Below are 46,230 nucleotides of genomic sequence, written 5' to 3' on the forward strand. Positions count from 1 at the left end.
AATTCAATGGGAAGTCCGAGTTCTCGCTGCTGCATTAATAGGTGAAAGTGGCTTCCCCATGTGAGTTTTTCTTTGTGTTCTGGGGATGCGGTGGTGGCGAGTAGTTCTAGGTAGCTGTGTTGGAATTTGCGGGGGCATTCTTCGAGGATTTTGAGTTGGGTTTGGGAGAGTCGAAGCATTTTTTTATGATTTTAGATTTTAGATTTTTTATGCTGGTAAGCGAGGCGATTAATATTTTTTTTGACCGCAGATTGAGGCTGATGACGCAGATGGACGACGATAATTTTGATCGCGTTTTTGGAGGAGAGTGCGATCGCCCTACACTTACTATTATATAATGATTCATACCGTTAACGGCGAAGCTAATGCGTTTTGATACCTACATCCAGTCACTTCAGAGCAATCTCCAGCGGGGAAGCGAGCGCACCCATTACCCAAGTATCAAGAATTTACTCGATAATCCGGCGGCTAGTTTGGTAGCAATCATAGAAGAAAAAGGTAATAAAGCTGGTGTTCCAGATTTTACTGTCAGGCGCAGGGATTTACTCGTCGGTTATGTGGAAGCTAAGGATGTCGGGTTAGATTTGAATCCTGTTGAAAAAACCGAACAGTTGCAGCGATATCGAGAATCGTTAAACGGAAATTTAATTCTCACCAATTATCTAGAGTTTCGCTGGTATGTTGAGGGGAAAGTGAGATTGACCGCAGTTTTAGCCGAAAGAAAAGGAAATGAAATTACTCTCTGCAATTCTGACAAAACTCTTGAATTAATCGAGGGATTTCTTAATTACGCCGGTGCAGCTATTAACAGCCCTGAAGATTTGGCAAGACAGATGGCGCGCTTAACTAAATCAATTTTACTCGCTACAGAATCAGCTTTGCAAATCGAAACTGAAACCGGAGAATTACATCAACTAAAGCGTGGATTTAATGAGATATTGCTGCCGGACCTCAATGATGCGGCTTTTGCAGATATGTACGCTCAAACTATTTCCTATGGTTTATTTGCGGCGCGAGTTGGTCACGCTCAGAATCCCGGAAATCAACTTTTTGACCGCCGGACAGCGGGCACGTACATCCCAGCCACTAATCCGTTTTTGCGCCGATTATTTAACAGTATTGTCGAGACGGATTTACTCAGTAAAATTAATTGGGCAATAGATGATTTAGTCGAGCTACTAGGGCGAGTTGACATGACTGCTATTCTGGAAAAGTTTGGTAGTCGCACTCGACAATCCGATCCAGTTGTTCATTTTTACGAAACCTTTCTGGCAGCTTATAATTCAGCTTTGCGGAAAAGTCGCGGCGTTTATTATACTCCTGAACCCGTTGTCTCGTATATTGTTCGCTCTGTCGATGCTATCCTGAAAAACCGTTTTAATCTACCTTTAGGATTGGCAGATAATAGCAAAAATCCAGATACGCAACAGCCGCGAGTTCAAATTTTAGATCCGGCAACGGGTACGGGTACTTTCCTTTACGGAGTTGTCGATCGCATTTATCACAATTTGGCAGATATGGGGATATCTGGGAGTTGGAATCAGTATGTACAGGAAAATTTATTAAACCGATTATTTGGTTTTGAGTTGTTAATGGCTCCCTATGCCATAGCACATCTCAAACTAGGTTTGCAACTGCAAAATCTCGGCTATGAGTTTAGCAGCAAGCAGCGTTTAGGAGTTTATCTCACGAATACGTTAGATGAAGCTTTAAAAAAATCAGAGGTTCTCTTTGCTCAATTTGTCGCGCAAGAAGCTAATGAAGCTTCAGCAATTAAGCGGGATGTCCCGGTGATGGTTGTGTTGGGAAATCCGCCTTATTCTGGTCACTCTGCTAATAAAAGTGAATGGATAGCAGGATTGGTAAAAGATTACTATTATGTGGACGCTGTAGCGCTGAAAGAACGCAATTCTAAATGGCTGCAAGATGATTATGTAAAATTTATTCGTTTTGGACAATGGCGAGTTAGTCAAACTGGATTTGGTGTTTTGGCTTTTGTGACTAATCACGGCTATCTAGACAATCCTACCTTTCGGGGAATGCGTCAAAATTTGATGCAAACTTTTACTGATATTTATGTTTTAGATTTGCACGGTAATTCTAAAAAGAAAGAAGTTTCTCCAGATGGTTCGCCAGACCAAAATGTGTTTGATATTCAGCAGGGAGTCAGTATTGGCATTTTTATTAAAGAACCTGGTAAGTCTACTCCGGGAAAAGTTCATCATGCGGAGTTATGGGGAAGTCGGACTTCTAAATATGAACTTCTCAACCAGTTAGATATCGAGACAACTGAATGGGTGGCGGTTGAGCCTCGGTCACCAGAATATTTATTCATTATACAGAATGTCGATTTAAGAACCGAGTATAACAGTGGTTGGAAGTTGACCGAAATTTTTCCAGTTAATACACTGGGATTTCAAACTCATCGCGACGAGTTTGCCATTGAGTTTGAAAGGGAAGATATCAAGAAAAAGTTACAAGATTTCAGGAATATCAAAATATCCAACAAGGAAATTGAGGAAAAATACGATCTCAAAGATAACCGTGATTGGAATGTAGAAACTGCCCGACAACAAATTCGCCAAAATGAAAACTGGGAAAAATGGCTGATCGACTGCTTATATCGTCCTTTTGATTGGCGTTTTTGCTACTTTAGCACTGTAGCGATGGACTATCCTAGAACTGTTTTGCAACAGCATTTAACTAAAGAAAACCTTTCGCTTCTGTGTCCGCGACAACAAGCTACTCTAGGCTTTCAGCATATTTGGTGTGCAAATGTTCCAGCAAATGACTGTGTAATTTCGACAACCAGCCGGGAAGCAAACCAAGTTTTCCCCCTTTACCTCTATCCTGATACTAAAAACGAGCAGGGTAATTTATTTAGCGATCGCACTCCCAATTTCTCCCAAAACTTTCTCAGTGCCATTCGTCAAAAACTAGGCTATATACCAACTCCCGAAGCGATCTTTTATTACGCCTATGCTGTCTTTCACAGCCCTACCTACCGCCAGCGTTATGCAGAATTCCTGAAAATAGACTTTCCCCGCTTACCCTTAACTTCCGACAATGAACTTTTCACAACACTCGCTAAAAAAGGTGAGGAATTGGTAGCACTGCACTTGATGAAATCGAAAAAATTAAATAAGGTAATTACTAAATATCCTGTCAGCGGCGATAATGCTGTTACGCAAGTTACTTACAATGAATCGGAACGGCGGGTTTATATTAACAAACAGCAATATTTTGAAGGTGTTTTTCCCGAAGTTTGGGCGTTTAAAATAGGTGGATATCAAGTATTAGATAAATGGTTAAAAGACCGCAAAAAAGCAAATCGCAGTTTATCCTTTGATGAGGTGTTGCACTATCAGCGCGTCGTAATTGCTTTGAAAGAGACAATGCAAATTATGGCTGAAATTGATGAGGTAATACCGGATTTTCCTTGGGAATAGCTATCCCTTTGGGTTCCCAGAAACCGGGTTTTTGCGAAATATTCGTTACACACCGCAAAAACCGCAAAAAACCCGGTTTCTTTGATTTTGATGCGGTGTTTATCGAATTTCTTATATAAGTAAAGTCTTGTAGGGGCGAGTTTTACAGACAATAATTGTCTAAAATCGATAATCTTTTAAACCCGCCCTCAACGGCAACTCCCCATCTACCTATAGGGGTCTGTTTATGAAGCAATTGGGCCGGGGCGGGTTTTTGAGATTGTTGGTTTGAGGCGATGATGGTTGGTAAAACCCGCCCCTACAGCCAATAATAAATCACTCTTTTGTCAAGACAAAAACACTGTCTTTATTTCCCCGTCCAATCCGCAAATCTTTATCCAAATAAGTGATATCAAGCCATCCCTGCTGTTCGCGAGTATCCAGCCCGAAATCTACAGCAGCGAACTTTTTCCCCGACTCAATCTCATCGATAAACTTCCCAGGAAATTCATAGCCAATCAACCTGCTTAAACCTAGGATAGACCGCTCAAACTTCACCTCCACTCGCCGTTCCGAAGTTGGCTCAAATCTTGCCACTACACTGACAATTCCTTCCAAATAAGGCAATCCGTAAAGTTCGCCAATGTTGTAAATTTTAGATTCTTTGACGCGGATAGATTGATAAATTTGACCCAATTTCACCAATGGAAAACTGTCAAGATTCAGCAGTTCGCGGCTGGTGGTGTACAATAACCGCCAATCACCATTTAAAAGCTCTGCGGCTTCGACAGGGCGTGGTGTGGGGTTGTAATCTTCCAATTGGGCGATCGCGCTTAAAATCGCTTGTTTGTCGCTGGGAGTCGCCAGCAAACCGCGATTCTTACCAGCAATTATCTCTAATAGTGCAGATTTTCTCAGCATATATTTTTTTAGGAAGAGGGATGAAGAAGAAAAAAATATTCTTGAGTTCGCGTTCAATATTATTTATGAATTACGCGACAAGTCGTTTTTAGCGCGCTTATTATTGGGTTTGTCTGTACCCAGTGTGCATCCTACATTGATTAATGACTAATAACTAAGATACCAAATTTTACCAGATAGAGCATCGTCCGATATAGGTATGCTAATTCTTGCTCGTTTTTAACGTAGCGTCGGATAACTTCCCCCACGCTGATCGCACCTTCCTGCTTAATTGTATCCAATATCTCCATCTGAATGTTAACAGATATTCTCCTATCTTCACCAAAACTGGTAAACCTAATTGTCTGTACCTGCTTTAAAAGTTCTGGTTTGGCGATCGCACCCAGACTCAGCATCATCTCATTGCTTAAACTTCTAGTCGCATAATTACCCAATACCCGAAACGGATCGTCGCCTAGGGGATAAGGCGGCTTCCCGGCTTTTAAAGGTGCTGACTCCGGTGCCACGAGGCGAATTTCTGCTAATTCCCGCCACAATTGTTCGTAAGCAGCAATTACTACTTTCCAATCATAAATTTCCCTCGCCCTTTGTCTGGCATTTTCCCCCATCCGCTTTCTCAATTCGGGGTTTTCAATTAATTGGCACAATGCCAGGGTGCAAGCATCAATGTCTACTGCTGTGGCGAGAGAAGTGTGACCCATGTAAGTCGGCCAATTTAAGCTGCCGTCAAGATAATTTAGGGCTAAATCTAAACAAGATTCCGGGGGCGGTATGAGTGTGGGAATGCGGAATCCGTCTATTTCGTGGCGTATAGATTCTTTGTATCCGTTCCAATCAGAGACTATGGCCGGGAGTCCGTTCGCCATAGCTTCAATTGGCGTCAGTCCGAAGGATTCTTGAATGTTGTCGGACAGCGAAATGAAAATGTCGGCGGCCGACCAAATATTTATTCTAATTTCCGGCTGTCTCCCATCTAAAAAAATAGCATTCACCGAAGGACAAAATATTTGTGCGCTATTTTTAAAGTCGGGTTCTTCTCTCGGATCTTCGATCCAACCGGCTTGAATTAAGTGGATTTTGGCTTTTGTCTGTTGTGTGGCCCGTTCTAGGGCGATGTACATGGGTACTGGATGAGCTTTTGCAGAAAAAGTCAATCGACCGACAAATAACACAACAATATCTTCGGGAGAAATGCCGAGTTCTTGTCGCAGTTGGCGGCGACTATTAACTGCTTCCACACCCTGCGGAAACGCGCTGCAATCCACTCCTAGGGGAATAACGGGGAATTTGACCAAAATCTCCGGTTTACCGCCGTTGCGCTGGGCTAAATATTCAGACCATTCCCTCATAACTCCTTCTACTGCTGTTTTCACGGCGGCAGAGGTGCAGATCAGGGCGTCCCAAGGCTGCATGGGTGCGGTGATCAAATCGCCGATCGCCCCCATGATGTATTTTGTACCGATCGTGTGAGTAACGCCGCAAACGCTGTAGGCCCGCTGATCGACAAATCTGCGCGCCCAAACCATCTGCGACAGAACCGGATCGGGTCGGTAAATTGTGCCCGGTTGAGATAGCAAATCCGGTCGTTCCATGGGAACCCAGCGAACTTTCCGAGGTTTTTGCAGCCAAGGTTGGATGTGCGAACAAAACTCCTTAAAGGTTGTTTCGCTATCGGCGCAACAATAAAGAGAGTCAGCGGTTCCGTGTTGGACTAAGCTTTTGAGAAACCCTTCTCCGGCTGAATGACGCCCCAGAAGTTTTTGCCCTCCGGTGTGGTATCCCTCTTTGTTGTATAAAACCGCTGCCGTTATATCCATTCTGAGATTTATTGCTTGAGAGTTGACTGAATAAGCCAGAGGGCATTCGGGCTCAGGCTTTGATGAAAAACCAGCAGACTGTTGTGAATCAACGCCTTGCCGTTAGCGAAGCTTGCACAATAGGATCGCCGCGTGTCCCGCGATATCTTAAAGACGATCGTCTTAGATTACAATGCTTACGGCTAAAGAGGATTGGCAAGAGCGGATTTTAGTGTTATCCTCATGCCCATGCTTGGGGGCGATCGCCTTTTGGGTCTCCCATCTTATCCGATCCGGAACCAAACAGTGCCTGTGGTATAATGCTTTAGCCTTGCTAAATGCCCGATTTGCAAGTGCTTGATCAAAGGAGCAGTTCGTCGGCAAAACGTTACCTCTACTCGATCGCGTCTTTGTCTTTAAAAACCGATAATCATGTACAACCCATCTCTGCGTCAAATTCCTCGCCACTTACCTGCGGATGTAATTCCATTAAAGCAGCAATCTTCTCTTTTAGACTGGTTGGAATCTAACAATCGCCTGTTAGCAAGGGATGTCCAAGAACCCGACTATCTGCACGAAGAAGAAATTTCTGAACTGATGGCAGTTGACGACAGTCCTTACGATGATTTAGAAGAGGAAGTAGAAGAGGATGTGAGTGTAGGCGAAGAATAACGGGTAGAAGGGTGAAGAAATCAACCGGAAACAGGGAAGAAAAACTAAGAGATTTCTCAATCTCCTGTATCGCACCCTATTCCCCCATTGTCAATTGCTTATTCTCAAATAGTGTGTGGTGAGGAGTGTTATGGATAACTTTTTGGATGAGAAAATCCCTTTTAGTCTGCCTTTCAAACTTACAGGCAAGAATTTATTCCTGCTGCTGGGTTTAGGGCTCGGCCTTTTAGCGATCGGTTTAGATGTAGCAGCGGATAGATTTTTGAATTTACCTGCATCGCTATTTATGCCGCTAGTTGTTTGTGCTTTAGTTGCGTCGGGGTTGGGTTATGCAGTTGTGCCCGTACTCCAGCAACTAAAAGCAGGACAAATAATTCGCGAAGATGGCCCCCAAGCCCACTTGAAAAAAGCGGGAACGCCGACAATGGGAGGCATCTTTTTTGTACCGGCAGGGCTAGTAGTCGCTTTACTTTGGTCTAAGTTTAACTCAGATGTTGTTGCCGTATCGGCTTTAACTTTAGCTTACGGTTTCATTGGCTGGATCGATGATTGGCAAATTCTGCGACGTAAGTCGAACAAAGGTATTTCCCCTCGGATGAAATTGGCTTTGCAAATAAGTTTTGCTGCTCTATTTTGTCTCTGGCTGATGTTTCATCAGCCTGCTATTTCTACAAATGTTGCTTTGCCTTTCGGTTGGGTATTGCCATTAGGTTTGCTGTTCTGGCCACTGGCTGGTTTTGTGCTAGTTGCCGAAAGCAATGCTACTAATCTTACTGATGGTGTTGACGGATTGATGGGCGGTTTGGGCGCGATCGCACTTTTGGGATTGGGCGCATCTGTAGCCTCAACTTCGCCCGAATTAATGATATTTTGCGCTTGCATCAGCGGCAGTTGTTTCGGTTTCTTAGCACACAACCGCAATCCAGCCAGTGTGTTTATGGGCGATACAGGAGCTTTAGCTTTGGGCGGTGCATTGGGTGCGGTAGCTTTATTAACAAATAGCCTTTGGATATTATTAATTATCAGCGGGATTTTCTTTGTAGAAACGCTGTCAGTAATTGCTCAAGTAGGTTATTACAAAGCTACAAAAGGACCTGATGGCATCGGCAAGCGTCTGTTAAGAATGGCTCCACTGCACCATCATTTAGAGTTGTGCGGCTGGTTGGAAACTCAGGTTGTTGGCATTTTTTATTTAACTAACGGGGCGTTAGTGTTAATGATTCTGATGTTGACAAGAAACAGTTGAGAAGGGATTGCGTGACGGATTGCACAGGGGATGTAAGAGATATTTTCTACTATTTGAAAGAAACAGGTAAGATGCCTGTTCCCAAAGAACTGAATGCAGTTGTGGAACAGGCATATTGCCTGTTTAAAGCTAAAGCAACACGTTTTTGGGCTGAGCCACATTTCTTAGTCTCTTAGAAAGGGACTTCGTTTCTGTAGTAAGTAGCAGTTTCAACCACTGAACAATCTATAATATCCCTACTTAATGGAATGGAAATTAATAAAATTTGGGGCAATATGGGAAGAATTGTTTCATCTACAAGCCTTCTCTTGCTGGCTGCTAGCTCAGTTTTGTACGGGAACCTCGTTAGGCTGGGTTATGCTGTTCCAATTCCCTATATTTTAGACGTTTTTTGCTTAAACAACTGTCCGGCTGATGGTTTAAGTATTTTGCATACCGAATTCCCGCCCGATAATTTATTAAACTACGAGAAGCCGCTAATACAAATTTTAGGCGAACCAAATAAGTTAGATAAAAACAGAATTTCCATTTTAGTAGAAAAATCTAAATACAGGCTGACTGTATACGATAGCAAAAAGCCAGTAAAATCTTATCCTGTAGTATTTGGTGGCAATCCCACAGGTGATAAATTAAAAGCAGGGGATTTGCGGACGCCGGAAGGTGTTTTTAGTATTAAAGATATGTACCCTCACGAAAATTGGTCAAAGTTTCTGTGGCTGGATTATCCAACCAAACAATCTTGGCGCAAACATATAAAAGCTAAGCAAGATGGTACAATTGGGTGGGGCGACAGTATAGGCAGCGAAGTCGGGATTCACGGCGTTCCTCCTAATTCGGATAATATTATAAAATATCGATCGAACTGGACTTTGGGCTGCGTTTCGCTGGAAAATAAGGATGTTGAGGAGTTGTATCAGTTTGTGGAGAAAGGCACAGAAGTAGAAATTATTCGATAAGTTAAGTGGTCATAAAACTTGTTAGTAAGAATTACTTTACTCCTAATTGACTCAAAAAGCTGCATAGAGGGCTAATGAACAGTGACGAGTTTTTACCTCAAGTTTCGGTGGTTGTACCTGTTTACAACGGCGAGATGGATTTGCCGCAGTTAATCGAGTGCCTGCGATCGCAAACTTATCCGCCACATAGAGTAGAATATCTCTTAGTAGACAACAACAGTCGCGATCGCACTTCAACCATCCTCCAAACAGCAGCCTCTAACTCCCCCTCAGTCCCCCCTTTGGTAAGGGGAGAAAGCAATTTCAATCAAATAACCATTCGCCACCTCACCGAAAATCTGATTCAAAGTTCCTACGCCGCCCGCAATCAAGGAATTCGCGCATCCACAGGCGAAATCATTGCATTTACCGATGCAGACTGTCGCCCGGAATCTGACTGGCTGGAAAATTTAGTTAAGCCATTTGTTGACTTAGAAATAGGAATTAGCGCTGGGGAAATACTCGCATTGCCCGGTAAAACTATCTTAGAACAACACGCCGATCGCCAAAATACTTTATCTCAAAAACATACTCTCGCTCACCCTTTTTGTCCCTACGCCCAAACCGCAAATTTAGCTGTACGGAGGCTAGTTTTACAACAAATAGGATTATTTCGCCCTTACCTTACCAGTGGTGGCGATGCTGACTTGTGTTGGCGGATTTTGCGGGAAACATCCTATAAAATGTATTTTGCCGAAAATGCGATCGTCCGACACCGCCACCGTTCTACAATAAAACAGTTGCAAAGTCAATGGTATCGGTACGGCGAATCTAATAAATATTTGCACGAACTCCACGGTGTCGATTTGATGCGAGAATTCACAACAGGGGAATATTTTTACCGGCTGGCTAGGTGGCTATTCAAGGAATTGCCTGTGGCTGCTGCCACAAGTGCGTTAGCGAAGCCCTCGAAGAGGATCGCCCGATCCGATCTGGTAGATTTGTTTAATACGCCGATCGGTCTTTTGAATGTTAGGGCAAGGTCGATCGGACAGCGCCAAGCCAAACTTCCTTTAGCAGCTTGGGACATTGAGCGGTTTTAATACTTTAGACAATTAATGATTGTTTGATCGCACTTGCGATCGACAAATATTCCTTTGTATGCAATCCGCACCTCTATATACGTATAAGTATAGTTTATAGGTACAGATAAATATGCTGAATCATAAATATGAAAATTTAATGCAATACTTAATATAAAATTAATAAGTCGATTCTGAAGCGCTCGGTTTGACAACGGGAACCAACTCAGAGGCAAATTCCCAAATTTTCTTTACTTCTGCCTTCTGGCTTTTGAGTGCTGTCGTCAGCGCGATCAAAATTATTCTCAGATTTTTAAATTTTTGTAACCTTTACAGGTAATGCCCATGGCTCAAATCTTACTCCAGACGGTTTGGTTTATACCTTGCTATCCACTCATCGGCGGAGTTCTGTCCATGGTGTGGTTTCCAGCAGTTACCCGCCGCACGGGACCAAGACCATCCGGTTACGTGAACGCCATATTAACCTTGTTCGCTTTCTTACACGGGGTCATAGCCCTGACAGCTATCTGGAACCAACCGGCGCAACACCAGTTGATTCCTTGGCTGAATGTAGCAGGTTTAGACTTAACCATTCCTGTTGAAATCTCTGCTGTCACCGTCGGGGCGACAGTTTTGATTACCGGACTGAACTTGCTAGCGCAGATTTATGCTTTCGGTTACATGGAAATGGACTGGGGCTGGGCTCGGTTCTTTTCTCTGATGGGGCTGTTTGAAGCTGGGATGTGTGGCTTGGTACTGTGCAATTCCCTGTTCTTCAGCTACATGATTTTGGAAGTTCTGACTTTGGGTACTTACCTGCTAGTCGGGCTGTGGTTCAATCAGTCTTTGGTGGTGACAGGAGCCCGCGACGCTTTCTTAACCAAGCGGGTGGGTGACTTATTCCTGCTGATGGGAGTAGTCGCAATTCTGCCGCTGGCTGGAACTTGGAATTTTGACGAGTTGGCTGTTTGGGCCCAGACTGCAAAGCTTGACCCGACTGTAGCGACGTTGCTGACTTTAGCTTTGATTGCCGGTCCGATGGGTAAATGTGCTCAGTTTCCCTTGCACCTGTGGCTAGATGAGGCGATGGAAGGCCCGCTACCGGCGACGATTTTGCGGAATACCGTAGTTGTGGAAACTGGCGCTTGGATATTGATTAAGTTGCAACCGGTGATTGCTTTGTCACCGATCGGACTGAAGACAACTATTATTGTAGGCGCTGCGACGGCGGTTGGTGCTTCATTAATTGCGATCGCCCAAATTGACATCAAGCGCACGCTTTCCTATATAGTCAGCTCATACATGGGCTTAGTATTTATCGCCGTCGGCACCGGACAAGCCCAGACAGCCCTGACATTGATATTTGCCTACACCTTCGCAATGGGTTTGCTGGTGATGAGCATCGGTTCGGTAGTTTGGAACAGCGTCACTCAGGATGTCCGAGCTCTCGGCGGTTTGTGGGGAAAGCGGCCGATATCCGCCATATCGTTTATTGTCGGTAGCGCTGGATTGGTGGGACTGCCACCCTTCGGCTGTTTCTGGGCTTTAGAAGACTTCACATCCGGGCTTTGGGAAACTCACCCTTTCTTGTTAGGAATAGTGCTGTTTGTAAACGGCGTCACTGCTTTTGGCTTAGTGCGCGTCTTTGGTTTAGTTTTTGGCGGCAAACCAAAGCAAATGACCGAACGCTCGCCAGAAGTTCACTGGCCTTTCATCTTGCCGATGACTGTTTTAATGGGCTTTACTTTGCACGTTCCGCACGTGCTGGCGACGTGGCAGTTATTACCGGGGGCGAGTTTTAATTATACCGCCACTGCACTGCTAGTTTTCTCAACAGCGATCGGCATCGGTGCAGGAGCATTTGTTTACCTAAACGAGAAATGGGAAAAACCGGTGCGAATCGGTTCTCAAGCCCTGCAAGACTTTTTTGCTTACGACTTTTACACCGCCCAACTTTACCGCGTGACAGTGATATTTGCAGTTGGTTTGGTTTCCCAAATCATCTCCTGGTTCGATCGCAATATTGTGGACGGATTCGTGAACTTAATCGGTTTTGCAACGGTTTTTGGCGGGCAAAGCCTCAAATACAACGTTAACGGTCAAACTCAGTTTTACGCCTTGACAATTCTGTTCGGAGTGGCAGTTTTGGGACTGCTCATAAGCTGGCCACTTCTAGCTCGCTTGTCGCTGATTGTGGGCGGGTAAAGAAATATAAGCTTGAAGATTTTAGGTGACAGTTTTCATCTAAAATCTTAAAAACATGAAGTCTTGAACAAAGATTTCAAACTAGATACAACAAGGCAGCATAGATGAACTCAAACAACAGACAATTCAATCTTTCCCGGCGCAATTCCCTCAAATTTGTCGCAGGTGCTATTGGTACAGGGATACTCGCAGCAGGAGCAGGCGCTGATTTGGCTGCACCCGAACCGGCAATTGCTCAAAATGACTCGACTCCGGATGCAGCTCTGCAAAAGTTAATCGACGGAAACAAACGGTTTGTTGAGAGCAAACGCCAAAATCCCCACCAAGACTTTGGGCGTCTCACCGAAGTTGCCAAAACTCAAAAACCCTTTGCTTGTATTCTCGGCTGTGCAGATTCCCGCTTTCCTTCGGAAATTATCTTCGATCAAGGGTTGGGAGATTTATTTGTCTGTCGCGTGGCCGGAAATGTTGTTACTCCAGAAGAAATGGGCAGCCTGGAATTTGGCACGCTGGTACTGGGAGCAAAAGTGCTTGTGGTAGTCGGGCATGAAAGGTGCGGTGCGGTAGACGCAACCATCAAAGGAGCTCAAGTTCCCGGTCAAATTGGCAGTTTGATCGACGCCATTAAGCCGGCTGTAGAAAGCTCGAAAGACCAAACGGGCGATCGTCTAGAAAATGCCGTCAAAGCGAATGTTATTCTGCAAGCTAAGAGGTTAAAAGCCTCTCCAGTTATCTCTAAGTTAATTGCGGAGAATAAACTGAAAGTTGTTGGTGGGTATTACGATTTAGACACAGGTCGAGTCACTATTCTTTCTGAGTCGTGATGAAATTTGAAATTGATAATTGGGACCAAGTTTAACATCTAAACTCTCAAATTATCAAAGACAAGAGCCTGCAAAATTGATTGTTCACTCTTCACTCTTCACTTCACACATTATGCTTAGTGCCTTGCTCTGGTTGCCCGCGTTGGGCGCTGCGGTAGTCGGGTTCCTGCCCGGAAATATCAATGGAATGCGTCTGCGTTCAATAGCCTCGGCTTTTGCGGCAGCTATTTTCATTTTAAATATCTGGCTGTTGACTCAATTCGATCCAGCCAATTCGGGACTGCAATTTCAAGAATATTTGCCTTGGATTCCGCAATTAGGTTTGAGCTACAACTTGGGCATTGACGGCTTGTCCTTGCCACTGTTGGTTTTAAGTGCTTTGCTGACGCTATTAGTCATTTACGGCACTGGCGAAAAGATGGAGCGGCCCCAGCTTTACTACGCTTTGATTTTGTTAATCAATGCTGGTATTGCCGGAGCTTTGATGTCTCAAAATTTGCTGCTGTTTGTACTGTTTTACGAAGTAGAATTAATTCCTTTTTACCTGTTGATTGCGATTTGGGGCGGAAAGCAGCGGGAATACGCTGCCATGAAGTTTTTGATCTACACGGCAGTTTCGGGACTTTTAGTGCTGGCAGCATTTTTGGGTGTGGCTTGGCTGAGTGGGTCTTTGAATTTCGATTACAGTGCGATTACCACTCAAGAATTGCCGAGAAATTTGCAGTTAATCCTGCTCACAATTTTGCTAATTGGGTTGGGAATTAAAATTCCCTTGGTGCCGCTGCACACTTGGCTACCGGATGCTTACGTCGAAGCTTCGCCAGCAACAGCAATTTTGCTGGGAGGGATTCTCGCGAAGTTGGGAACTTACGGTTTAGTGCGGTTTGGCTTGCAGATGTTTCCCGAAACTTGGTCGATTATAGCTCCCGTTTTAGCGATTATCGGGACTGTGAGCGTGATGTACGGGGCTTTGAGCGCGATCGCCCAAAAAGACATCAAGCGCATGGTAGCCTATAGTTCGATCGGACACATGGGCTACATCCTCGTTGCCTGCGCGGCGGGTACGAAACTCGCCTTAATCGGTGCTGTCGGGCAAATGGTAAGCCACGGCTTGATTTTAGCTTTGCTGTTTTATTTGGTAGGCATCATCGAAACCAAAGTTGGCACGCGGGATTTGGATGTACTCAACGGTTTGATGAACCCGATGCGGGGCTTACCCACCGCCAGTTCCCTGTTAGTTTTGGGCGGTATGGCAAGCGCCGGAATTCCCGGATTAGTTGGTTTTATTGCCGAATTCTTAGTATTTCAAGGTAGTTTTTCAGCATTTCCAATTCCAACCTTACTGTGCATTTTAGCCTCCGGGTTAACAGCAGTTTACTTTGTAATTCTGCTCAACCGCACCTGTTTTGGGAAGTTGGATAATGCCACGGCTTACTACCCTCCAGTTACGTTTGCTGAAAATATGCCGGCGCTGGTTTTGGCGGGCATCATTTTTGTGTTGGGAATTCAACCTGCTTGGCTGCTCAAGTGGAGCGAATCTACTACAAATGCAATCGTTGCTACTCTGCCGGCGGACAGAAATGCCCAAGTAGCTATTAGCTATCCTGTTGAACATTTGGCGATTTCCATCGCGTCTACACAACAAACAAAGTCCGCCGACGCTAATTAAGAGTATCTACTTGTTACCAGGCAGAGCCTGGTAACGCAAATCCGGAGGCTAAGCCTCCAATTTTTCAGTTCAGGCATGGATATCGGTTCCCAAGCAAAGCCGGAGAACCAGTTAAAGAATTGCAGCTTTTTGCAATAATTCAAAATATTTAGATTCAGTCAATCAAAGGAAAAAACAATGGTACAAACCCCTAATAAACCAGCAACTAAACTACCTCCTTCCAAGCACGAATTTGCGGAAGTAATTCACAGGCTGGAAGCTGGTGGCGCGATGATTCCAGATACGCCGGAAAATCTGATGCAAATCATCGCTATTTGGAAAGCTTACGCAGTGCCGATGGATTTTTACTGGCGGGATTTGCTTTACATCGCCGAACGAGTATTTTTGCACCCACTTCCCTTCTTTAAATACTTTTTACCCCAAGAGTATTTAGATTTACAAAATCACTATGCAGGCGACGGTGCAGATTTGCGGATATGGCGCGGGACTGGAAGTGTTCACCCCGAACTTTTGGAGTTCATGGAGAAGGGAGAAACAGGCAAATTGCCGCGGTTTTTTCACCATTTGTGGCACGATCGCATTAACATGGAATTTGCGGAAGAGTGCATGAGGTCAATGCTTTGGCACCGGGGCTTGTACGTGCCTACCAATCAATTCGATCCTTATTTGGACAGTGACGAATATAAGGCTAATGCCGATCGAGCAATTAAAGCTTACTTCAAAAAAGACCCGTTCATGCTGGCACTTCACAAAGCATTTCCAGAAATGTTTTTAGAACAGTGCCGCCAAATGTCTTATTACAGCAATCTCGGTTTGTTCTGGGAAGTCATGGCGCCGGTGTTTTTTGAGGTTTCGGACTTGTACGACGAAGGGAAAGTTACCACAGTCCCGCAGGCGATGGATTTCCTGGTAAATGGCATATTTGCGATCGCCGGACGCCCCATTTACCACCACGTTTACATCGAGGGCGAGAAGTACGAAATCATCCCCAAATCTAAGGGTTTTACTTGGCTTTACGAAGCAGCGTTACCTTACGTGGAATCTGTATTTTATCGCACTTCGCCATTCCGAGGTACTAAATCTTACAACGCTCAAGCTAAGGAAGTTCCCGAAGATCAAAAAGACTTCCACTACGGAGTTTTGTATGCAGACAAATTCCCGGTAGGTACGGCGGGGATTCCGCCGACTTTGCTAGCACAAGATATGCTGCATTTTCTGCCGCCGTATTTGATGGATTTCTACAAACAGCGCTGTCGCGGCGAAGATGATATCCTCAATCAAATTGGGGTGACATTTCAGCGATCGATGTACTGCGTTACTTCGGCGGTGATTCAAGCTTTGCGGACTGCTCTTTTGTATCCTTTAGATGACCCGAATCCAAAGCATTTGAAAGCAAATCGAGCTTTCTTTGAGTCTCAGCTCGATCGTTTCTGTCGCCCGGAATACGGCATGAAATATGCTGCGAAGCTCAAGAATATTCAGACTTCGGATTATAGGTAAAGGATGTTTGCGGGAGGCATCTTAGCTGAAAAGTCCGCCAGGGGTTTCAACCCCTGGCTCAAAGCTCCAGTCGCTTGAAACCGGCTGGTAAAAATCAGAGCTTTTTAAGCCGTTTCAAAAGTCCTATAATATTAAGCCAGTTGGCATCGTCATTATTCATCTCTCTCTTCTTTTGCTCTGCTTTCTCTGCGTTCTCTGCGGTTTAACCATTCCGATATAAAAAAAAACCAATAACTATGGACAGCAACGATCTAGCCAAATATATCGAAGCAAAGGACGGGATTTCCAAACCTTGGCTGTTGGTGCAACTGCGACTGAAAAAATTGCAAGAAAGGCGATCGGAGATTTCTGCTGAAGAGTATATGACAGAACTTACTGACCTTCACAAAGATTTAATGAATCTGGGCGAGTGGTGGCTGGGTATCGAGGATGAAGTGTTTTAAAATTTAATTGAAATTTGAAGTAGGATTAAGTCTATCGCACTTTAAAATTTCTCCATCAAATGTTTTTCGCGGGCATAGACATCTCGTAGCTGTTGCAGCGCAGCCCCAGAAAAGACCGATTTAACAGTAGCTACCAATTGGCCCCACTCCAGCAATCTGTCAACTGAAACAGCTTTTTTGAAATTGTAGGTGTAGAATTTAGTCCAAAATGCAGGTGCTTGCTTGCTTTTCCAGCGTTTGTACCATCTGCCCAAATCTTGAGGTGCGATCGGCTTTACTGCTAAAGTCGGAGGAAAATCGGCGTAGCTGACAAACCGACTGATGCCTTTGGCGTGAACGTACACCATGTAACGACAGCATTCAATGCGGTAAATCTCGTCTGCTGCGATATTGAACAGGAGTGCGACTGTTTCTTCGGTAACGAATCTCACCAGCGGATGCAGGATTGGCGATTTATGAATTATTCTGGATTCTGCGATCGTCCGCGATTTTGCCGGAGTTTCTGATATTATTGCTAGTACACCTCTGGATATGGTTAGTTGACTTCTGGATATGGCAAATGCACTTTTTGATAGAAAGAAATAATCTATCCAGATTAGGTTTTACAGACGATCGCCCTTTAGTTTTCCAGGCCGGGGGGCGATCGGCTTTTTAGATGAATTTATTGTAAGGTGTCCTAGCACCCGTTGTCAAGCATGGGTTTAGTAAGAATTAAAGTCAGAGAACTAGCTGCAGAGAAAGGTTGGACATTCAAGGAAGTTTCAGAACGTTCTGGGGTGGTGTACAACACTGTCAAGCATTATGCCCGCTGTCCCGGGCTGACAACGGTTGACTTTACTTTGCTGCTGAAATTAGCTCGGACTTTTGATGTGATGATTGAGGATTTGGTTGAAGTTTTGGAGGAATAGGTCGATCTGCCTTTCCACGTTTTTACTATAAACTTTTTTGTTTCGTCTTGTCAAGACGCGCTTAAACACTTTGCAGCTCAGCTTAAAGCTCAGCTTAAAGGTGCTAAGATTTAATCCAAGTTATTAATCTCCCGTTACCTTTGTGACAATCAAGCAATTTGGTTCGGGGCCTCGGATTCATCTGTGGGATCAATCTAAAATCTAAAATCTAAAATCTAAAATTGGATGACTAGAGCCAGTACCGCCATCGGGGTGAGCCCCATCATCAAGGAAATTGTGCAGAAAAAGGCGCTAGCAACCCGACTAACGCTGAAGGAAATTATTTATGTCGGGATGCTGGCGATTGACGAGTTGGACGAAAAGCGCTTGCAAGAGTTGGCAGATAAGGTGCATCAGATGCAGGTGAATGGTGAAATTTGAGGCGATGAGAGCGATCTCACTTCCGGTGAAGTAAGGCAAGGGCGCTCCTATGGAATTCGTCTACTGAAACAAATTCTCATTTTTCTACCAATAAATTGGGGTCTTCTTCTCCTCAACAGGAGCGTTCTCCCATCTAGTATTTGTACCCGTTTCGGTGCTCTTAGCCCCACACAGTCTGCTCAAATCAACTATCGTGCTATCGGAGCGCTGATAAAAACAAAAAGGTCGATCGTTGGATTGAACCTGGGGTGGAGCAAAAATAGCAGGCATGGAAAACCGCTCAGAAGACTGCCTCGGCATTGGGGAGACTGGAACTTTCATCTCGGTGGTTGGCTCTGACGGTTTTGCAAGGGCTGCCTCGGCTGTTACCATTCCTGACAGTAGCAGAAATGCCACCGAAAGCAGGAGCAGATTGGAGCGTTTCATATTACTTTTCGACAATCTTGCTTCTGAGACTATTAACAAATGCCAGGACTTCGGATTTCTCTGGTGGATTGACCCTATTCTTATCCAGAGCTTGGGACACATCATTAGCAAAAGCGTTAAATTCATTGTTCGTGAGACCTCCATCCATTCCACTATGGGAAAGCTTCATAGTCCGCCCTGTATAAACACAAGGCCCCCCTGCTGCTTGGCAGAATTGATCCACTAACAACTGACGCAGCCTCTGTTGTGAGTTTGTGCCCAAGCCAATAAAGTATTTACCAATTAGTGGGTCAGCGAATATGAAAGTTGCTGAATCATCAATGACTTTTGCGATCGCGTTGTAGCCTCCTAGCCTAGTGTAGAGAGAATTTCCTCCGGGAACTTGTGCAATCAGATCTGTAGTTACTTTTTCTGCTGATTCTTGTGCTGGCATCACCGGCGTAGAACGAGCGAAACTAGGGCTTAATCTGAAAGTAGTCACAACTATGACTGTCATACAAATTAATGTCAACAACATTGCCAAAGATTTACTGACTTTCATTGAAAAATCTCCAATTGTGAGGGTAATATGGTTAATTGAATCTTCAGCACTAAGTGATTTACAGATACATAGGCTTAAGAAGCCGACAGCCGAAGCATGAGCCCAACTAAACTTAGTCTTTCGCTCTGTGCGATGGTAAAGAGGCGAGGGTAAAGAGCGATCGCTCTATACATCAATTGATAACTTTACCATCAAATCATCTTACGGTAGATTTTGTAATATTTCTTAGATAAGTCAGCATTTGCGGATTGATTGACTTCACATTGTGTTGCATCTTGTCAAAACGCGGTTAAACAAGTTGTATCGCAGCAAAAAACTCAGGTTAAAAGTCCTAAGATTTAATCGAAGTTGTTAATCTCCGGTTAGTTTTGTGACCAGAGCAAGTACCGCCATTGGAGTCAGCCACATTATCAAGGATGCAGAAAAAGGCGCTAGCAACCCGACTAACGCTGAAGGAAATTTTCTATGTCGGGATGCTGGCGATTGACGAGTTGGACGAAAAGCGCTTTTAATAATTGGCCCATCAGGTGCATCAGATGCAGGTGAATGCGGAGATCTGAGGGGAGAAGGGCGATCGCACTTTTGGTGAAGAGAGGTTCGGGGCGATCCCTCCTACAGCCACTATAGTTGTAAGAACTATGCTATAACCTTTCGCTTCACCCATCACTGATACCTTATTGGTTCCAACAGACAACCTTAATGCGATCGGGTGCAAGCGGGTTGTTAGGTTCCCTGTACCTCTCGGTTATTACGAACCGAGTAACTCCAACCCCTATTGACATATCCTTTACTTTCCTTACTTTTTCTACTTTCAGTTGTCTCCTCTGAAAAATCGATTATCAACAGGACTTACGCAGGAACGCTATATATAGCGTTTGGCTTAATAGAGAAGGCTAAGCCTTTCGGACTGGATACAACTTTAAAACCTAGGCTCACCAACCCCAGGAAATTGAAATATAAAAGCCAAAACTAGACCAAGGTCATCTTAAGAGTGGGGGTTTGTAGTTCCCGACTTAAATAGTCTGATAAGAGTCCTTGTTTAAGTTGATAGATAGTCAAATTCATCTGATTGGCGAGGTCTTTGAGCCTAAGCCAGACTAGAATAGCACACCCAATATGATTTCTTTGAATCCGGGCTTTTCTGCACTGGCACTTGGAAACTCCAGTCAGTTGTTTCAGTTCTCTGTGAAACTCCTCAATTTTCCATCGATTGGCGCACACATCTTTAACGTCATCCGTAGAAGACTGAGAAATATCGTTGGTAGCGACATATTCCGTGTCGCCGTTCGAGGCAACTACCCGGAATAATTTCATTTTTTTTAGATTAGGAAACCCTTTGACTTTTACGATTTTTCCTGACTGATTTTCCTCATTACTCCAGCTCAATCTTTCAATTCGTTTGTACTTTTCCACCCCTCCTGTATCATCAACTAATCGATTTTTTTTAAGCGGACAGTAGTAAAACTTACCCAAGCTATCAATTAACAGCATTAAATCTTTGGTCGCATACCAACTATCCATCAAGACGCTCCCAAAAGGCAATTGCTTGTGATAGACTATACCTTTGAGCATATCTTCTACATGGTCTAGTTTAGTCTTTCCGTCTCCATCAGGGTCATAAATGCGGTAATCGACTATCCAAAAAAGTCCTTTTTTTTGATTGACATAGATGCAAGTAACTAGACCAATCCCCCGAATTACCAGTTTTTCGTTTCCACTATATTGTCGGCGAGTCAGCTCGATTTTAGTGGCAAATCTTTTATCAATAACTGTGTCGTCAAATAAAAGATAACCTCCTTCATCAGTTTGGATAATCAGCTTAACTTGCTTCCAAAGCATCCGGGAAGTGATTTTTTCAGTTTTTAAGAATAAATTAATAGTATCGTGGCTGCACCGCTTGAGATGGTCAGCCAGATTGGTCACGGTATAATTAATTTGACTACTGAGTAAATATTGACAATAGTCAAGGGTAGTAAATTTCATACGCAATCGAGTTTTCGGCTCGTTTACTATTTGACAGCCAAGCTTTTGTCTTAAGTCCCCTCCCTCCCGAAAAAAATCTTATAAAAAACAGAAAAAATATAAAATCTAGCAATAGTTCAGGCGATTTTCTAGCGAGGGGTAGCGTCAGGAATTGCTCTAGTTAGTCTCGGAAGAGGGTACGCTATATATAGCGTTCGTGCGTAAGTCCTGTTAGCTATAGCAATCCTTCCAGGAGTCGTAAATTTTCACCCCACCCCAACTCTCCCCGATCCCAAGGGGAGGGAGTAAGAAATTCACAAATGATGCGAGGATTGCTATAGCAACTGAATATAAACGGTCTCTTGCAGATGTTCGCCCTGAAGGCAAAGCCTGGTTTCGCTGCTACTTTCAGTGAGGCAAAAGACATGAAAATTCGATAATCTCAAGGTCAAAGTGTATGGAACTATTCTGAGGTTTGGTGCTGCGAGCCTCTTGACCCCATACCGCCCGGTCATATTGCCCTAGCCGTTGAAGCGACGGATATGGCACTTGTAGACTGGGATATCGAAGAAATAGGGGAAAAGGCAGGTTTTGATATTCAGTACAAATACAGGGGAGTGAATGACTCGAAAGATTCATCTTTAACTTGTGTAACTCAGACAAGTCGGCATTTATGAGGATTTGTCAAAGCTCGATCGCGATTTGGAAGTTTTGATTGCAGCCGGCATCCCCTGTCATTTAAAATACTGACTTCGCACGATGACATCGATGTGAAGCCTGTCACGCAATACCTCAAAGCAGTTTCCTAATGTTTTGGGTGTAGCGCAATTGTTCTTTTTCCTAAAGTACGCGCGTGCGTAGCTATCCCGTAGGGAATCGCCCTTATTTTCCTAAAGTACGCGCGTGCGAAGCTATCCCGTAGGGAATCGCCCTTATCTAACTTCTATTCCCCTCACTTTACTAAGCAACGGCAAGTTCATATTGCAGAACTAAAATTTCATCAGCTTTCAACATAGCTATAGCATATTCACTCCCTTGACTATCAGCAAACTCCACTAAATACTGACATTCCTTTCCCGTCTCATACACTTCAACAATAGTTCCCACAAGTCCAACTGGCAAACTAGAAATAGATACATATTCTGGTTCCACTAGCGCTAATCGCGTATTTGAAATCGGCTTGAGAATCGCAACCGAATCCAAAACTCTAAAGTGTTTGATCGGAGTTTAATAAAAGCTGAAATCCAAGAACGGTTAGAAATAGTTGAAGTCATTTCCCAGAAGTACCTTTTTAAGGTTTTTAGGGGCAGGTTTAGTTAGGATATACGCAATCGCAGCGAGTTTACCCATTTCACGCACCCGCCCTATACACGCTAGGATTTACGCCTTACTTAAGCCTTAAGTTAGCGCTACTAAACTCAGAAGCCACAATCATCGACCCAATCCCCGCATCCGTAAATATTTCTTGCAGCAAAGCGTGAGGAATTCGACCGTCAATAATGTGAGCACCCTTCACACCCTGAGCCAAACTCCGCACACAACAATTAACTTTCGGAATCATCCCCCCAGACACAACTCCCGACTCAACCAACTCTCTTGCTTCTTGAATATCTAACTTAGCAATCAGACTATCCGGCTTGTGATAATCCTCCAAAATTCCCGCCGTATCAGTCATCAAAATCAACTTTTCTGCTCCCAAACCAGCCGCAATTTCCCCAGCCACCGTGTCAGCATTAATGTTGTAAGATTGACCGTTTTCATCGGCTGCCACGCTCGACACCACCGGAATATAACCGCTGTTCACCAAAGACTCCAAAATCTGGATTTTCACGCCGCTGACTTCACCCACAAACCCAATTCCTTCCCGACCATCTGGACGAGCTTGAATCAGATTGGCATCCTTGCCGCACAATCCCACTGCTTTGCCGCCAGCTTGGTTAATTAACGAAACAATTTCTTTATTTACCTTCCCCACCAAAACCATTTCTACAACTTCCATTGTCGCCGCATCAGTCACCCGCAAACCATCCTTGAATTGCGGCTCAATTCCCAATTTTTCCAGCCAAATATTAATTTCCGGGCCGCCGCCGTGAACCACAACCGGACGCATCCCCACGCAAGCTAGCAGCACAATATCCCGAACCACCTTGTCTTTGAGATTGCTATCTTTCATTGCCGCACCGCCATATTTGACCACAATTGTGCGACCGGCAAAGTGTTGAATGTAAGGCAGTGCTTCGGACAGCACCTCTACTCGATTAGTGTCCGAATTCCTAACAAAATCGCTTTGTTTGAGCATGGGTAAATTACAAAAGACTAAAAACTTAATTCTAAACTTTAATGGCTAAAGCACATATTAACAGCCACAAAGATCACTTTTTCCCTTGAAGTTATGGACGCACAGGCTCGATCGCCCTTATTGAACCCCATCCTCAAAAATTTAATAGGTTTTTTTAATAAAATCATTAAATTTTATGTATTATAACTTATACATTTTTTGCTACAGTCAAGAAATGTATAGCTCCATTGATTTACTTAACGTTTTATGTTAACTGCTGTCGCCCAAGACTCCGAAAACCTTCAGTACAAGCTACCATCAGAGGCTGAGTCGTCCCCCCGGATGACGGTATTTTGCGATTTAGACGGGCCCATAGTCGATGTGTCCGATCGCTACTACGCCACCTATCAACAGGGATTAGCCGATACTCAAGCAGCATATCTTGCTAAGGGAATCAACCTCAACCTTCAAATCCTCAGCAAACAGCAGTTTTGGCAAATGAAACAAAACCGAGTGCCTGATTCTGAAATCGCCAAAAGTTCCGGCTTGTTGGGAGAAGAAATTCACGTTTTTCTCGGATGCGTCAGTCAGCTTGTCAATCAGCCAGACTTGTTGCACTTAGATCGCATCCAGCCGGGAGTGCAATGGGCGATCGGACTTCTGCACTCCCGCGGCGTGCGGCTGATTTTAGTCACCCTGCGGCCGAGAAATCAAGCCGTTCAACTGTTACAAAATTACGGTTTAGCCAGACTTTTTACCAGCATTCGCGGAACTCAGATGGCGGATGCCGCCTATCACAACTATACAGCCTTAAAAACTGAATTGTTGGCTGAAGTTGCAGAAGAATTTGAGTCATCGCTGGGTTCGGCTTGGATGATCGGAGATACAGAAGCAGACATCCTCGCAGGAAAAGCATTGGGAATACCTACAATTGCCGTTACCTGCGGAATTCGCAGCCGCTATCAACTCCAAAAGCACCAGCCTAATTTCATTCTCAGCAACTTGATTATTGCCGTTCATCACTTATTAGGTTCCGGACAACAAGTAATAGTAGAATGACTACAGTTAACTGTTGACTGTTGACTGTTAACGAATGACTGATGACTAATGACTAAGATTTTTCTACATTCCTGGTCATTTCCCACAGGCGATTGAGCGGAAAATAAATAACCGGAGCCCAAAGGCTGCTAAGAATAGCAGAACACAAAGCCACTCGCTGGTGATAGCTCCAAATTTCGAGTAAAGCCCGATCGCCCATAGCAAAAAATTGCAGCCCCATCACCGTTTCCGCTACCACCGCCATCCCAAACACAATTAGCGCGATCGGAATCGGATCTCTCTCAACAATATCTGCCGGAATCGACCAGGTTTTCTGCAAAACAACTGTTAAGACTCCTACAACAACTAGACTCACAGCGTGGCTGGGATGAGGAGCCGTCATCGCATCTTGAAGGAACCCCAAAACCAAGCCCATGCTTGCAGCTCCCCAAACTGTACGTTTCCGCTTAATACTCCAAGCTACCAACCAAATTAACAGCCAGTTCGGTCCAATTCCCAACAATTCCATTCCCGGCATCCGAGTGGGCAATATCAGTATGCACAGCATCACAGATAGAAATGTAACTGCGAAGTTGAGAAATTGGCGCGATCGCGGCGAAGACATCCGAGATAAAGCTTTCATTGCTGCTTTACTCCCTCAGATGGTGCAGAAGATTGACTCTGCGAATCCTTTGGTTCGACTTGCTTAGAGTGGGGGTAAACCACCGCCCATTCCAGAGCATTCATCGGTGCAGAGAACTCAACCACAGCTTCTGGAGCCGGAGTTTTATTCATATCCACCGAAACCACTTTTCCTACAGGCAAACCAGCAGGGAACAACTGACTGTAAGAAGAAGTTGAAACCACATCCCCAGGCTTGACATTGGGAACATTCTCAAAAAACTCCATCACAGCCTGATTTCCGCCTTTCCCGCGCATAAAACCCATGTGGCGACTGCGGGTAATTCCCACACCCAATTGACTCGTAGCGTCGCTGACCAACAGCACCAAGCTAGTATTAGGAGTAACGCTGACAACCCTGCCTACTAAACCGCCGGGACCCATCACAGTAAAATCTGTTTTGATGCCATCCTTACTGCCGCGCCCCAAGGTTACTTGCTGCCACCAGTGGTCGGCGCTGCGACCGACAATAGGAGCTACAATTCCTTGAGGTTTCTTACCCGAAACGTAACCTAAAAGCTCTTTTAGCTTCTGATTTTGATTTTCTACTTCTAATAGCTGCGCTTGCAATTCTTGAGTGCGCGCGGAGATGAGTTCCTCTTGCCCAGAGCCGTTGGCGTGAAACGGACGAGTCACCCAATTGTAAACTTCAAATACTGCGGCACCTTGTGTTTGTCGAACTCCCCAAGCCGCAGTTACAGCTAAACCTAAAAGAGCAATTTGCAGCCGCAGATCCCACCACTTTCGGAATGTATTTTTTAGCATAATGTCACTAATCTAAAATTGTTAAGTCAGGATTTTAGATTTGAGATTGCAGCCGTATTTCTAAATCCACAATCCCAAATTTTTTAACTACATATTACGCGAAGACTGCCCGCTGAAAACCCGTTCCAACTGTTTGTTTTCCAATACCCTACCAGTTCCCAAAACCACGCAGCACAGCGGATCGGCTGCCACGTGAGTGACAATTCCTGTTTCGTGACTGATCAGAGTATCTAAACCTTTCATCAGCGCGCCACCACCAGCCAGCATAATTCCCCTGTCAATAATATCTGCTGCTAATTCCGGGGGGGTGCGTTCCAAAGTACGCTTGACAGCTTCCACAATTACTGAAAGCGGTTCCGACATACTTTCGCGAATTTCTGGGCCTTTGATAGTAACAGTTCGCGGCAAACCCGACAGTAAGTGCAAGCCCCGCACTTCCATCATTACGTCGTCATCCTCTGGAGTTGGATATGCAGAACCAACCTGAATCTTAATTTCTTCAGCAGTGCGTTCGCCGATAACCAAATTGTGAACTTTTTTCATGTATTGGACGATCGCCTCATTGAGTTCGTCGCCGGCTACCCGCACAGACTCACTGATCACCGTACCTTGCAAACTCAAAACCGCAACTTCCGTCGTACCTCCGCCTATATCTATAATCATATTGCCAGTCGCCTCAGCAACAGGCAGTCCAGCCCCGATCGCCGCAGCGATGGGTTCATCAATTAACCGTACTTCTCTAGCACCGGCCTGAGTCGCCGCCTCAATGACAGCACGCCTCTCGACTCCGGTGACACCACTGGGGATGCCAATAATTATCCGCGGCGAAACTAAGCTTCGGCCTTCGTGAACCCTGCGGATAAAAGTCTTGAGCATCAGTTCCGCCGTATCGAAGTCTGCAATTACCCCGTCGCGAAGCGGGCGCAGTGCTATGACGTTCCCTGGCGTGCGGCCGAGCATTTTTTTGGCTTCTTCTCCAACAGCCAGCGGTATTTTTAAATCTTGGTCGATCGCCACTACAGAAGGTTCCTGCAGAACAATACCTTTGCCCGATACATAAACGAGCGTGTTAGCAGTACCGAGGTCGATACCCATATCTCTAGATAACGAAAATCGATTGAGAAGACCCACTGATTCGTACCCCCCCCAAAAACTAAAATACTATTGTGTGCAATAATGTTGTTACAAAAGTGTAACCGAGGTGGATTCTATTACGTTTTTCATCCTGAGTCTAGTCAGAAATGTACATTGTCGAGCTCAGGTTGAGCGCAGACTTGCCAATCATCCACCATCAATATGTTCTGCTAACTGGGTGTACAATCAGGATGAAGCCTCACAAGCGTTGTTCCAAGTTCAGTTTGGAGGCTAATGCGCGTGTGGACTGTTTAACTACATCACCGATCGACCACATTCCCAAAAAAGTTTATGAGTCTTAATGTTGTGACTTTAGTAGGCCGCGTCGGCGGCGACCCGGACGTTAAGTATTTTGAGTCGGGTACAGTTAAGTGTAGTTTGACGCTGGCAGTGAATCGCAGAACCAAGAACAGCGATCAACCAGACTGGTTCAATCTCGAAATCTGGGGCAAAACAGCGCAGATTGCTGCTGACTACGTTCGCAAAGGCTCTCTAATTGGGGTAACAGGCTCTTTGAAGTTCGATCGCTGGCAAGACCGTAATACCGGTTCAAATCGCTCGAAGCCGGTAATAAAAGTAGACCATTTAGACTTGCTGGGTTCCAAACGCGACAACGAGTCGGGTATGCCGCAACACAACAGCGAATTCTAGCGTTTAGGGAATTTGGGAATTAATATTTGTGAATTGGGTGGGTGCTCGTGACTTCAGAAAAGTTAGAAATTGTTCAAACTGAGTACCAAGCTGGGCAAGTAGCTTTTGAGAGTGGCCGGTATGCTCAAGCTGTGCAGAGTTTAGAAACAGCTACCGGTTTAGTCGATCGAAATTCCCGGTTGGGCGGTGAGGTGCAGATGTGGCTAGTGACAGCCTACGAAGCCTCTGGCAATACAGAAAAGGCGATCGAGCTTTGCCGTGCGCTCACCCGCCATCCCCGCCAAGAAACCCGCCAACAAGCAAAGCGCTTGCTGTTCATTCTCGAAGCTCCCAAACTCACTATCCCTCCTGAATGGATGGTGAAAATCCCTGATTTGGCAGCTTTGGATGAAAATCAATCAATTAATTTTCAAGCCAATCCGAACGCTGATATCAAGTACGCTAAACCCAAGCCAGTCGTACCAGAGCCTGTAGATTTGAGTCAGGTTAATACGAAAGATAATAGGTTTATCTGGGTGGCGTTAATTGCGATCGGGCTAATTTTAGGCGGCTTATTTATTAGTTATTAAAAGTAATGGCAGATATTCAAATCAGCGTCGAAGGACAAGATGCAGTTGCGGCTACGGAAGAATTGTTTGCGATTTCTGGCTTGTCGGGAAATTGGGAAACGGTGGGAGATGATGAAAAAGAGGGAATTTTAGCAACTGTTGGCGCTATTGTAGCTATTGCTGGCGGAACTCTCGCCATAGCAGAACAAATTCGCAAGTGGTATCAAGAATACAAAAAAGGCAAATCTGGTAAAAAGATTGAGAAAGTTTTGATTGTTGGTAGGCGCGGGCGTCGGTTGCTGTTGGAAAATGCCACCATTGACCAAATTAAGCAAATCCTGGACGAATAAACGGAGAGGGCGGGCACCAGGGCACCGCCCCTACGAAACCCCGTAATCGGGACGTAGAGATATCCGAACTAAATCGCAAAATATCCGGGAAAATAAAAATAAAATCGTATTCAACTTTAATCTTATGCAAAATATAAATTATAACTGTGAAAATTATACACCTAGACCTCAAAACTGTTCAAGATAATTATGTTGAATTTCGCTATTTTTTAGACAATCCCAATCATTATGAATCGAGGCGGCTGTGTCTGACAGAAATTGCCGATTTAATTAAACTTGCCGAACAAGACTATTATGTGGCTCTACCAGAAAGCTATCCGGTGACGGGAAAACGTTTATTTGACTGGCTTGATGGCACCGAACGCCTGTTTTCTCGGAAAATTGCAGAGTTGGGTAGAGAAAGCATTATTTTAGCCATCGCAACGGCAGAAAGACTCGCTCATTTGCCTTGGGAAGTGCTGCACGATGGCCAGAGTTTTTTGGTAGCAAAGCCCCAGCCGATTGTGCCGGTTCGCTGGATGTCTTCGGACAGCATTAAAAAGTTGTCACTTGATGAAGCCATGCCGGAAAATAGAGCGCTGAATCTCTTATTTATGGCAGCTTCGCCGCTGGATGTAGAAGATGTGCTGGATTTCGAGAAGGAAGAAGGATTGATTCTGAAAGCAACAAAGGATGCGAGGCAAGATTTAGCCCTAATAGTTGAAGAAAGTGGCTGTTTGACGGAATTGGGATATTTAATTGATAGTCATGACAAGGGATATTTTGATGTTTTCCATTTGACAGGTCATGGTACTATTAATGATAGCGGTGAACCGCGTTTTTATACCGAAACCGAGACTGGTAAAAATTATCCAGCTAGCGGTCAAGATATCGCTAATTCATTTAAAAGTCGTCTTCCTAAACTACTATTTATGTCAGGTTGTCGGACGGGACAGCGTGGCAAATCGGGGTTGATTCCTTCCTTGGCTGAAGAGTTGCTGAGTTCCGGCGCTAAAGCTGTTTTGGGTTGGGGCAAAAAGGTGAGAGATGAGGATGCGACGGCGGCCGCAGCAGCGCTATATAAGAGTTTGGCGGCAGGCTACGAATTGACGGAGGCTTTGGCTTCTACTTATCAAGCTTTAATTGCTCACCAGGCGCGAGATTGGCATTTGTTGCGGCCTTATGTAGCGGGAAATATGCCGATCAATTTGGTTACAACTGTGAGGACTCGCGGGCGGAAACGCGCACCGAAACCGACCGTTACAGAGCAGTTTTTGGATGCTGCGGGGCAGCAGGTAAAAGTCCCCACTCGCGAAGCTTTTGTGGGACGGCGGCGGCAAATTCAAAACTGTTTGAAAGCATTAAAGTTTCCCTCGGATAAAGTGGGTGTTTTGATTCACGGTATGGGAGGTTTGGGTAAAAGTAGTTTGGCTTCTAGATTGTGCGACAGATTGACGGAATTTGACAAGATTGTTTGGTCTGGAAAAGTTGATGAAGCAAGTTTGCTGAGTAAGTTGGGCGACAAGTTACCGAAGTTGCAGCGAGAAGCTTTGCAGCGAGATGATGAGGAGTTGAAATATCGCTTGCGCGACCTATTTTGGGCTTTGGAAGAAATGGCAGAGTCCTCGGATAAAACGGGTTCAGGCGGGAATGGGAAGCCGTTTATGTTGGTTTTGGATGATTTTGAAAATAATTTAGAATCGCGACCAAATAGTGGCGATTATGTGTTACTGCCGGAAATGGCAATGATTTTAAAGGCTTTGGTTTGGGCAATTCAAGAAACTAATGCGCCTCACCGTTTAATTCTCACTTGTCGTTACGATTTTGATTCGCCGCTGTTGCGGGATTTCTACAAGCAGTCTTTGGATGGTTTTAAAGGCGCAGATTTGCAGAAAAAAAGCAGTCAGCTTGAGGCTTTTGCGCCGGAATCTCAGGTGGATGAGAAATTGAAATCGCAAGCGCAAAATTTGGCAGATGGCAATCCTCGGTTGTTGGAACGGCTGAATTTGGTGTTGCTGGCTCAACAACTGGATGTAACTGCGATTTTGGAACAAATCGAGAAGACAACTGCGGAGTTTCGCGAAGATATTTTGAATCAGGAATTGTTGAAGCAGCTATCGCCGGAATTGACAAATATGCTGGAGTTGGCATTAGTTTATCACTTATCGGTGCCGAGGGAAGGAATCGCGGCGGTTTGTAGGGATATTGTCGATGTTGACACAAATATTGACCGCGCTATAGCCTTGGGTTTGTTAGAAGTCAGTCCAGATTCATCGCTGCGAGTGCCCCGGATTTTGTCGCTGAATTTGCCGGAGGATAGCGAAGGTTTGCATCGACAAGCGGCTGAGGTTTTGTATCGTCTTTGGTGGGAGGAAGCGGAATCTTCTACCGAGGAAAAGGGGTTAGAAATTCATCGGTTGGCGATGCTGGGAAAGGTGGAAAAGATTACGGTAGAAATTGCAGAGGTTTTGACACGTCAGTGGAACAATCAAAGTCGATTTCGGGAAGCTGTGAAAACTTGTCAGGAGACTTTAGCAGTTTTTCCAGATTATCGCATTTTCCACAGTTTGGCTCGTTCTCAAGCCCAATTGGGTGAAACTGATGCAGCAAAAAAGTATTACCAACAAGCGCTAGATGAGTGTCCGCCGGCCGACGAAATAGTAAAAGCAGCCATTCTTAACAATCTAGCACTAATTTATGCCCATCAAGGGGAAGTAGCAAAGGCGCTCGCATTTTATGAACAATCTCTCGAACTTACTGAAAAGATTAGCCATCTTCAAGGGAAAGCTGCTACTTTGCACTGTCTAGCAGTAATTTATGCCAATCAAGGGGAAGTAGCAAAGGCGCTCGCATTTTATGAACAATCTCTGGAACTTCAGGAAAAGATTGGCGATGTTCAAGGGAAAGCTGCTACTTTGCACGAACTAGCAGGAATTTATGCCAATCAAGGGGAAGTAGCCAAGGCGATCTCACTTTATGAAGAATCTCTCAAACTTCACGAAAAGATTGGCAATCTTCAAGGGAAAGCTGCTAATTTGCACTGTCTAGCAATAATTTATGCGAGTCAAGGGGAAGTAGTCAAGGCGATCTCATTTTATCAACAATCTCTCGAACTTAAGGAAAAATTTGGCGATGTTCAAGGGAAAGCTGCTACTTTCGCAATGCTAGGACAGTTGTTAGCAGCGCAGGGAGATTTTGACCAAGCTTTGAATTATTTACAGCAATCTTTGGAGATTTTACAGCATTTGCGATCGCCCGACGCGCAGACAGTGAAACGCATTATTTCTAGGATTCAGCAGATAGCTGGGGATTGATGGATGCACTCTGACTTAAGAAACCGGGTTTTTCGCAGTTTTTCGGTGGTGTATCGATGTTTTTGGAAAAAACCCGGTTTCTGGCCGCGCATACAACCAAAGAAACCGGGTTTTTCGCAGTTTTTCCTTGGTGTATCGATGTTTTTGGAAAAAACCCGGTTTCTGGTAACACCCAAAATCGCTAAAATAAAACAAAGACCAAACCTGAAAGGCGATTATTGTGAGCGATTCAACCATAGAACAGATATTAAAATTGGCATCTCAACGCGCCGATGCCGCTGAAGTATACTACCTGTCGAGTCAAGACACCCCCATCGAATTTGAAAACAATCGCCTCAAATCCCTGCAAACCAAGGCACTGCAAGGCGTAGCACTCCGGCTGATTTACCAAGGCAAAATCGGTTTTGCTAGTTCCACAGATTTAACGCGGATAGACGATTTAGTAGATGCAGCGATTCAAACAGCCGAAATCGGCGACCCCGCAGAATTTGAACTCGCCTCCAACTTCCACCTCAAAGGCCCGGAAACCAGCTACACTCCGCCCACAACTCAAGAATTAGTCGAAAACGGCAAAAACCTGATCGAACAAGTTCACGCCTACAATCCCGATATTATGGTAGATGTCGGCTTCCACGTCCGCAGTGGCCGCGTGAAAATTGCCACTACGCAAGACCTGTATGCCGAAAGAAGCAGCCAAATAATCAGCGGCTCGATCTCGGGAAATTTGGTAAAGGGAGAAGATTTTATGCAAGCATACAGTTACGACGTTGCGCGCGATCGTCCCCTCGACACCAACAGCATCCTCCAATCACTCCTCGAAAAATACCGCCTCGCAGAACATTCAGCCACCATCAGCAGCGGTTCCTACCCAGTATTATTTACCCCCAGAGCCGCCGCTAGCACCCTGGGGGGCCTCTTTGATACCATCCTTTCAGGTCAAGCAGTAGTTCAAAAAGCCTCTCCCCTAGCCGACAAAATCGGCGAAACCCTATTTGACGAACGCTTTACCTTTTTTGAAGACCCCACTTTAGGTCCTTCTGCTTGCCCCTTTGACGACGAAGGTACACCCACCACCCGCAAAGTCTTGATAAATAAAGGTACTGTCACCGGATTTTATTGGGATCGCAGGTGGGCTTCTCGCGCCGGTGTACAATCAACCGGCAACGGTTTTCGTGGCGGATTGTCTCGCCCAGGCCCTGATTTGACTAACTTTTGCATTTCCCCAGGAAATACCGCCACTCAAGACTTGATTGCTAGCATGGACGAAGGGCTCATAGTAGAGCAGGTTTTAGGTGCCGGTCAGTCCAATCAGTTAGCTGGCGAATTTTCTGTCAATTTGGACTTAGGCTATAAAGTAGAAAAAGGCAAAATTGTCGGCCGCGTCAAGAATACAATGGTGGCAGGCAGCATTTTTGAAGCCTTTAAAAATTTGGCAGATTTGAGCAGCGAAGCCGAATGGGTAGGCGGTGCAGCCTATTTGCCGAGTATGCTGTTTCAACAGTTGGGTGTAGCTTCCAGGCAATAAGTTCAGTGCGGTTAATTCCAGGTAAAGCCGACACTGCTACTAGAAAAATGTTAGCACTCACGTCAAAAAAACCCGGTTTCTGTCACAAAGCATCTGTGAAATTGCCCTTCGGCAGCCCCTAAACCGGGTTTTGGGTATGCGGTTCGCAAGTCCAGACGTGGAAATAAAAACACATAAATACTGCCGATAATTCAGCGCTTTGCTAATTCATGCAAATAGGGAAAAACAGGGAAAAAGGTACAATGAAAGAGCAAAATTTAAAGGATGGAACTCGGAAGAAGAAAAAGCACTTTTTCTTTCTTTTACCTTTGGTTTTTTGCCTTATAACTCTAGTGAGTGGATGCGTTCAGTACGATGTCGGGGTGAACTTTGAGAGTCAAACTCGTGGCGAAATCGTGCAGCACATAAAACTGGGGGAAAGGTTGACGAGCTTCAGCACCGAAACTGTTGCAGAATGGTTGAAAAGCGTAGAACGCCGGGTGAGGTTGCTGGACGGAAAAACTAAAAGGCTTTCGCCCACAGAAGTTCTAGTGAGGATTCCTTTCAATAATGGAGCCGAGTTGCAAGACAAGTTCAACCAATTTTACAATCCCGTCGCACCTACTACAAAATATCGGGTTGCAAGTCCCCTAGAAACCGATTTGCCGAAATTTGAATCTCACCTGAATGTCAAGCAGAATAATTTGTTATTGGTGCTGCGAAATCGGTTGAGTTTGGAATTGGATTTGCGCTCTCTTTCTCTGCTTTCTTCTAACGGCAGTCTGCTGCTGAGCCCGGGGGGACTTTTGGAGCTAGACTTTAGCTTGAACACGCCTTGGGGCGCCGAAAGTATTGAAACTGTCGCCGGTGCGTTGGTTCCCGAAAGCTATCAGCAAGGAAAACAGTTAGTTTGGAAGCTCAAACCCGGGGAAATTAACTATTTGGAGGCGATATTCTGGATTCCCAGTCCCGTAGGAATTGGGGCGCTGATTATTGCCTTATTTGTAGCCGCGGGCATTGCTTTGAAATATAAAATATTGCCAGCGTTGGGAATCGGCAACAAATCGCAAAACATCGGCCAAACCTAAAAAGGATATGTCCAGAGAGGTGGGTGAACCAATCTCTTCAATCAAATCTCAGAGCTGCAATAAACCCGCCAATCCTCGGATATTATGGTTAATTTAGCAGATTTGATATTATCAAAAAAGCTGGGATAATCTGCCCAAAAACAGTTGACAAATGGGAAACAATTTGCTTAACCTGAATTGAGAATTAGGAACATAGAAAATGCGCTCGCTAAATTTCTTCTTCATCTTTCTGATTTGCTTGGCTCTAGTATTATTCAGCATCGAAAATACACAGCCAGTCGCGATTCAAGTTATCAAAGGCGTCCAAGTTAAAGCTCCGCTGTGCGTAGAACTAATTGTAGCGACAGGATTAGGGGCAACACTAGCCTGGCTGTTCAGTCTGTGGTCGAGAATGCAGCGAACCCTCGCATTGCGCCAAGAGATTCGCCAAGTTCGCGAAAAAGAGCAGCGGATTCAGGAATTAGAACAAAACCTTGAACGCTATAAAGCTGAAGTAGAAGGCAAACAACCTTTGTTAGAAAGTGCAGAACCGATAAGTTTAGAAATAGCAGCCATTGAGGGTACAACTGCTGAAATGACCGCCAATTAACTTGATATGCTCTCTGGTTTTCTCAGAGGCAAAATCTAAAATCTAAAATCTAAAATCTAAAATCGAATGGCAGTTTCCCGAGACCAAGATGGTTTAGAAACGATTTCCGAGGGGATCGCAATTTTAATTGACCTCGCAGAACGGGGAGAAATCGATCCTTGGGACGTTAAGGTAATTGAAGTGTTCGATCGATGTTTGAGCAAGCTTACGAACACCTGCGATGGCGATGCCAGTAAGGATTTCTCTGATTTGTCCCACTCCGGCCAAGCGTTTTTGTACGCTTCCATGCTGGTTTTGCTCAAAGCAGAAAGTATCGTCCTCTCAGAACCCCCCGCGAATCCAGAGTTGGCCGAGGAGGCGACACTCGAAGACGCAGAGCACTCAGGAGGGCGACACTTGCCCCAGCATTTAGAGCGGCAATTGCGCCGTCGAGGTGTAGCTCAACTACCGCAAAAACGCCCGGTGACTCTCCCAGAACTGATTGAGCAGTTGCAGCTCATGAAAGCCGCGATGGAGCAGACAGTTACCCCCCGGCGTCGCCCTACCTCAAAAATGCGATCGCAAGCAGCTCAGGCTATCTTTGAGCTAGCTCACCAAGAAAATCTCGTAGAAACTGCTAGCGAACTCGAACGGTTTTTGGCTCAGCGGGGCTCGGAAATTGACGAGGGTTGGCTGAACTTGGACAAATTGTTGGAACTCTGGCATCATAACGATTTGCACTCTCCTGTCAACCCAGAACTCCCGGTATCGACTGGGGAAATTCACTTGCCAAATCATGACCGTGTGGGTATTTTTTGGGCACTGTTGCTGCTGTCGGCTCAGTCTAAAGTAGAGTTGCTTCAAGAGGAGTTTTACCAAGACCTCAAAATCCGCGCGCTTTGAGCTTGCAGGGTATTAGTTTCTCGGGCGAAACTAATAACTGTGCCGCTGCGTCGGTTAAAATTCCAGACAGAACCTCGCTCGCCGCCATTCTGCTGCTGAGTCTCGAATGCGGACAGCGGGAGTGCGAAGTTTTTGCTGATTCCCGATTCCTGGTTTCTTAAATCAAGCAAATAGGGAAGAGTCATTGATAGCCTGGTACGATGTCGCCTATAAATAGGTCAGTAGATTTTAGATTTTAGATTTTAGATTTTAGATTTACTTTCGCATTGAATCTGAGAGCTTGAACTAGCGTCTAAAATTTTGAAATCGACCCTGACGCTCGCGTCGGAAACTTGTACCCGTTTTTGGGCGGGGTCAGGATTTTGCTGCGATCGATGCGATCGCAACCGCTAGCATCTAATTGTTCAGTTGATATCAGTTAACAGAGGGTTGAGGAAGTTAATAATGAAAGCGATGATTCTGGCGGCCGGTAAAGGCACTCGCGTCCGTCCCATTACTCAGACAATACCCAAACCGATGATTCCCATCCTGCAAAAGCCAGTGATGGAGTTTTTGGTTGAATTGCTCCGCCAGCACGGATTTGACCAGATTATGGTCAATGTTTCCCACCTGGCAGACGTGATTGAAAACTACTTCCGCGACGGTCAAAAGTTTGGGGTACAAATTGCCTATTCTTTTGAAGGGCGAATTGAGGAGGGAGAAATGATTGGAGAGGCTCTCGGTTCGGCTGGCGGCATGAAACGAATTCAGGATTTCTCGCCGTTTTTTGACGATACTTTTGTTGTGCTGTGCGGCGACGCTTTGATTGACTTGGACTTGACGGCTGCTGTGAAGTGGCACCGGGAAAAAGGGGCGATCGCTACTATTGTTATGAAATCGGTTCCCCGCGAGGAGGTTCCCAGTTACGGAGTGGTAGTAACAGACGAGTCTGGCAAAATTAAAGATTTCCAAGAAAAACCTTCTGTAGAGGAAGCTCTGAGTACCGACATTAACACTGGTATTTATATCTTTGAACCGGAAATATTCAAATACATCCCTTCGGGCCAGGAATACGATATCGGTTCGGAGTTATTTCCCAAGCTAGTAGCAGAAGGCGCGCCTTTTTACGGGATTAGCATGGACTTTGAGTGGGTGGATATCGGCAAAGTTCCTGACTATTGGCGGGCAATTCAGAGCGTGCTGCTGGGACAAGTTAAAAATGTTTCGATTCCCGGAATTGAAGTACGTCCCGGTGTTTACGCGGGTTTGAATGTAGCTGTGAACTGGGATAAGGTTGATATTACTGGGCCTGTTTACATTGGTGGGATGACGATCATTGAGGATGGAGCGAAAATTGTTGGGCCGACAATGATTGGCCCAAATTGCTGGCTTTGCAGTGGCGCGACTGTGGAAAACAGCGTGATTTTTGAGTATTCCCGTTTGGGCCCGGAGGTGCGATTGGTTGACAAACTGGTGTTCGGGCGCTACTGCGTTGATAAAACCGGGGCGGCGATCGATTTGCAAGCGGCGGCTCTCGATTGGCTGATTACTGACGCTCGCCAAGTTTTACCCACTCAACACGGAGAAGAGCGGCGGGCGATCGCAGAAATTCTCGGCAATCCTGAATAATTGCTAATTGCTAGTTGCTCAAAGTAAGGTGCGCAGTGCGCACCCTACATTTTAAGACTGAAGATAAGTATATTGGCTGAGACTCCGCTCGTAATTTTGCAGCAAAAGTTGGGCCTCCGAAAGAGTAATTTTATTTTGCTGCAAAGCTGCTTCTGTCTGACGGCGGATGCTTTCAACCAAATTTTCTGAATCGTACTGTACGTAGCTGAGGACTTCTTTCATAGTGTCTCCTTTGACAACGTGTTCGATATGATAGCCAGAAGGTGTTAGCTGAATGTGAACTGCATTAGCATCGCCGAATAAGTTGTGAAGGTTGCCCATAATTTCTTGATAAGCACCTCCCAAAAATAGCGCCAAATAGTAAGGTTCTCCAGGTTTGAGTGTATGCAGTTCCAAAACCGACTTCACATCTCGCAAATCGATGAATTGGTCGATTTTTCCATCGCTGTCGCAGGTAATATCGGCTAAAATACCGCGTTGAGTTGGTTCTTCGTCGAGTCGGTTAATTGGCATAATTGGGAACAATTGGTTAATTGCCCAACTATCCGGTACAGACTGGAAAACAGATAAGTTGATGTAATAAATAGACGCCATCACCTTTTCTAAGTCTTCCAAATCCTCCGATACATATTTTTTTTGCCGCGCGATCGTCTGTATTTTATCGCAGCAAGCCCAGTACAACTGTTCGGTTTTCGCCCGTTCCGCAATTCCCAAATAGCCTAAGTTAAATAAACTGACTGCTTCTTCCTTGAATTGGATAGCATCGTGATAAACTTCTTGGTAATTTTCGGGACTGATAGATTGGTAAATTTCGTAGAGATTGCGCGGAATTTGGTGCGCGTTTTCATCTACTGGTTCTGGTACTTCTCTGGGGACATCGCTAGTACCGAGTACGTCAAAAACTAACACTGATTGGTGAGAAGCGATCGCCCGCCCGCTTTCGCTAATGATAATTGGAACCGGGATTTTGCGCTCGTCGCAGGCATCTTTCACTCCCGCTACTACGTCGTTAGCGTAGTTTTGCATATTGTAGTTTTTGGAAGCGTGGAAGTTTGTTTTAGACCCATCGTAGTCAACGCCGAGTCCGCCGCCTACGTCCAAGTAGTTCATATTAGCTCCCAATTTAGCTAATTCTACATAAATGTGGCTGGCTTCTCGAATGGCGTCTTTGATGACGCTAATTGAGGAAATTTGAGAGCCGATGTGGAAGTGCAGTAACTGCAAACAATTGAGCATTCCAGCTTTTTCTAGTTCGCCGACTGCACGCATAATTTCAGGAATTGTCAAGCCAAATTTTGCCCGATCGCCCGTGGAACCTCCCCAGCGGCCAACGCCTTTGGTAGTGAGTTTTGCTCGCACTCCCAAAATCGGTTTAATTCCTAATGCTTTGCTCGCGGCAATTGCGAGTTCTACTTCCTCTATTTGCTCCAGTACAATTACGGAAGTTTGCCCTAGCCGCTGCGCCAAAATAGCAGTCTCGATGTATTCGCGGTCTTTGTAACCGTTACAAATTAACAAAGCGCCTGGGTTTTTTAAGGTAGCCAAAGCTATCATTAATTCCGGTTTCGAGCCGGCTTCCAGTCCGAAGTGATGGGGTTGACCGAAACGCACCAAATCTTCAATTAATTGTCGGTGCTGGTTGCATTTTACTGGAAAGACACCGCGATAGACATTTTTGTAATTGTACCGAGCGATCGCTCTGGCGAAACACGAATTTAAGCGCTCGATCCGGTCTTCCAAAATATCAGAAAATCGAATCAGCAGGGGCAAAGCCAAATTTCGCTGTTTCAGGGATTCTACCAGTTCGCACAAGTCGAGGGAACCGCCGCGATCGCCCTTGGGAGATACTGTAACGTGACCGGCTGCATTAATCGAAAAATACGGTTCGCCCCAACCTTGAATTCGGTAGAGTTTCTCACTATCTTCTATTGTCCAAGATGCTTGTGGCAGTTGAGCCGCCGTTACCAAAGCACTGTCTGGTGCAGCCAAACTCGTGACTGTTGGCGAGTGAGTCGATAGCGGATCGAGATCGGAGAAAGCAGCGGTGGCTGGGGAACTCATCTTATCGGAAACCTCTTTGAGGAGTGGTCAAATAGATAGTTTATCGCACATATCGGGTTTCCTGATGCAGTTGAAAAATCACTTTGGGTACACGGGCCGGCGATTTTAGATTTTAGATTTTAGATTTTAGATTTTAGAATTGACTTTACAGATCGATGAAGGTGGGGGATTCAACTAAAATCTCAACCCTAATTGCTCTGCTGGACTTATTTCTTCAAGCAAGTATCCCTATGCAGGTGAACTCTGAAACCGGGTTTCGGAGTTCACCTGCGCCAAGAGAGTTGTCGGACGATCGCTCGCCCGACACACACTAACCAAAAATCACCTCCGGCGGCGCCATGTCAGCCCCCATAATCATTCCCCCGTGACTATCAGACTTCTTCAAGCCCGGTTGAGGTGCTTTTTCTGGGGTTTTCTGAGCCGGTGCAACTGAGGCTGGCGGTGTCTCCTGCGGTTGAGGTACTGCCTGTGCTCCTGGCACCACGGGTTGCTGCGACAGCCAACCCAAACCCCCTACAGCCCCAGCCATCAAAGCGGTGTAGCCGATGTACAAATGCACCGGACGCATTTGAAAGCCTTCGCTTGAGTCGGAATCCGAAACAGACACATACATACTGGGAATTGGACTCGGAGCGGGTTTGGGCAAAGCATTCGCCATAGCGCTGCCGTCTAGTCCCAAGGCGTCGCCGAGTCTGCGGATAAAACCTCTAACGTAAATATCTTGGGGCAGTTTGTCGATTTCCCCATTTTCGATCGATTCGATGTGGTGCAGCGGCACGAGAGTTTGACTGTGGAGTTGCTGCAGGGATAGGGAGCGAATTTGCCGTCCCTTACGCAATTCTCTACCCAACTCCCGCAGGCACTCTTCTCGCTCTTGAACTGCTTTTGCTGCTTCTTCTTCCTTGGTGAGTTTTTTCGGCTTTTTGGGAAAACCGAACCCTGGGAAGGATTTTCCGGGGACGATGACAGTTGCAGGTGGAGCCGACTCGACTTTAATTTTGTCTTGGGGCGCTTGTTTGCTGTCTTCAGAAGTGTTAGTGTCTCGATCGGAATTTTCTTCTGTGTCGGACTCGGTTTGGGGCGGCGCTTCCACACTAGCGCTGCGCCAATAGAAGACAGGAGCAGCTACTGGTGGCTCCAATTCTTGAATTTCTGTCACCGTCTCAATGGCGGGACTTACAGCAGTAACACTATCTTGGGGTACTTGCGGTTCAATTTTGTTTTGTTTGGGAAATCGATCAAATGCGAGCTTGACGGCTTCTCTGCTAACTGCTCTAATTAAAATTTCGGCAGCGGAAGCTGCTTCGCCCAACATTGTTTGCAGGCTTGCTAGAGCTTGGCTATAGGTGTCGCTACAGAGGAGTTCAGTTTCTATTTGACCTAGGACAGAACGAAAACTTTCTTGAGAAATTTCAATAGTTGGGTGATCTGTCACCCCAAAATAAGCCTCGGGTTTCAGTGCCATGATATTCATGTTGTCTTAGTAGAAGGTATCTGAGTACGTTCTTCGACAGGTTGGCAGTGATTCCGGATGTGGGTTGGGGGAGAGTAGGAGTGTGAGGGAAAGTGAGAGAGTGAGAGAGTGGGAGAGTGGGAGAGGCGCAATTCCCACTTATTGATTGTCTATTGCTTGTGGATGCGATCGAGCAAAAAAAGAGCCCCGAAAATCCCGACAAAATGGGCAACAGTGGCGTGAGTATTGGCGAGTACCACAAATATATCTAGCGGCTGAATAAATCGGCCCAAATCAACTGCGGCACCGAACAAGGCTTGCGGCTGAGCTAGAGATTTGGCTAAAAGCGTGCCGCTGATGGCTTCTGCGCCGATCAGCGTCAGCACCATTCCCGATAAGTTGCTCCAAAGTGCCAGCCGCACTTCTTTGATGGTGTCTGCTTTTTTGGGGCGGACAGCGTTAGCGGGCGATCGCAGTTGTCTCGACAAGCGGGTGAAGCGGAAAGAGCGATATACGCTGTAAGCGAGTACGGCCAGCCCGCAAATGGCAAAAAATACGCCGCCGCCGGTGCCGGCACTGGTTGAACCCGCAGCGGCGCTAGCCCTGGGGATGGCGAAGGGGATGGCAAAGAGCAAAATGATCGCCGCTACCACCCCTAGCACTACCTGTACCCAGAAGCAAACCCAGCCTGTTGTACGAAGGGCAAAGGCTACTCGTTGTACTGCGACAGGAAGCTTATCGTTATCTAACTGATTAGTCATATTTTGAGCGGGTATAATTAATTGGCATTAGTTGGCAGCAGTTTTTTCTCTTCGGGGACGGTTGACGGCGGTTAACCCTCTTTATAATAGAAGTAGCAATGTTTAAGATTTGTAACTAACATTGGATTTCACATTTGAATAGCGTCGATCGCCAGGTACCCAAAGCAATGACACAACTACAACCCACCGTCACTCCCAAACTGGAACAGCCAAAGTTTGGCTTCAACAGCTACGCGGAACGTCTTAACGGTCGAGCCGCGATGATCGGTTTTTCTTTAACTTTAATTATCGAGTATGTCACAGGCCAGGGCTTGCTGTCCTGGTTAGGTCTCAACTAATTTTAGCAACGGCGCGGTCAGCGTTACACTTTGCCTTGACTCTTCCGGCAGCGGGTGTGACTTCTGCTGACCGCGACACATTCGGGAATTGATTAAAATATTAATTAGAAACAAGCCCAGCGACTTTTCTGCCGAGAGTGATCTGTTCCCGAATGCAATAGCTGGCTTTTGGAGGTGTATATGGGGTGGAATTTTGATTTGACAAGCTTGGCAATTTTGCCTCGCTCCCGTACAATTCCCCACAGGCGAGAAGATTAATGTAGGTGAAGCTAGTCTTTGAGCTAGAAATCCCGATCGTTCCGCCAACTCTAAGTTTTAGAGCTTGTAAATAAATATAGAACAGAGTAAAACCAAATGAATGCTTCGTGGACGCGACTTTTGAGGTCAGCTTACCGTAAAGAGCCAATTACCAGCTTTGTTGTGACAGTGGGGGTTGTCGATGCAGCCATCGGCAGCATCGGTGCCAGTGGCTCTTTATTGGCTTTTGGGCTTGGCACCGCTGGGGTGGCGATGGCTCTCCGCTGGTGGCAAATTTACCGCTCTGCAGCCGAACAACCCGCACCTGCTCCTGAATACTATCTTCCTCCTCAGTCTTCTAGACCTCAGTTGCCCGTGCTTAATGTGTCTAAAAAAAATCCTCCTTATTAAGATTACCGGGCAATGGTGACTGGGCGATGTGCCGATCGACTCCCTGGATCTGAGGCACTAAAAGATAGGGCAAGAAAGTCTTTCGATCTTGGATGCTTGGTTTATGAATATTTCTGTTGCCGAGAAACTGTACAAAATTGGCTCTGTAGCTGCCTGTAGTGGTTTGTCGGTGAAAACTGTTCGTTACTATGAGGAGATGGGCTTGCTGTCTCCTGCGGTAAAGCGCTCGCCCGCTGGTTATCGCTTGTTTGGCGAAACCGTATTCAACAGGTTGGCGTTTATTAAACGATCTCAGACTCTAGGTTTGAGCCTTCAGGAGATTAAGGATATTTTACAAGTTCGCGATCGGGGAGAGTTGCCTTGCTCTGAAGCGAAGCAGCATCTAACGGCTAAGGTAGAGGAAATTTCCGTGCAAATTGCAGCCTTAGAAACTTTGAAGGGGGAGTTGCAAGGCATTCTCAACTGCTGGCAAGAGCAACCCTCCCAGGCGAGCATTACTAGCACGATTTGTCCGAACATTCAGCGGGATTGAGCAGCGGAAAGATACAAAAAAAGGGAAGGAATTATCGGTTTCCTTCCCTCGATCGTTTTGTTGGTGGTTTTGTTGGTGATTTTGTCGATCGTGTTGAGCTTTTAACTGTTTTCGCAGAGTTTGCTGTTGCTTTTTGAGTTGCCGAGCTCTGGCTGAGCCGCCTTTACCTTTGGAGTTTCTACCCTCGCTGCGGGGAGACTCCCAACTTTTTAGTCTCATGTTTTTCATTCTATGCACTACTTCTATACTACACCGCCAGATTTTCACTGTCAAGTATTTTTTAGAGCGATATTTCCTAGTGTCAACTTTTGACTGATGGGGATTTGCTACAGACATAGCGATCCTGCGCCCATTGCCTGCGGCTGGTTACGCCTACAGGCTTTTTGACAATTTGGGATGTAAGGGCGATCGCATGATTTAATTAATCATACTGGTATGCTCAGTAATTAATTAATTAATGAGTGGAATTAATCGCCAAATCACCCTTGACAGCAGGCACATTGCTAAACACTTGCCAGACACGCCACAAATGAGAAGACTACTTAATAAAGGACGTGCTGCTCATATTTTTAACGATGAGGCTACTATGACTCAGGTAGCTTAAGCCATAATAGAAGATGGAGAATTTACAGGTACGATTCGGGGCTACGATCGTTATGGTATGTTTTTTGCTGAATCAATTGGTTATAGAGTTGACCCGGATGGTAGCCGTCTTTTACTTTACTACGGAGAGATAAAAATTGATGCAGAAAACCGATACCACGTTACGCCTCGAAGCCGATTTAGTGAAGAATAACTGGGAATTTACAGAGGTATGGATCGATCCAAATCTTTCACCGCCTTATCTGCTTTTGTTACTAAGTGACGCTGACGGAAATTGTCAGATATACGATCCGGCTGAGGGTTATAAAGTTGTGTTTTCTAGTCAGAGTTATGATGAGGCGCAGTATTGGCTTTTAGAGGATGAGTATGAACCCGTAGAAGGGCGGCTGAGTGTGTCGGAGTTAGTTTGAATAATTCATTTAGGGGCGATTCCCTACGGGATAGCTCCGCTTCACGCACTTTGTGACAATTGGGGACGTAAGGGCGATCGCTATTTCATTACGATCGCGATCGACCCCTACAAGCTACAAAAACTCATCTACTGGGAAACCCGGTTATTCTCACTTATAAATTAGCTATAAACTCATCAGGTGTGACCTTTGCTTGCTTTAGAACACCGCTGAGAGTACCAATTTTTAACTCGCGGTGGAGTGGCACAACGCAAACAATTTCTCCGTCTGGAAGAGGCTTTTTAAGGACAACATGGCTACCCGTTTGTCTGGCTTGATAAAAGTCTAAACGCTCTAGTACGCGAATTACTTCTAGGCTTGATATTCTGGGCAACCTAGGCATAGCTAATCTCTATGCTAGTTACAAACCTGGGAGTGATTTCGTCGGGTAAAGGACACTCTTCGAGATAGAGCCTTGTAGCTTCTTTGAGATTAGCGATCGCTTGTTCTATGGTTTCGCCTTGGTCAATTGTGCCGACTTCTGGACATTCGGCAATGTACATATCTTCTTCTTTGTAAATGATGACTGTGAAGCTTTTAGTTTTCATTATATTTTTGCTTTCAGCATCAGAGGTTGCTTAGTTTCTATTTCCTATTTTATCTTGGATGTAATTTTTTTGCAAGTACAGGGGAAGAGGCGCGATCGCGCTTTTTGACAAGTTGGGACGTAAGGGCGATCGCACTTTTTCACAAGTTGGGAGATGAGGGCGAGCGGGATTTACGTTTCTCTAATTAATGAATTTGGCACTTATAAAATTACCCGAAATTAGAACACGGCAGTGCCTGATTTTTTGTGCTTTCAAAAAGTTTCCCATGTTAAAGCAACGCTGTCAAATTCTTGAATCATTTTCTTTTTTAATCTGGTGGATAGGCACTTATTAGCCGGGAATCGTTGTTAGTTAATCCTTTTTGCTTTTTAGCCGCTCAAGCCAACTAATATAAGAGGGTTTATAACCGGAATTAGCAGCAATTTCAGCATCTTCTATTGCTTGATTGATGAGTTTAGTATCATCTTTAATAATCTCAGACAAGTGATATAGGGCTTTTGACCTATCATAGCGAGCTTCAGCCCTATATATAATGTCTTGATGTTGGGAAGCTTTTTCTAGTAACTCGATTGCACGTCGCATTTGTGTGACCCGTTCCTCACCGGATAAAAATCGATTAGCGTAACGCCATAATGTAAAACCGTGGTGAAGGATTGCAACATCAGTGTACTGTCGCCTATCATTACGCTTTTCTAACTCATCAAAGAGCTTTACCGCCTCTTGATAGTTACGGTTTTGACGCGCATTCTCTGCTTTTGTCCGCAAGTCTAAGGGAGTTAATTTTGCCACCTCAACTTCCGGCTCTTCTTGTGTTTCTGTCAAGATAGTGACAGCCTCATCATTCTGACCGTCCGTTGGCGGTTCTCCAAGAGAGGAAACTTGCTGCACTGGAATCCAGCATTGGATAACCTCTTGGTTGAGAATTACTTCTCGAACAGGCTCTACTTCTGCTGCAAAGCGATAATAGTCACCCTTGCATTCTTCTTCTAAATCTGCGCTGAGATTGTCCACATCTATCAGGAGAGATACTTTTAGATCATTACTTATATGTACAAACGGAGAAGCTACCCATCTTTCAACATTCTCGTTATCGGTTTGACCCCATTCCCAGTAGGTTTTATCATCTTTAATATCCTGTATTTCTCCAAAATCATTGCTACCAGTGACATAGACACGGTTGTTAAGAAGTTTACCACGCAGAGGTGGGAACCATTGAGTAATTCCTGGATCGGCAGTTGTTTTTTTATTTTTCCAATCATCTGAGGCTGTAAGTAATGATAGTACCTCTTGCCGAAGCTCTCCATGTAATCGATCAAAAGTGTCTGATGAGATCGGAACATGAGCTATTTTATTACGGAGTGAATTTATAGCAAAAAAACGACCTATGATCGGAAGTTTATGGTCTTTATAAGTTACTGGGACTGAGGCAATCCTCTCCCAAGTTGTGAGG

At 45.2% G+C, this 46,230-nt stretch carries 47 protein-coding genes and 1 pseudogene; 29 read left to right on the forward strand and 19 right to left on the reverse strand.

Annotation, left to right across the window (positions count from 1 at the left end; all coding sequences use genetic code 11):
• Positions 1-179 (reverse strand): PD-(D/E)XK nuclease family protein (locus QUA38_RS05565; RefSeq protein ID WP_333160000.1); only part of this gene is annotated, 179 nt, incomplete at its 3' end.
• A gap of 6 nt (positions 180-185) precedes the next feature.
• On the opposite strand from QUA38_RS05565, the gene QUA38_RS05570 reads away from it, so the two are divergent.
• On the forward strand, positions 186-338 hold the full coding sequence (locus QUA38_RS05570; RefSeq protein WP_333159934.1) for a hypothetical protein: 153 nt from the start codon (positions 186-188) through the stop codon (positions 336-338).
• Between the two features lie 27 nt (positions 339-365).
• Entirely contained in the window at positions 366-3,449 is a 3,084-nt protein-coding gene (locus tag QUA38_RS05575; RefSeq protein WP_333159936.1) for a type ISP restriction/modification enzyme, read from the forward strand.
• A 315-nt stretch (positions 3,450-3,764) separates the two neighbouring features.
• On the opposite strand, the gene QUA38_RS05580 is transcribed toward QUA38_RS05575, so the two are convergent.
• Positions 3,765-4,349: a PAP/fibrillin family protein gene (locus tag QUA38_RS05580; protein ID WP_333159938.1), complete on the reverse strand. Its 585-nt coding sequence runs from the start codon at positions 4,347-4,349 to the stop codon at positions 3,765-3,767.
• A gap of 140 nt (positions 4,350-4,489) precedes the next feature.
• Positions 4,490-6,166, reverse strand: coding sequence for a glycosyltransferase family 4 protein (locus QUA38_RS05585; RefSeq protein WP_333159940.1), 1,677 nt, complete (start codon positions 6,164-6,166; stop codon positions 4,490-4,492).
• Between the two features lie 411 nt (positions 6,167-6,577).
• On the opposite strand from QUA38_RS05585, the gene QUA38_RS05590 reads away from it, so the two are divergent.
• The 9 genes from QUA38_RS05590 to QUA38_RS05630 all read left to right on the forward strand — a co-directional run bounded on the left by QUA38_RS05590 (position 6,578) and on the right by QUA38_RS05630 (position 16,721).
• Positions 6,578-6,817: a DUF3134 domain-containing protein gene (locus QUA38_RS05590; RefSeq protein WP_006631296.1), complete on the forward strand. Its 240-nt coding sequence runs from the start codon at positions 6,578-6,580 to the stop codon at positions 6,815-6,817.
• Positions 6,818-6,947: 130 nt separating this feature from the next.
• Positions 6,948-8,063: a phospho-N-acetylmuramoyl-pentapeptide-transferase gene (gene mraY, locus QUA38_RS05595; RefSeq protein ID WP_333159942.1), complete on the forward strand. Its 1,116-nt coding sequence runs from the start codon at positions 6,948-6,950 to the stop codon at positions 8,061-8,063.
• 248 nt (positions 8,064-8,311) lie between these two features.
• Entirely contained in the window at positions 8,312-9,019 is a 708-nt protein-coding gene (locus QUA38_RS05600) for a L,D-transpeptidase (protein WP_333159944.1), read from the forward strand.
• A 74-nt stretch (positions 9,020-9,093) separates the two neighbouring features.
• On the forward strand, positions 9,094-10,101 hold the full coding sequence (locus QUA38_RS05605) for a glycosyltransferase (RefSeq protein WP_333159946.1): 1,008 nt from the start codon (positions 9,094-9,096) through the stop codon (positions 10,099-10,101).
• A 324-nt stretch (positions 10,102-10,425) separates the two neighbouring features.
• Complete coding sequence (locus QUA38_RS05610; protein WP_333159948.1) at positions 10,426-12,285, forward strand: NAD(P)H-quinone oxidoreductase subunit F; 1,860 nt, start codon at positions 10,426-10,428, stop codon at positions 12,283-12,285.
• A gap of 104 nt (positions 12,286-12,389) precedes the next feature.
• The gene (locus tag QUA38_RS05615) at positions 12,390-13,109 is read left to right on the forward strand and encodes a carbonic anhydrase (RefSeq protein WP_333159949.1); all 720 of its coding nucleotides are present in this window, start codon (positions 12,390-12,392) and stop codon (positions 13,107-13,109) included.
• 112 nt (positions 13,110-13,221) lie between these two features.
• Positions 13,222-14,778, forward strand: a complete 1,557-nt coding sequence (locus QUA38_RS05620; protein WP_333159951.1) for an NADH-quinone oxidoreductase subunit M — start codon at positions 13,222-13,224, stop codon at positions 14,776-14,778.
• 177 nt (positions 14,779-14,955) lie between these two features.
• Positions 14,956-16,278, forward strand: a complete 1,323-nt coding sequence (locus tag QUA38_RS05625) for a CO2 hydration protein (RefSeq protein WP_333159953.1) — start codon at positions 14,956-14,958, stop codon at positions 16,276-16,278.
• A 236-nt stretch (positions 16,279-16,514) separates the two neighbouring features.
• A complete protein-coding gene (locus QUA38_RS05630) occupies positions 16,515-16,721 on the forward strand; it encodes a hypothetical protein (protein WP_333037052.1) in 207 nt (68 codons plus the stop codon).
• Between the two features lie 41 nt (positions 16,722-16,762).
• Here QUA38_RS05630 and QUA38_RS05635 read toward each other — a convergent pair whose 3' ends face one another.
• A complete protein-coding gene (locus QUA38_RS05635; RefSeq protein ID WP_333160002.1) occupies positions 16,763-17,233 on the reverse strand; it encodes a hypothetical protein in 471 nt (156 codons plus the stop codon).
• On the opposite strand from QUA38_RS05635, the gene QUA38_RS05640 reads away from it, so the two are divergent.
• The 3 genes from QUA38_RS05640 to QUA38_RS05650 all read left to right on the forward strand — a co-directional run bounded on the left by QUA38_RS05640 (position 17,167) and on the right by QUA38_RS05650 (position 18,049).
• Positions 17,167-17,376, forward strand: a complete 210-nt coding sequence (locus QUA38_RS05640; RefSeq protein ID WP_333159955.1) for a hypothetical protein — start codon at positions 17,167-17,169, stop codon at positions 17,374-17,376. The genes QUA38_RS05635 and QUA38_RS05640 overlap by 67 nt on opposite strands.
• A 40-nt stretch (positions 17,377-17,416) precedes the next feature.
• Positions 17,417-17,629, forward strand: coding sequence for a helix-turn-helix domain-containing protein (locus QUA38_RS05645; RefSeq protein WP_006631306.1), 213 nt, complete (start codon positions 17,417-17,419; stop codon positions 17,627-17,629).
• A 225-nt stretch (positions 17,630-17,854) separates the two neighbouring features.
• On the forward strand, positions 17,855-18,049 hold the full coding sequence (locus tag QUA38_RS05650) for a hypothetical protein (protein WP_333063872.1): 195 nt from the start codon (positions 17,855-17,857) through the stop codon (positions 18,047-18,049).
• An 84-nt stretch (positions 18,050-18,133) separates the two neighbouring features.
• On the opposite strand, the gene QUA38_RS05655 is transcribed toward QUA38_RS05650, so the two are convergent.
• From QUA38_RS05655 to argB, 5 genes are all read right to left on the reverse strand, one after another.
• Positions 18,134-18,475 (reverse strand): hypothetical protein, encoded by a 342-nt coding sequence (locus QUA38_RS05655; protein WP_333159956.1) that lies wholly within the window; start codon positions 18,473-18,475, stop codon positions 18,134-18,136.
• A 1-nt stretch (position 18,476) separates the two neighbouring features.
• Positions 18,477-19,016, reverse strand: coding sequence for a group 1 truncated hemoglobin (locus QUA38_RS05660; RefSeq protein ID WP_333159958.1), 540 nt, complete (start codon positions 19,014-19,016; stop codon positions 18,477-18,479).
• A gap of 969 nt (positions 19,017-19,985) precedes the next feature.
• A complete protein-coding gene (locus QUA38_RS05665; RefSeq protein WP_333159960.1) occupies positions 19,986-20,999 on the reverse strand; it encodes an IS701 family transposase in 1,014 nt (337 codons plus the stop codon).
• 939 nt (positions 21,000-21,938) lie between these two features.
• Complete coding sequence (locus QUA38_RS05670) at positions 21,939-22,181, reverse strand: DUF4926 domain-containing protein (RefSeq protein ID WP_333159962.1); 243 nt, start codon at positions 22,179-22,181, stop codon at positions 21,939-21,941.
• A gap of 184 nt (positions 22,182-22,365) precedes the next feature.
• Positions 22,366-23,277 (reverse strand): acetylglutamate kinase, encoded by a 912-nt coding sequence (gene argB, locus QUA38_RS05675; protein ID WP_333159965.1) that lies wholly within the window; start codon positions 23,275-23,277, stop codon positions 22,366-22,368.
• Positions 23,278-23,523: 246 nt separating this feature from the next.
• Between argB and QUA38_RS05680 the strand changes: the two genes are divergently transcribed.
• Entirely contained in the window at positions 23,524-24,315 is a 792-nt protein-coding gene (locus QUA38_RS05680; RefSeq protein WP_333159967.1) for an HAD family hydrolase, read from the forward strand.
• Positions 24,316-24,367: 52 nt separating this feature from the next.
• On the opposite strand, the gene mreD is transcribed toward QUA38_RS05680, so the two are convergent.
• The 3 genes from mreD to QUA38_RS05695 all read right to left on the reverse strand — a co-directional run bounded on the left by mreD (position 24,368) and on the right by QUA38_RS05695 (position 26,835).
• Positions 24,368-24,937, reverse strand: coding sequence for a rod shape-determining protein MreD (gene mreD / locus QUA38_RS05685; protein WP_333159969.1), 570 nt, complete (start codon positions 24,935-24,937; stop codon positions 24,368-24,370).
• A complete protein-coding gene (gene mreC, locus QUA38_RS05690) occupies positions 24,934-25,740 on the reverse strand; it encodes a rod shape-determining protein MreC (RefSeq protein WP_333159971.1) in 807 nt (268 codons plus the stop codon). Before mreC ends, mreD begins: the two co-directional genes overlap by 4 nt.
• An 87-nt stretch (positions 25,741-25,827) precedes the next feature.
• Positions 25,828-26,835 (reverse strand): rod shape-determining protein, encoded by a 1,008-nt coding sequence (locus QUA38_RS05695; protein ID WP_006632285.1) that lies wholly within the window; start codon positions 26,833-26,835, stop codon positions 25,828-25,830.
• 330 nt (positions 26,836-27,165) lie between these two features.
• Here QUA38_RS05695 and QUA38_RS05700 point away from each other — a divergent pair, with 330 nt between their 5' ends.
• The 8 genes from QUA38_RS05700 (at position 27,166) to QUA38_RS05735 (ending at position 35,779) form a co-directional block, all read left to right on the forward strand.
• Positions 27,166-27,525: a single-stranded DNA-binding protein gene (locus QUA38_RS05700; protein ID WP_333098950.1), complete on the forward strand. Its 360-nt coding sequence runs from the start codon at positions 27,166-27,168 to the stop codon at positions 27,523-27,525.
• A gap of 47 nt (positions 27,526-27,572) precedes the next feature.
• Entirely contained in the window at positions 27,573-28,094 is a 522-nt protein-coding gene (locus QUA38_RS05705; RefSeq protein ID WP_333159973.1) for a tetratricopeptide repeat protein, read from the forward strand.
• 5 nt (positions 28,095-28,099) lie between these two features.
• A complete protein-coding gene (locus QUA38_RS05710) occupies positions 28,100-28,423 on the forward strand; it encodes a hypothetical protein (protein ID WP_333158141.1) in 324 nt (107 codons plus the stop codon).
• A 146-nt stretch (positions 28,424-28,569) separates the two neighbouring features.
• A complete protein-coding gene (locus tag QUA38_RS05715) occupies positions 28,570-31,716 on the forward strand; it encodes a tetratricopeptide repeat protein (protein WP_333159975.1) in 3,147 nt (1,048 codons plus the stop codon).
• A gap of 220 nt (positions 31,717-31,936) precedes the next feature.
• Positions 31,937-33,241 (forward strand): metallopeptidase TldD-related protein, encoded by a 1,305-nt coding sequence (locus QUA38_RS05720; RefSeq protein WP_333159977.1) that lies wholly within the window; start codon positions 31,937-31,939, stop codon positions 33,239-33,241.
• A 242-nt stretch (positions 33,242-33,483) separates the two neighbouring features.
• Positions 33,484-34,308: a DUF3153 domain-containing protein gene (locus QUA38_RS05725; RefSeq protein WP_333159980.1), complete on the forward strand. Its 825-nt coding sequence runs from the start codon at positions 33,484-33,486 to the stop codon at positions 34,306-34,308.
• A 199-nt stretch (positions 34,309-34,507) separates the two neighbouring features.
• The gene (locus QUA38_RS05730) at positions 34,508-34,897 is read left to right on the forward strand and encodes a lipopolysaccharide assembly protein LapA domain-containing protein (RefSeq protein WP_333070252.1); all 390 of its coding nucleotides are present in this window, start codon (positions 34,508-34,510) and stop codon (positions 34,895-34,897) included.
• Positions 34,898-34,963: 66 nt separating this feature from the next.
• Positions 34,964-35,779 carry a segregation/condensation protein A gene (locus QUA38_RS05735; protein ID WP_333159982.1) on the forward strand — a complete coding sequence of 272 codons (816 nt, stop codon included), beginning with the start codon at positions 34,964-34,966 and terminating at the stop codon, positions 35,777-35,779.
• Here QUA38_RS05735 and QUA38_RS05740 read toward each other — a convergent pair.
• On the reverse strand, positions 35,749-35,964 hold the full coding sequence (locus tag QUA38_RS05740) for a hypothetical protein (RefSeq protein WP_333159984.1): 216 nt from the start codon (positions 35,962-35,964) through the stop codon (positions 35,749-35,751). The genes QUA38_RS05735 and QUA38_RS05740 overlap by 31 nt on opposite strands.
• A gap of 259 nt (positions 35,965-36,223) precedes the next feature.
• Between QUA38_RS05740 and QUA38_RS05745 the strand changes: the two genes are divergently transcribed.
• Entirely contained in the window at positions 36,224-37,387 is a 1,164-nt protein-coding gene (locus QUA38_RS05745; RefSeq protein ID WP_333095863.1) for an NDP-sugar synthase, read from the forward strand.
• A gap of 51 nt (positions 37,388-37,438) precedes the next feature.
• Here QUA38_RS05745 and speA read toward each other — a convergent pair whose 3' ends face one another.
• The 3 genes from speA to QUA38_RS05760 form a co-directional block, all read right to left on the reverse strand.
• Complete coding sequence (speA, locus tag QUA38_RS05750; RefSeq protein WP_333159986.1) at positions 37,439-39,448, reverse strand: biosynthetic arginine decarboxylase; 2,010 nt, start codon at positions 39,446-39,448, stop codon at positions 37,439-37,441.
• 310 nt (positions 39,449-39,758) lie between these two features.
• On the reverse strand, positions 39,759-40,913 hold the full coding sequence (locus tag QUA38_RS05755) for a helix-turn-helix domain-containing protein (protein WP_333159989.1): 1,155 nt from the start codon (positions 40,911-40,913) through the stop codon (positions 39,759-39,761).
• Between the two features lie 158 nt (positions 40,914-41,071).
• On the reverse strand, positions 41,072-41,662 hold the full coding sequence (locus QUA38_RS05760) for a DUF3611 family protein (protein ID WP_333034942.1): 591 nt from the start codon (positions 41,660-41,662) through the stop codon (positions 41,072-41,074).
• A gap of 167 nt (positions 41,663-41,829) precedes the next feature.
• Here QUA38_RS05760 and QUA38_RS05765 point away from each other — a divergent pair, with 167 nt between their 5' ends.
• The 5 genes and pseudogenes from QUA38_RS05765 to QUA38_RS05780 all read left to right on the forward strand — a co-directional run bounded on the left by QUA38_RS05765 (position 41,830) and on the right by QUA38_RS05780 (position 44,193).
• Entirely contained in the window at positions 41,830-42,000 is a 171-nt protein-coding gene (locus QUA38_RS05765; RefSeq protein WP_172186391.1) for a hypothetical protein, read from the forward strand.
• 354 nt (positions 42,001-42,354) lie between these two features.
• The gene (locus QUA38_RS05770) at positions 42,355-42,648 is read left to right on the forward strand and encodes a hypothetical protein (protein ID WP_333159991.1); all 294 of its coding nucleotides are present in this window, start codon (positions 42,355-42,357) and stop codon (positions 42,646-42,648) included.
• Between the two features lie 103 nt (positions 42,649-42,751).
• Positions 42,752-43,180, forward strand: a complete 429-nt coding sequence (locus tag QUA38_RS05775) for a heavy metal-responsive transcriptional regulator (protein ID WP_333159994.1) — start codon at positions 42,752-42,754, stop codon at positions 43,178-43,180.
• 529 nt (positions 43,181-43,709) lie between these two features.
• Positions 43,710-43,976: pseudogene (locus tag QUA38_RS29270) on the forward strand (DUF6972 family protein).
• Positions 43,924-44,193: a hypothetical protein gene (locus QUA38_RS05780; RefSeq protein WP_333159996.1), complete on the forward strand. Its 270-nt coding sequence runs from the start codon at positions 43,924-43,926 to the stop codon at positions 44,191-44,193. Before QUA38_RS29270 ends, QUA38_RS05780 begins: the two are co-directional and overlap by 53 nt.
• Positions 44,194-44,347: 154 nt before the next feature.
• On the opposite strand, the gene QUA38_RS05785 is transcribed toward QUA38_RS05780, so the two are convergent.
• The 3 genes from QUA38_RS05785 to QUA38_RS05795 all read right to left on the reverse strand — a co-directional run.
• Positions 44,348-44,575: a type II toxin-antitoxin system HicA family toxin gene (locus QUA38_RS05785; protein ID WP_015174173.1), complete on the reverse strand. Its 228-nt coding sequence runs from the start codon at positions 44,573-44,575 to the stop codon at positions 44,348-44,350.
• Positions 44,568-44,780: a type II toxin-antitoxin system HicB family antitoxin gene (locus QUA38_RS05790; RefSeq protein WP_333095856.1), complete on the reverse strand. Its 213-nt coding sequence runs from the start codon at positions 44,778-44,780 to the stop codon at positions 44,568-44,570. The genes QUA38_RS05785 and QUA38_RS05790 overlap by 8 nt, the downstream gene beginning before the upstream one ends.
• Before the next feature lie 351 nt (positions 44,781-45,131).
• The coding region (locus tag QUA38_RS05795) for a hypothetical protein (protein WP_333159998.1) at positions 45,132-46,230 on the reverse strand (1,099 nt) is incomplete at its 5' end.

The sequence above is a fragment of the Microcoleus sp. Pol12B4 genome (assembly GCF_036701385.1).
In the GTDB taxonomy this organism is placed as follows: Bacteria; Cyanobacteriota; Cyanobacteriia; order Cyanobacteriales; family Microcoleaceae; genus Microcoleus.

Coding starts and splice junctions, on each gene's coding strand:
- QUA38_RS05570 (WP_333159934.1), top strand. CDS start 186: ATGATTTTAGATTTTAGATTTTTTATGCTGGTAAGCGAGGCGATTAAT.
- QUA38_RS05575 (WP_333159936.1), top strand. CDS start 366: ATGCGTTTTGATACCTACATCCAGTCACTTCAGAGCAATCTCCAGCGG.
- QUA38_RS05580 (WP_333159938.1), bottom strand. CDS start 4,349: ATGCTGAGAAAATCTGCACTATTAGAGATAATTGCTGGTAAGAATCGC.
- QUA38_RS05585 (WP_333159940.1), bottom strand. CDS start 6,166: ATGGATATAACGGCAGCGGTTTTATACAACAAAGAGGGATACCACACC.
- QUA38_RS05590 (WP_006631296.1), top strand. CDS start 6,578: ATGTACAACCCATCTCTGCGTCAAATTCCTCGCCACTTACCTGCGGAT.
- mraY (WP_333159942.1), top strand. CDS start 6,948: ATGGATAACTTTTTGGATGAGAAAATCCCTTTTAGTCTGCCTTTCAAA.
- QUA38_RS05600 (WP_333159944.1), top strand. CDS start 8,312: ATGGAAATTAATAAAATTTGGGGCAATATGGGAAGAATTGTTTCATCT.
- QUA38_RS05605 (WP_333159946.1), top strand. CDS start 9,094: ATGAACAGTGACGAGTTTTTACCTCAAGTTTCGGTGGTTGTACCTGTT.
- QUA38_RS05610 (WP_333159948.1), top strand. CDS start 10,426: ATGGCTCAAATCTTACTCCAGACGGTTTGGTTTATACCTTGCTATCCA.
- QUA38_RS05615 (WP_333159949.1), top strand. CDS start 12,390: ATGAACTCAAACAACAGACAATTCAATCTTTCCCGGCGCAATTCCCTC.
- QUA38_RS05620 (WP_333159951.1), top strand. CDS start 13,222: ATGCTTAGTGCCTTGCTCTGGTTGCCCGCGTTGGGCGCTGCGGTAGTC.
- QUA38_RS05625 (WP_333159953.1), top strand. CDS start 14,956: ATGGTACAAACCCCTAATAAACCAGCAACTAAACTACCTCCTTCCAAG.
- QUA38_RS05630 (WP_333037052.1), top strand. CDS start 16,515: ATGGACAGCAACGATCTAGCCAAATATATCGAAGCAAAGGACGGGATT.
- QUA38_RS05645 (WP_006631306.1), top strand. CDS start 17,417: ATGGGTTTAGTAAGAATTAAAGTCAGAGAACTAGCTGCAGAGAAAGGT.
- QUA38_RS05650 (WP_333063872.1), top strand. CDS start 17,855: ATGACTAGAGCCAGTACCGCCATCGGGGTGAGCCCCATCATCAAGGAA.
- QUA38_RS05655 (WP_333159956.1), bottom strand. CDS start 18,475: ATGAAACGCTCCAATCTGCTCCTGCTTTCGGTGGCATTTCTGCTACTG.
- QUA38_RS05660 (WP_333159958.1), bottom strand. CDS start 19,016: ATGAAAGTCAGTAAATCTTTGGCAATGTTGTTGACATTAATTTGTATG.
- QUA38_RS05665 (WP_333159960.1), bottom strand. CDS start 20,999: ATGAAATTTACTACCCTTGACTATTGTCAATATTTACTCAGTAGTCAA.
- argB (WP_333159965.1), bottom strand. CDS start 23,277: ATGCTCAAACAAAGCGATTTTGTTAGGAATTCGGACACTAATCGAGTA.
- QUA38_RS05680 (WP_333159967.1), top strand. CDS start 23,524: ATGTTAACTGCTGTCGCCCAAGACTCCGAAAACCTTCAGTACAAGCTA.
- mreD (WP_333159969.1), bottom strand. CDS start 24,937: ATGAAAGCTTTATCTCGGATGTCTTCGCCGCGATCGCGCCAATTTCTC.
- mreC (WP_333159971.1), bottom strand. CDS start 25,740: ATGCTAAAAAATACATTCCGAAAGTGGTGGGATCTGCGGCTGCAAATT.
- QUA38_RS05695 (WP_006632285.1), bottom strand. CDS start 26,835: ATGGGTATCGACCTCGGTACTGCTAACACGCTCGTTTATGTATCGGGC.
- QUA38_RS05700 (WP_333098950.1), top strand. CDS start 27,166: ATGAGTCTTAATGTTGTGACTTTAGTAGGCCGCGTCGGCGGCGACCCG.
- QUA38_RS05710 (WP_333158141.1), top strand. CDS start 28,100: ATGGCAGATATTCAAATCAGCGTCGAAGGACAAGATGCAGTTGCGGCT.
- QUA38_RS05725 (WP_333159980.1), top strand. CDS start 33,484: ATGAAAGAGCAAAATTTAAAGGATGGAACTCGGAAGAAGAAAAAGCAC.
- QUA38_RS05730 (WP_333070252.1), top strand. CDS start 34,508: ATGCGCTCGCTAAATTTCTTCTTCATCTTTCTGATTTGCTTGGCTCTA.
- QUA38_RS05735 (WP_333159982.1), top strand. CDS start 34,964: ATGGCAGTTTCCCGAGACCAAGATGGTTTAGAAACGATTTCCGAGGGG.
- QUA38_RS05740 (WP_333159984.1), bottom strand. CDS start 35,964: ATGACTCTTCCCTATTTGCTTGATTTAAGAAACCAGGAATCGGGAATC.
- QUA38_RS05745 (WP_333095863.1), top strand. CDS start 36,224: ATGAAAGCGATGATTCTGGCGGCCGGTAAAGGCACTCGCGTCCGTCCC.
- speA (WP_333159986.1), bottom strand. CDS start 39,448: ATGAGTTCCCCAGCCACCGCTGCTTTCTCCGATCTCGATCCGCTATCG.
- QUA38_RS05755 (WP_333159989.1), bottom strand. CDS start 40,913: ATGGCACTGAAACCCGAGGCTTATTTTGGGGTGACAGATCACCCAACT.
- QUA38_RS05760 (WP_333034942.1), bottom strand. CDS start 41,662: ATGACTAATCAGTTAGATAACGATAAGCTTCCTGTCGCAGTACAACGA.
- QUA38_RS05765 (WP_172186391.1), top strand. CDS start 41,830: ATGACACAACTACAACCCACCGTCACTCCCAAACTGGAACAGCCAAAG.
- QUA38_RS05770 (WP_333159991.1), top strand. CDS start 42,355: ATGAATGCTTCGTGGACGCGACTTTTGAGGTCAGCTTACCGTAAAGAG.
- QUA38_RS05775 (WP_333159994.1), top strand. CDS start 42,752: ATGAATATTTCTGTTGCCGAGAAACTGTACAAAATTGGCTCTGTAGCT.
- QUA38_RS05780 (WP_333159996.1), top strand. CDS start 43,924: ATGCAGAAAACCGATACCACGTTACGCCTCGAAGCCGATTTAGTGAAG.
- QUA38_RS05785 (WP_015174173.1), bottom strand. CDS start 44,575: ATGCCTAGGTTGCCCAGAATATCAAGCCTAGAAGTAATTCGCGTACTA.
- QUA38_RS05790 (WP_333095856.1), bottom strand. CDS start 44,780: ATGAAAACTAAAAGCTTCACAGTCATCATTTACAAAGAAGAAGATATG.